Annotated in this window: 42 protein-coding genes and 3 rRNA genes (1 of these 45 running past the window's edge); 7 read left to right on the forward strand and 38 right to left on the reverse strand. The window is 34.4% G+C overall.

Annotated features, from left to right (window positions below):
- From EQM13_RS18945 to EQM13_RS17865, 4 genes are all read right to left on the reverse strand, one after another.
- Nucleotides 1–200, reverse strand: the 5' portion of a protein-coding gene (locus tag EQM13_RS18945; RefSeq protein ID WP_128753403.1) for a peptidoglycan DD-metalloendopeptidase family protein. 1,345 nt of this gene lie to the left of the window's left edge; only the first 200 of its 1,545 coding nucleotides appear in the window; it begins with the start codon at nucleotides 198–200; its stop codon lies beyond the left edge, outside the window.
- Nucleotides 201–539: 339 nt separating this feature from the next.
- Nucleotides 540–656, reverse strand: a 5S ribosomal RNA gene (rrf, locus tag EQM13_RS17855).
- A 64-nt stretch (nucleotides 657–720) separates the two neighbouring features.
- A 23S ribosomal RNA gene (locus EQM13_RS17860) occupies nucleotides 721–3,652 on the reverse strand.
- Between the two features lie 104 nt (nucleotides 3,653–3,756).
- A 16S ribosomal RNA gene (locus tag EQM13_RS17865) occupies nucleotides 3,757–5,286 on the reverse strand.
- Together the 16S, 23S and 5S rRNA genes form the textbook arrangement of a ribosomal RNA operon.
- A 405-nt stretch (nucleotides 5,287–5,691) precedes the next feature.
- Between EQM13_RS17865 and yyaC the strand changes: the two genes are divergently transcribed.
- Nucleotides 5,692–6,318 (forward strand): spore protease YyaC, encoded by a 627-nt coding sequence (gene yyaC, locus EQM13_RS17870; RefSeq protein ID WP_071141326.1) that lies wholly within the window; start codon nucleotides 5,692–5,694, stop codon nucleotides 6,316–6,318.
- 27 nt (nucleotides 6,319–6,345) lie between these two features.
- Here the strand turns inward: yyaC and EQM13_RS17875 are convergent, their stop codons facing one another.
- From EQM13_RS17875 to ade, 5 genes are all read right to left on the reverse strand, one after another.
- Nucleotides 6,346–6,621, reverse strand: a complete 276-nt coding sequence (locus EQM13_RS17875) for a YkuS family protein (RefSeq protein ID WP_071141325.1) — start codon at nucleotides 6,619–6,621, stop codon at nucleotides 6,346–6,348.
- Nucleotides 6,622–6,672: 51 nt separating this feature from the next.
- Nucleotides 6,673–7,563 (reverse strand): diacylglycerol/lipid kinase family protein, encoded by an 891-nt coding sequence (locus tag EQM13_RS17880; RefSeq protein ID WP_128753404.1) that lies wholly within the window; start codon nucleotides 7,561–7,563, stop codon nucleotides 6,673–6,675.
- Between the two features lie 5 nt (nucleotides 7,564–7,568).
- Complete coding sequence (locus EQM13_RS17885; RefSeq protein ID WP_128753405.1) at nucleotides 7,569–8,084, reverse strand: DUF4446 family protein; 516 nt, start codon at nucleotides 8,082–8,084, stop codon at nucleotides 7,569–7,571.
- Between the two features lie 14 nt (nucleotides 8,085–8,098).
- The gene (locus EQM13_RS17890; protein ID WP_071141322.1) at nucleotides 8,099–9,241 is read right to left on the reverse strand and encodes an aminotransferase class V-fold PLP-dependent enzyme; all 1,143 of its coding nucleotides are present in this window, start codon (nucleotides 9,239–9,241) and stop codon (nucleotides 8,099–8,101) included.
- A gap of 104 nt (nucleotides 9,242–9,345) precedes the next feature.
- Nucleotides 9,346–11,064 carry an adenine deaminase gene (gene ade, locus EQM13_RS17895; RefSeq protein ID WP_128753406.1) on the reverse strand — a complete coding sequence of 573 codons (1,719 nt, stop codon included), beginning with the start codon at nucleotides 11,062–11,064 and terminating at the stop codon, nucleotides 9,346–9,348.
- Nucleotides 11,065–11,546: 482 nt separating this feature from the next.
- Between ade and EQM13_RS17900 the strand changes: the two genes are divergently transcribed.
- Nucleotides 11,547–12,797 (forward strand): GNAT family N-acetyltransferase, encoded by a 1,251-nt coding sequence (locus tag EQM13_RS17900; RefSeq protein WP_161567309.1) that lies wholly within the window; start codon nucleotides 11,547–11,549, stop codon nucleotides 12,795–12,797.
- Nucleotides 12,798–13,215: 418 nt separating this feature from the next.
- Here the strand turns inward: EQM13_RS17900 and istB (EQM13_RS17905) are convergent, their stop codons facing one another.
- From istB (EQM13_RS17905) to EQM13_RS17915, 4 genes are read right to left on the reverse strand one after another with little or no spacing between them, the layout of a single operon-like run.
- The gene (istB, locus tag EQM13_RS17905) at nucleotides 13,216–13,911 is read right to left on the reverse strand and encodes an IS21-like element helper ATPase IstB (RefSeq protein WP_128753408.1); all 696 of its coding nucleotides are present in this window, start codon (nucleotides 13,909–13,911) and stop codon (nucleotides 13,216–13,218) included.
- A gap of 44 nt (nucleotides 13,912–13,955) precedes the next feature.
- Nucleotides 13,956–14,087, reverse strand: coding sequence for a hypothetical protein (locus EQM13_RS18910; protein ID WP_255417531.1), 132 nt, complete (start codon nucleotides 14,085–14,087; stop codon nucleotides 13,956–13,958).
- A 5-nt stretch (nucleotides 14,088–14,092) separates the two neighbouring features.
- A complete protein-coding gene (locus tag EQM13_RS17910) occupies nucleotides 14,093–14,419 on the reverse strand; it encodes a hypothetical protein (RefSeq protein WP_128753409.1) in 327 nt (108 codons plus the stop codon).
- Between the two features lie 51 nt (nucleotides 14,420–14,470).
- Entirely contained in the window at nucleotides 14,471–15,220 is a 750-nt protein-coding gene (locus EQM13_RS17915; protein ID WP_206172757.1) for a transposase, read from the reverse strand.
- Nucleotides 15,221–15,468: 248 nt separating this feature from the next.
- On the opposite strand from EQM13_RS17915, the gene EQM13_RS17920 reads away from it, so the two are divergent.
- Complete coding sequence (locus EQM13_RS17920; protein WP_161567310.1) at nucleotides 15,469–16,515, forward strand: IS4 family transposase; 1,047 nt, start codon at nucleotides 15,469–15,471, stop codon at nucleotides 16,513–16,515.
- Nucleotides 16,516–16,666: 151 nt separating this feature from the next.
- On the opposite strand, the gene EQM13_RS17925 is transcribed toward EQM13_RS17920, so the two are convergent.
- From EQM13_RS17925 to EQM13_RS17935, 3 genes are all read right to left on the reverse strand, one after another.
- Nucleotides 16,667–16,993, reverse strand: a complete 327-nt coding sequence (locus EQM13_RS17925) for an integrase core domain-containing protein (protein ID WP_128753411.1) — start codon at nucleotides 16,991–16,993, stop codon at nucleotides 16,667–16,669.
- A 25-nt stretch (nucleotides 16,994–17,018) separates the two neighbouring features.
- The gene (ltrA, locus tag EQM13_RS17930) at nucleotides 17,019–18,479 is read right to left on the reverse strand and encodes a group II intron reverse transcriptase/maturase (protein WP_240662966.1); all 1,461 of its coding nucleotides are present in this window, start codon (nucleotides 18,477–18,479) and stop codon (nucleotides 17,019–17,021) included.
- 610 nt (nucleotides 18,480–19,089) lie between these two features.
- Entirely contained in the window at nucleotides 19,090–19,965 is an 876-nt protein-coding gene (locus EQM13_RS17935) for an IS3 family transposase (protein ID WP_128753413.1), read from the reverse strand.
- Nucleotides 19,966–20,144: 179 nt separating this feature from the next.
- Between EQM13_RS17935 and EQM13_RS17940 the strand changes: the two genes are divergently transcribed.
- Entirely contained in the window at nucleotides 20,145–21,587 is a 1,443-nt protein-coding gene (locus EQM13_RS17940; protein ID WP_128752526.1) for a DDE-type integrase/transposase/recombinase, read from the forward strand.
- A 541-nt stretch (nucleotides 21,588–22,128) separates the two neighbouring features.
- On the opposite strand, the gene istB (EQM13_RS17950) is transcribed toward EQM13_RS17940, so the two are convergent.
- Together istB (EQM13_RS17950) and istA are read right to left on the reverse strand one after the other, a co-directional pair.
- Nucleotides 22,129–22,893: an IS21-like element helper ATPase IstB gene (gene istB, locus EQM13_RS17950; RefSeq protein ID WP_114217624.1), complete on the reverse strand. Its 765-nt coding sequence runs from the start codon at nucleotides 22,891–22,893 to the stop codon at nucleotides 22,129–22,131.
- Between the two features lies 1 nt (nucleotide 22,894).
- Nucleotides 22,895–24,478 carry an IS21 family transposase gene (istA, locus tag EQM13_RS17955; protein ID WP_128751667.1) on the reverse strand — a complete coding sequence of 528 codons (1,584 nt, stop codon included), beginning with the start codon at nucleotides 24,476–24,478 and terminating at the stop codon, nucleotides 22,895–22,897.
- Nucleotides 24,479–25,185: 707 nt separating this feature from the next.
- Between istA and EQM13_RS17960 the strand changes: the two genes are divergently transcribed.
- Nucleotides 25,186–26,466: an IS110 family RNA-guided transposase gene (locus EQM13_RS17960; RefSeq protein WP_206172758.1), complete on the forward strand. Its 1,281-nt coding sequence runs from the start codon at nucleotides 25,186–25,188 to the stop codon at nucleotides 26,464–26,466.
- 198 nt (nucleotides 26,467–26,664) lie between these two features.
- Here the strand turns inward: EQM13_RS17960 and EQM13_RS17965 are convergent, their stop codons facing one another.
- From EQM13_RS17965 to EQM13_RS17975, 3 genes are read right to left on the reverse strand one after another with little or no spacing between them, the layout of a single operon-like run.
- Nucleotides 26,665–27,456, reverse strand: a complete 792-nt coding sequence (locus EQM13_RS17965) for an ABC transporter permease (RefSeq protein ID WP_128753414.1) — start codon at nucleotides 27,454–27,456, stop codon at nucleotides 26,665–26,667.
- 15 nt (nucleotides 27,457–27,471) lie between these two features.
- Nucleotides 27,472–28,269 carry an ABC transporter permease gene (locus EQM13_RS17970; RefSeq protein ID WP_128753415.1) on the reverse strand — a complete coding sequence of 266 codons (798 nt, stop codon included), beginning with the start codon at nucleotides 28,267–28,269 and terminating at the stop codon, nucleotides 27,472–27,474.
- Between the two features lie 9 nt (nucleotides 28,270–28,278).
- Nucleotides 28,279–29,247, reverse strand: coding sequence for an ABC transporter ATP-binding protein (locus EQM13_RS17975; RefSeq protein ID WP_128753416.1), 969 nt, complete (start codon nucleotides 29,245–29,247; stop codon nucleotides 28,279–28,281).
- 677 nt (nucleotides 29,248–29,924) lie between these two features.
- Between EQM13_RS17975 and EQM13_RS17980 the strand changes: the two genes are divergently transcribed.
- Nucleotides 29,925–30,452 (forward strand): helix-turn-helix domain-containing protein, encoded by a 528-nt coding sequence (locus EQM13_RS17980; RefSeq protein WP_128753417.1) that lies wholly within the window; start codon nucleotides 29,925–29,927, stop codon nucleotides 30,450–30,452.
- Nucleotides 30,439–31,002, forward strand: a complete 564-nt coding sequence (locus EQM13_RS17985; protein ID WP_255417532.1) for an IS630 family transposase — start codon at nucleotides 30,439–30,441, stop codon at nucleotides 31,000–31,002. The genes EQM13_RS17980 and EQM13_RS17985 overlap by 14 nt, the downstream gene beginning before the upstream one ends.
- Nucleotides 31,003–31,241: 239 nt before the next feature.
- Here EQM13_RS17985 and EQM13_RS17990 read toward each other — a convergent pair whose 3' ends face one another.
- The 17 genes from EQM13_RS17990 to rpmH all read right to left on the reverse strand — a co-directional run bounded on the left by EQM13_RS17990 (nucleotide 31,242) and on the right by rpmH (nucleotide 46,279).
- Entirely contained in the window at nucleotides 31,242–31,703 is a 462-nt protein-coding gene (locus tag EQM13_RS17990; protein WP_128753419.1) for an ATP-binding cassette domain-containing protein, read from the reverse strand.
- A 94-nt stretch (nucleotides 31,704–31,797) separates the two neighbouring features.
- Nucleotides 31,798–33,543 (reverse strand): NADH-dependent [FeFe] hydrogenase, group A6, encoded by a 1,746-nt coding sequence (locus tag EQM13_RS17995; RefSeq protein ID WP_128753420.1) that lies wholly within the window; start codon nucleotides 33,541–33,543, stop codon nucleotides 31,798–31,800.
- A 23-nt stretch (nucleotides 33,544–33,566) separates the two neighbouring features.
- Nucleotides 33,567–35,360, reverse strand: a complete 1,794-nt coding sequence (locus EQM13_RS18000) for an NADH-quinone oxidoreductase subunit NuoF (RefSeq protein ID WP_128753421.1) — start codon at nucleotides 35,358–35,360, stop codon at nucleotides 33,567–33,569.
- Nucleotides 35,361–35,403: 43 nt separating this feature from the next.
- Entirely contained in the window at nucleotides 35,404–35,772 is a 369-nt protein-coding gene (locus EQM13_RS18005) for a (2Fe-2S) ferredoxin domain-containing protein (protein ID WP_071141317.1), read from the reverse strand.
- Between the two features lie 16 nt (nucleotides 35,773–35,788).
- A complete protein-coding gene (locus EQM13_RS18010) occupies nucleotides 35,789–36,274 on the reverse strand; it encodes an NADH-quinone oxidoreductase subunit NuoE family protein (protein ID WP_071141316.1) in 486 nt (161 codons plus the stop codon).
- A gap of 224 nt (nucleotides 36,275–36,498) precedes the next feature.
- Nucleotides 36,499–37,395: a PhzF family phenazine biosynthesis protein gene (locus EQM13_RS18015; RefSeq protein ID WP_071141315.1), complete on the reverse strand. Its 897-nt coding sequence runs from the start codon at nucleotides 37,393–37,395 to the stop codon at nucleotides 36,499–36,501.
- Between the two features lie 57 nt (nucleotides 37,396–37,452).
- Nucleotides 37,453–38,316: a ParB/RepB/Spo0J family partition protein gene (locus EQM13_RS18020; RefSeq protein WP_071141314.1), complete on the reverse strand. Its 864-nt coding sequence runs from the start codon at nucleotides 38,314–38,316 to the stop codon at nucleotides 37,453–37,455.
- 1 nt (nucleotide 38,317) lies between these two features.
- A complete protein-coding gene (locus EQM13_RS18025) occupies nucleotides 38,318–39,091 on the reverse strand; it encodes a ParA family protein (protein WP_071141313.1) in 774 nt (257 codons plus the stop codon).
- A gap of 103 nt (nucleotides 39,092–39,194) precedes the next feature.
- Entirely contained in the window at nucleotides 39,195–39,977 is a 783-nt protein-coding gene (noc, locus tag EQM13_RS18030; protein ID WP_240662967.1) for a nucleoid occlusion protein, read from the reverse strand.
- Between the two features lie 114 nt (nucleotides 39,978–40,091).
- On the reverse strand, nucleotides 40,092–40,808 hold the full coding sequence (gene rsmG / locus EQM13_RS18035) for a 16S rRNA (guanine(527)-N(7))-methyltransferase RsmG (protein WP_071141311.1): 717 nt from the start codon (nucleotides 40,806–40,808) through the stop codon (nucleotides 40,092–40,094).
- Entirely contained in the window at nucleotides 40,801–42,714 is a 1,914-nt protein-coding gene (mnmG, locus tag EQM13_RS18040) for a tRNA uridine-5-carboxymethylaminomethyl(34) synthesis enzyme MnmG (RefSeq protein ID WP_071141310.1), read from the reverse strand. Before mnmG ends, rsmG begins: the two co-directional genes overlap by 8 nt.
- A gap of 27 nt (nucleotides 42,715–42,741) precedes the next feature.
- On the reverse strand, nucleotides 42,742–44,121 hold the full coding sequence (mnmE, locus tag EQM13_RS18045) for a tRNA uridine-5-carboxymethylaminomethyl(34) synthesis GTPase MnmE (protein ID WP_071141309.1): 1,380 nt from the start codon (nucleotides 44,119–44,121) through the stop codon (nucleotides 42,742–42,744).
- A gap of 49 nt (nucleotides 44,122–44,170) precedes the next feature.
- Nucleotides 44,171–44,797, reverse strand: a complete 627-nt coding sequence (gene jag, locus EQM13_RS18050; RefSeq protein ID WP_071141308.1) for an RNA-binding cell elongation regulator Jag/EloR — start codon at nucleotides 44,795–44,797, stop codon at nucleotides 44,171–44,173.
- A gap of 1 nt (nucleotide 44,798) precedes the next feature.
- Nucleotides 44,799–45,512 (reverse strand): YidC/Oxa1 family membrane protein insertase, encoded by a 714-nt coding sequence (locus EQM13_RS18055; RefSeq protein WP_071141307.1) that lies wholly within the window; start codon nucleotides 45,510–45,512, stop codon nucleotides 44,799–44,801.
- 14 nt (nucleotides 45,513–45,526) lie between these two features.
- On the reverse strand, nucleotides 45,527–45,742 hold the full coding sequence (gene yidD, locus EQM13_RS18060; protein WP_071141306.1) for a membrane protein insertion efficiency factor YidD: 216 nt from the start codon (nucleotides 45,740–45,742) through the stop codon (nucleotides 45,527–45,529).
- 16 nt (nucleotides 45,743–45,758) lie between these two features.
- Nucleotides 45,759–46,091: a ribonuclease P protein component gene (rnpA, locus tag EQM13_RS18065; RefSeq protein WP_071141305.1), complete on the reverse strand. Its 333-nt coding sequence runs from the start codon at nucleotides 46,089–46,091 to the stop codon at nucleotides 45,759–45,761.
- 53 nt (nucleotides 46,092–46,144) lie between these two features.
- Nucleotides 46,145–46,279 (reverse strand): 50S ribosomal protein L34, encoded by a 135-nt coding sequence (gene rpmH, locus EQM13_RS18070; protein WP_071141304.1) that lies wholly within the window; start codon nucleotides 46,277–46,279, stop codon nucleotides 46,145–46,147.
- Nucleotides 46,280–46,838: the final 559 nt, after the last annotated feature.

Raw genomic sequence — 46,838 nt, forward strand, 5'->3', positions numbered from 1 at the left:
CTTATATTAAATTTTTTAATATTAAATTTTCTTTTCAAATCGTCTTTAAACTTAATATTATTTGTTCTATCTTTTAAATTATTAACACTACCTGAAATCTTATTTATCGTTAAGTTCTTTAGTCCTTTCAACTTATCAAGAAAAAATATCCATTTTTCTTTAAGGATATTACTATCTTTAAATCTATTAGGATCTTCCACATCAATCTCCTTCCCTGCATTTTATTTTTGAAACTATTTTGTAAACTATTTGTAACTCATTTGTAATAATATAATTATTATACCAACACTTTTAAAATTATTCAATACTAAAAATGAAAAGCATGTCTTAAATAATATTATATTCAATATAAAAGTTATTATTCTCTGAACACCACAGCATATAATGCTAACATTAGCAATTTTTCGTAATTAATAAACTAAGGAAACCTTTGTTGAAATCCATTTTAGATCAAATGCAAATTAAGGTAAATTAGATTTTCTTACAGGTTAAAACAAAAGCCCTACTTCGATAACCTTTATACGAAATAGAGCTTCTTTATCTGGCAACGTCCTACTCTCCCAGAGCGTTTCCACTCAAGTACCATCAGCACTGAAAGGCTTAACTTCTGTGTTCGGTATGGTTACAGGTGTTTCCCTCTCGTCCTTGTCACCAAATACTTTTTCCTTTTTTCCTTTTACTTCCTTACCCTTTTCCCTGAAAACTTTGAAGAAGAATCTTTAGGTCAAGCCCTCGACTTATTAGTTTCTCTCAGCTTAAAGTATTACTGCTCTTCCACCTGAGACCTATCTACCAGTTCGTCTTTCTGGTGTCTTACCTCCTTTGCGGAGTGGGAAATCTCTTCTTGAGGTCTGCTTCGTGCTTAGATGCCTTCAGCTCTTATCTTTCCCAGACTTAGCTTCTCAGCTCTGCCTCTGGCGAGACAACTGATTCACCATCGGTCTGTCCATCCCGGTCCTCTCGTACTAAGGACAGCTCCTCTCAAATTTCCTGCGCCTGCGACGGATAGGGACCGAACTGTCTCACGACGTTCTGAACCCAGCTCGCGTGCCTCTTTAATGGGCGAACAGCCCAACCCTTGGAACCTATTTCAGCCCCAGGATGAGACGAGCCGACATCGAGGTGCCAAACCTCCCCGTCGATGTGAACTCTTGGGGGAGATAAGCCTGTTATCCCCAGGGTAGCTTTTATCCGTTGAGCGATGGCCTTTCCACTCGGTGCCACCGGATCACTAAGTCCAAGTTTCCTTCCTGCTCCACCTGTATGTGTCGCAGTTAAGCTCCCTTCTGCCTTTACACTCTTCGTACGATTTCCAACCGTACTGAGGGAACCTTTGAGCACCTCCGTTACTCTTTGGGAGGTGACCGCCCCAGTCAAACTGCCCAACTGACAGTGTCCCTGTACTGGCTTCACAGTACTTGGTTAGAATTTCAATATCATAAGAGTGGTATCCCACTTTTGACTCCATAAATGCTGGCGCACTTACTTCTCTGCCTCCCACCTATTCTGTACATATGATATCAAAATCCAATGTCAGCCTACAGTTAAGCTCCATGGGGTCTTTCCGTCCTGTCGCAGGTAACACGCATCTTCACGTGTACTACAATTTCACCGGATCCCTTGTTGAGACAGTGCCCAAGTCGTTACACCTTTCGTGCGGGTCGGAACTTACCCGACAAGGAATTTCGCTACCTTAGGACCGTTATAGTTACGGCCGCCGTTTACTGGGGCTTAAGTTCTAAGCTTCGTATTTCTACTGACTCTTCCCCTTAACCTTCCAGCACCGGGCAGGTGTCAGCCCCTATACTTCGTCTTTCGACTTCGCAGAGACCTGTGTTTTTGGTAAACAGTCGCTTGGGCCCTTTCACTGCGGCCGGATTATTTCCCAGCCGTTTGGCCTTCTCTTCTTCCGGCACCCCTTCTCCCGAAGTTACGGGGCTATTTTGCCGAGTTCCTTAACAAGGGTTCTTCCGTGCGTCTTAGGATTCTCTCCTCGCCTACCTGTGTCGGTTTCCGGTACGGGCAATCATATGCTCGATAGTGCCTTTTCTTGGCAGTTTGGATTCGGATGCTTCGCTACTTCTTTTTTCGCTCCCCATCACCTCTCATAACTCTTTCACGGTTTTCCCTATGAAAGCTTACTTCAGGCTTAGACACACTTTTCCATCTGTGTGCTCATCTTATCCTCCTGCGTCAGCACCTCTCTCTAACGCATATTCTTGGTACAGGATTCTCAACCTGTTGTCCATCGCCTACGCCTTTCGGCCTCGGCTTAGGTCCCGACTTACCCTGAGCGGACGAGCCTTCCTCAGGAACCCTTAGGCTTTCGACGGGCAAGTTTCTCACTTGCCTTTTCGCTACTCATGCCAGCATTCTCTCTTCTGTTTCGTCCACTACTCCTTTCGGTATAGCTTCTTCCTCACAGATTGCTCCTCTACCGATATTTCTATCCCACAGCTTCGGTGTCAGGTTTAGCCCCGGAAATCTTCGGCGCAACGTCACTTGACCAGTGAGCTATTACGCACTCTTTAAATGTATGGCTGCTTCTAAGCCAACATCCTGGTTGTCTCCGTAACTTCACATCCTTTGCCACTTAACCTGCACTTTGGGACCTTAGCTGGTGATCTGGGCTCTTTCCCTTTTGACTACGAAACTTATCTCCCGCAGTCTGACTCCTATTTCTATGAGTATGGCATTCGCAGTTTGATAGGTTTTGGTAACACTTTGTGCCCCTTTACCATTCAGTGCTCTACCTCCATCTCACTTTCCATAAGGCTAGCCCTAAAGCTATTTCGAGGAGAACCAGCTATCTCCGGGTTCGTTTGGCATTTCACCCCTACCCACAGTTCATCCGATAGTTTTTAAACACTAATCGGTTCGAGCCTCCACGAAATTTTACTTCCCTTTCACTCTGACCATGGGTAGCTCACCCGGTTTCGGGTCTACTATATGCAACTTTCGCCCTATTCAGACTCGGTTTCCCTACGGCTCCGCAGCTTCACTGCTTAACCTTGCTGCATATCGTAACTCGCTGGCCCGTTCTACAAAAAGTACGCAGTCACACTTTCTAATAGTGCTCCTACTGCTTGTAGGCATAGGGTTTCAGGTTCTTTTTCACTCCCCTCCCGGGGTTCTTTTCGCCTTTCCCTCACGGTACTATTCCTCTATCGGTCATCGGTTAGTATTTAGCCTTGGGAGGTGGTCCTCCCTGCTTCCCACCGGATTTCTCGTGTCCTGTGGTACTCTGGTTCACAACTGTCGAGTTTCTTTGTTTCGCCTACAGGGCTTTCACCTTCTCTGGCGGAACTTCCCAGTCCCTTCGGCTGCTTTTCTTCTCTCCTTATGTTGTGCCCTCAACCCCGAAGGTTTAACCCTCCGGTTTGGGCTCTTTCCTTTTCGCTCGCCGCTACTCTGAAAATCGATTTTTCTTTCTCTTCCTTGGGGTACTTAGATGTTTCAGTTCCCCCAGTCTCCCTTCATTCACCTATTTATTCAGTGCATGATGCCTGAGGTTTGCTCAGGCGGGTTCCCCCATTCGGATATCTCCGGATCTAAGTCTGTTTGCGACTCCCCGAAGCATTTCGGCGCTTACCCCGTCCTTCTTCGGCTTCCGATGCCAAGGCATTCACCCTATGCCCTTATTTGCTTGACCTACTTCTTTTCTTCTTCTTTACTTTTCAGTTCTCAAGGTTCTAACTTCTACACTAATTAAAGTGTATATATAAATTAAGACAGTGGGAATTAAATTCTCCTTAGAAAGGAGGTGATCCAGCCGCACCTTCCGATACGGCTACCTTGTTACGACTTCACCCCAGTCATTAACCCTGCCTTCGACGGCTGCTCCCCTTTCGGGTTCGCTTACCGGCTTCGGGTATTGTCAACTCCCATGGTGTGACGGGCGGTGTGTACAAGACCCGGGAACGCATTCACCGCAGCATGCTGATCTGCGATTACTAGCAACTCCAGCTTCATGCAGGCGGGTTGCAGCCTGCAATCCGAACTGGGATCGGCTTTTTGGGATTTGCTTCGCCTTACGGTGTCGCTTCCCTCTGTACCGACCATTGTAGCACGTGTGTAGCCCAAGACATAAAGGGCATGATGATTTGACGTCATCCCCACCTTCCTCCGATTTATCACCGGCAGTCCTTTTAGAGTCCTCAGCTTTACCTGTTAGTAACTAAAAGTAAGGGTTGCGCTCGTTGCGGGACTTAACCCAACATCTCACGACACGAGCTGACGACAACCATGCACCACCTGTCTCCTCTGTCTCCTAAAAGCCGTATATATCTCTATATACTTCAGAGGGATGTCAAGCCTTGGTAAGGTTCTTCGCGTTGCATCGAATTAAACCACATGCTCCGCTGCTTGTGCGGGTCCCCGTCAATTCCTTTGAGTTTCAATGTTGCCATCGTACTCCCCAGGCGGAGTGCTTATTGCGTTAGCTGCGGCACTGAGCTTTGACACCCAACACCTAGCACTCATCGTTTACGGCGTGGACTACCAGGGTATCTAATCCTGTTTGCTCCCCACGCTTTCGTGCCTCAGCGTCAGTTTAAGTCCAGAGAGTCGCCTTCGCCACTGGTATTCCTCCTAATATCTACGCATTTCACCGCTACACTAGGAATTCCACTCCCCTCTCCTTAACTCAAGCTGAACAGTTTCATATGCTTATTAAAGTTAAGCCTTAACCTTTCACATCTGACTTGTTCAGCCGCCTACGCACCCTTTACGCCCAATAATTCCGGACAACGCTCGCCCCCTACGTATTACCGCGGCTGCTGGCACGTAGTTAGCCGGGGCTTCCTCCTCGGGTACCGTCATTATCTTCCCCTAGGACAGAGCTTTACGATCCTAAAACCTTCTTCGCTCACGCGGCGTTGCTGCATCAGAGTTCCCTCCATTGTGCAATATTCCCCACTGCTGCCTCCCGTAGGAGTCTGGACCGTGTCTCAGTTCCAATGTGGCCGTTCACCCTCTCAGGCCGGCTACCCATCGTCGCCTTGGTAGGCTTTTACCCTGCCAACCAGCTAATGGGACGCGAGGTCATCTCACACCGATATTCTTTAACTTACTCTGCATGCGCAGTGTAAGTATCATAGGGTATTAATCCCGGTTTCCCGAGGCTATCCCCTTGTGCGAGGCAGATTCCTCACGCGTTACTCACCCGTCCGCCGCTAAGGAATACGTATTCTTCCCGAAGGCTTCCTAAGTATTCCCTCGCTCGACTTGCATGTGTTAAGCACGCCGCCAGCGTTCGTCCTGAGCCAGGATCAAACTCTCAATTTAAAGTTTGCCTTTGCTCTTATCAAACACTAACTTCTTTTTTATAACTTATTTTTTACTCAAATTTATTCCCACTGTTTAATTTTCTTGGTTCAGCGTTGACTTACCGTCAACTCTTAATACTATAACAGCTTTTCTTTTCTGTGTCAAGTCTTTTTTTTCGTTTTTTGAAACCTATAAAAAAATCTCATTTTATCTTAATATATCAATGCTTAGATAGAATCTTTTTTCACCATACCAAATATTTACATTATAAAATTCAATTTTAAAATAATTTGTTTAGTTATATTTTCAAAAATTTTTATTATTGATAATTACTCAGTATTTCTAAAAGTATTTATGGTAATACTTCTATTATTAGAAATAATTTAATACAAATATAATAAATATCTGATCTGGAGGTTAAAAATGAATTTCATATTAGATTCTCAGGAAATAAATTCAAACTCTCCTTATGCAATACGAGATTTTAGTAATATCATATTAAAATATTTATCCGAAAAATATAGTCATAACTACAAGGAACTGTTATTTGTCTGTATTGGTACAGACAGAGCTACAGGAGATTCTTTAGGACCTTTGGTAGGCCATAAGCTGACGCCTATATTATCAAAGTATAAGAATATTCATATTTTAGGAACTTTAAACGAGCCTATCCATGCAAAAAATCTCGAATCTAAAATTGAATTTATTAAAAATAACTTTGAAAATCCTTTCTTAATAGCAATCGATGCATCTCTTGGAAGATTTGATAAAATAGGAATGATAAATATTAAAAAGGGGTCCCTCAAGCCTGGTCTGGGAGTCAATAAAAAGCTTCCAAACATAGGGGATATCAGTATTACCGGAGTTGTAAATATCGGTGGAATTATGGAATACGTAGTACTCCAAAATACCAGATTAAGCTTAGTAATGACTATGGCGGATATTATCACCAGAAGTATCCACCTCGCAGTCTATAAGCATTTTATAGAAGACAATTCTGTAAACAGAGCTATTCAAATCAAACAAAATGACCAATTTTTTAAAAATTAGTCATTTTGTTTGAATAATAGAACGATTTTAAAATAATGGAGTGTAAATTCTATTCTTAATTATCTTATCTATTTCGTCTATAGATTTATTATTTGCATTTATAAGTATTGCTCCTTTATTATAACTATCGAGCTCATCATTATAATCATAATCTCCAATATAAGGTGTCTCATTTCCTTCATTCATATATACTATAGCATCCGACTCTACTCCGTCTTCCATAGAAATAATATTGTATCCCCGGCGTTTTAGTTCGTCCTTAATTTCATTTAAACTGTCTTGAACTGCCACCTTTTTCCCCATTTTCTATTCCTCCCAAAGGTTTTTACAATATTATTCTCTTTAAAAAATTTTTTATTCACAAACAACGTTTAATCCCTTATTGTTGATGGTAAAAGATGCTTCTTCACCTATTTCCTTTAATTCTCCATCTATATTTAGCCATAATCTTTCTAAACCCTTAATTTTTATTTCCTTTCCTTTATAAATATTTACATATTTTCTAAATTTTATATGTTCTCCCCAAAAAATTGAAGGAAAAACCAAAAATAACTTAACAATATTTATTCTTCTTATAACACAAACATTAAAATAACCATCCTCTATTATAGCAGAAGGACAAATTTTCATTCCTCCGCCATAATATTTTCCATTTCCAATTGCCGCAAGAATAACTTCCTCATTTAAGTGCATGTTATCTATTTCAATTTCTAATATTTTATATTTATAACTTAATAAAGTTCTTATAAAGCCTATTACATAAGATATCCTGCCATTTATTCTTGACCTAATTTCCCAAATATTTTTAATTACTTCGGAATCTAAGCCTATACTTGCAATATTTAAAAAAAGATTATTATTTACAAAGCATGTATCAATTTTCTTTGAGTTCCCTATTAGGATTAACCTTAAGGCTTCTCTTGGGTTTTCAGGAATTTTTAATGTCCTTGCAAGATCATTTCCGGTCCCCCCAGGAATAATTCCTAAAATTCCCTTTCCGCCTCTCATTATTCCCGTAGCGACTTCATTAATGGTTCCGTCTCCTCCTACAGCAACTATAATTTTATGCCCCTTAGAAATACCTTCCTTAGCAATTTTTATTGCTTCTTTTGGAGCATGTGTTATGCTGATATCATATTTTTTTTTGTTTTCTTCCATTGTACTCTTAATTATTGAAATCAAGCTTTTTGCTCTTCCATTCCCTGCTATGGGATTTATAATAAAAAGTATGCTATCCATTATCATCCTACCTATCCATTAATGTTTTGTTCTCCTCTTATAGCTCTGTCTATGGCTTGCATTTCCTCAACAGAAAGAGGATATTTTGATTTTCCTCCTTCTACTGATTTTGCATATGAATTCGAGTAATCCCTGCTATATATATTGGTAATAATTACTCCATTTAAATTACTATCAAGAAGAGCTATTGAAAAACTCAATTCACTTCCCATATCAGGAAAGGCATTATATCTTATAAACCCTATTTTCTGAATTGCAAATTTGAACCTTTTATTCAAATCATCATATTTATTTTCTAACCTTGCATTATCTATTTTTATTTCATTTACTTCATTTAAACATTCATTCATCATTTCTTCTAAATTTACTCCATCTACATTCTTCACTAAATTGTTATATTTATCTGTAATTCTTGATATTCTAAACTCCGATATTATATACAATATAATGACGACGAGTAGACTTATTATAAGTCCGCATATTATTTCAATATTATAATAAGATACAATATCTTTAATTAATTCCATATAGTTCTCCTCTCCTAAATTTGTCTTGATATGTTTCTAATTGCATCTATTCCAATTTCAATTTCTTCATGAGTATTAAAAATACCAAAACTAAATCTGATTACTCCTTGCTTAAAAGTTCCTATCGTTTTATGAGCAAGAGGTGCACAGTGTAATCCCGCTCTCGTCCCTATATCATACTCCTCGTCTAAGATACAGCTTACCTCTGAAGAATCCTCGTCTCTGATATTCAAAGAAACTACCGCTCCTTGCTCTTTTACATTTGCCGGACCATAAACCTTTACACCTGGAATCTTAGTTACCCCATCTATAAAATGTTCCGTTAGCTCTTCCTCATGCTTTCTAATCCTATCTATCCCATAATTCATAATATATTTTATACCTTCTCCTAATCCAATTATCCCAGGAGCATTAAGAGTTCCGCTTTCATACTTATCCGGAAGTACATCCGGCTGTATTAACGAATTTGAAAAACTTCCCGTTCCTCCTTCCTTTAGTTCCTTAAGATTTATCCCATCTCTGATATAAAGCCCTCCTGTCCCTTGTGGTCCCAAAAGTCCCTTATGTCCCGGGAAGGCAAGTAAATCTATGTTCATATTTTCTACATCAATATTGTATACTCCTGCCGACTGTGCAGCATCTACCAAATAAATAATGTGGTGTTTTTTAGCGATTTCTCCAATACTCTTTATAGGCAGGATAGTTCCTGTAAGATTAGAAATATGAGTCGTTACTATAAGTTTTGTATTTTTTTTAATACGCCTTTCAATATCTTCAGGGTTAATCCGCCCCATTTTATCTCCATATATTACAGTAGTTTCTACCCCAAAATCTTGAAGTGCTCTTAAGGGCCTTAAAACTGAATTATGTTCCATGGATGTAGTGATCGCATGATCTCCGCGCCCTAATAAACCCTTTATTCCTATATTCAAGCTTTCCGTACAATTAGAAGTAAATATTACATTCATTGAATTTTTTATATTAAACAGCTTAGAAATTATTTCTCTGGTTTCATATACACCTCTTCCCGCTTGAAGTGATAATTTATGTCCTGAACGTCCCGGATTCGCTCCGTATTCTCTCATTGCCTGCATCATTTTATTGTAAACAATTGTAGGCTTTGGATAAGACGTTGCTGCATTATCAAAATATATCATAGTCTTCGCCCCCAACAGATATTTACATACTTAATTATATCATATTATATGTAATACCATGGAAAAAATTGAAGCGTAAAATAGTCCATATACATTCTTTAATATTACAAAGAAATATCTATGAATTTAAAATTAGTTACGTCAAATAGCCCTAAATCCGTAACCTTAATTTCCGGAATAACAGGAAGAGCTATAAAAGCCAACGTCATAAAGGGTTCCAAATCCCTATTAACGTGAAGTTTCTCATAAGCTATTTCAATCATTCCTTTAAGTTCTTTACTCACCTCTTTTAAAGGCTTTTTTGACATTATTCCTCCTATTTCCAGGGAAAGGCTTTTAAGAATTTTCTTTTCCGATACTAAAGTTAATCCTCCCCCTATTCTCTTTATTTCTTCTACTGCTTGGGCCATATCTTCATCATTATCACCTATAACTATCAAATTGTGAGAATCGTGCGCTATGGTAGAAGCAATTGCTCCATTTCTTAATTGAAAATTCTTCACCAATCCCAACCCTACATTTCCTGTACCTTTATGCCTTTCTATTACAGCTACCTTAAGGATATCCTTCCCATCTGAAACAAATTTGCCGTTTACAACATTTACTTTTTCTTTTACTTTTTTGGTAACTACATTATGGGGAAGAAGTTCTATAACATTTGCCTTATCTGACTTAAGGTTTATTTCCAATTTATCCATTGTAAAATCCTTTATATTTACCGTATTTTCAACTTTATGAATATCTGACGGCTGAACGTCAAATAAAGGTTCTCCCTTTTCTGCCACTATCTTACCTTCCTTAAACACTTTTAATATATTTAAGCTCTTAAGATCATCAATTACTACGAGATCTGCTATATAGCCTGGAGCAATAGCCCCCTTCCCTTTAAGTTTGTAACATTGGGCTGCATTAATGGTAGCCATTTTTATTGCATCTATTGGTTCTATACCTTCTTTTACTGCAAGCCTTATATTATTGTCTATATGACCGTTTTCCAAAATATCTTCAGGGTGCTTGTCATCTGTACAGAAAAGACATCTGTTTATATTATTTTTATTAACTTCTCCAATAAGAGTCCTTAAATTTTTCGTTGCAGAACCTTCTCTTATAAGAATGTACATCCCTACCCGCAGCCTATCTTCCATCTCCTTTATTGTGGTACATTCATGATCTGTCCTTACTCCGGAAACCGCATAGGCATTCAATTTTTTCCCTTCTATTACCGGGCCATGACCATCTATTAATTTGTCTCCGGCCATGAGAATTTTATCCAACACATCATCGTCTCCATTTATAACTCCCGGATAATTCATCAATTCTCCTAATCCCAGCACCCGGTCTTCATTTATCAACTTTTTCAAATCATCTGCTTTCAGTACGGCTCCTGAATTTTCAAAGGAAGTTGCCGGAACACAACTCGGAAGCATTATCTGTACATCTAAAGGAATATTTTCACTATCCTTTAATATGTATTTAATTCCGTCTAGTCCCTTTACATTTCCAATCTCATGAGGATCTGCTATTACTGTAGTCGTTCCGCAGGGAACGACTGCCTTCGCAAATTGACTGGGGCTTACCATTGATGATTCAATATGGACATGCCCGTCTATAAATCCGGGAGCAATATAAGTTCCCGTCAAATCCATTTCCACTTCTCCGAAATATTTTCCTATTCCTACAATTTTATCGTTCCATATAGCTATATCTCCTTGAATTATTTCATTAGTAAAAACATTAATAACATTACAGTTTTTTAAGACCAAAGAAGCTTTTTTGTCTCCCCTTGCCACATCTATCATATCTTTCAGCATATGTTTATTCATTTTTCTTAACTACCTCCCGTTTATATAAATAATAAATGATCTTTTTAATATATTGTAATAAATATATTGTAGCATTTATATTTTTTAAATTTAATATTTTTTTTATTATTTTTTAATTATTTAACATGACAAAATTAACTATTCTATTCTTGAAAAATATAAAATCTTCCAAGAATAGAAATTATTTTATAACGAACTAAATAGTTTAAAGTAAATAGTCTCTTTGTAACCCCAACATATCAATTAATACTTTTTATATTCTTATATATTAAGTCGAACCCATATCGTATCTCCTTAATTAAATTATTAGCTAAAACTTCATATATACAAATCTCAAAAACTCAATGTTATTTAAAAATAAAGCAACATAGAACCGATATTTTTGGTATAATCTAATTGAACTCATTCGCTGTAAAAGAATCTATCAGAACCCAAATAAATAAGGCATTTTATATTTTTAAATGAACACGGAGGAAATAACAATGAGAGAAATTCGTAAATTAAATGAAACACATATTGATGCATATACGGATATTGCTTTTAACGCATATCCCAGTTTTAAAGACTTTACGGAAGAAGCTATGAATAAATACAAAGAAACAGTAGCATACATCATGAACAATGACTCAGCAGTAACTTTTTACGGAATGTTCGAAGATGAAAAGTTAATTGCGGTAATGCGTTTATTTGATTTTAAAATGAATTGTTTCGGGAAAATAGTTCCTGCTTCCGGTCTCGGATTTTTAGGTGTTCACCTGATGCATAAAAAAGAAAAAGCAGCTAAGGCAATGGTCGAATTCTATGAAAAAACCTATAGAGATAAGGGAATCCCTATCGGAGCACTATTACCTTTCCGCCCGGATTTTTATAAAAAAATGGGATATGGAATAGGTTCAAAGATGAACCAATACAGGTTGCCGCCAAATAGGATGCCATTGTATTCTGGGAAAAACGATTTAAGATATGTAGCAAAGAATGAGTTTGACATGCTTCTTAAATGCCATGAAAGAGTAGTTGCTAAAACTCACGGAATGATGATGAAAATCGGCGATGAAATAAGAAATTTAACAAGTGACCCATATAATAGAATCGTGGGAAGTTATGATGAAAACGGAAATATTAATGGATATATTATATATAAATTTCAAAATGCCAAAGCTGGTAATTATACCGTAACTAATATATATGTAAAAGAATTGATTTATGAAAATACCGACGTACTCAGAAAATTTCTCGGTTTTCTGAGGAAGCAAGACGATGAAATCGATTTGATTATTTTTAATACAGAGGATGAATATTTTTATTATTTATTTGACAATCCTCTGAATGATTCTTTGAACTATATTCCTTATGGATATATTGAAAGTAATACACAGGCAGTTGGCGTAATGTATAAATTATTTGACATAAAGAAAGCATTTGAGCAATGTTCCCATAGAAATTACGGAAATTCAAATTTAAATGTGCGTTTTCTGATTTCGGATGAGTTAAGTAAAAATGTAAACGAAATTATAGTAAATTTCAAAGATGGCAAAGCACATACCAATGCTAAAAAATATGACGTTACAGCAAAAATCCGTACCTCAGACTTCTCATCATTATTCTTGGCGAGCGTATCAATCATGGGATTGTATAATTTGGGACTTATAAAGTTAGATAAAGAAGAATATTTAGACGAACTGGACAGGACATTCTACTACGCTCAAAAGCCGGTATGCTATACTGACTTTTAATAATAGTCTTAAACAATGCCCTTTCTCAGCGAATTTACATAAGGTCATAAGCTGTAAGATCTCGTATATATTAAATTAGAGAAGAGGTTGGACCGGTACGCCTCAAATTATAACTTAATCAAAAAAATATATATTTTTTAATTAAGCATAATATTTTTTTAAGCTAAATTTCCATACTTTCACTGCTATAAACAGCCATATAATAGTTAATGCAAATGTAAAAAATATTATTTCTTTATTAAACAGATATAATGCAGGAACATTATATATAGCTAAATGTTTTTTGCAAGAGGAAATTCCCCAGTTTTGCAAAATTTTTTCCTCACCCCATAGGTGGGGAATTTTTTGATCATTGCAGACATTTTTTAACTTTTTATTCTATTACTACTAATCCGAAATACTTGATTCTCTCATCCTGTTACTCTCCCCGGGAAAAAAGCAGCAGGTGACAGTGGTGTAAAACTCTATCCAGTATTGCGGCTGTCATATCTTTATCATAAAAAACATTTATCCATCTTGAAAATTCAATATTAGTGTTTATAATCAGTGTTCTTTGTTCGTAGAATTCGGATATAAGTTCAAACAACAGCTGGGCTCCTGTTATATCAAGTGGTACATACCCCCATTCATCACATATAATCAGTTCCGCTTTCATAATCTTTTTCATAAAACTGCTTAAGGTTCCTTCTTTCTTTGCTTCAGATAGCCTGTTAACTAATGCTGCCGTACGGTAAAAACGGGTCTCTATACCTTTTTTACAAGCTTCCATTCCTAATGCTATGGATAAATGGGTTTTCCCTGTACCTACATTTCCGTACATTATGATATTTGTTTTGGTTTCACAAAATTTTAACCCCTTTAAATACTCAGGTGTAACACTCGGAGGAAGACTTATTTCATCAAACTTGAATCCATTAAATGTTTTTATTGTATAAAATCCTGCCTTGCTTATTAGTTTATCTATTCTTGCTGTTTTTCTGTGTTCTATTTCTTCCTGCAGTAGTTTAAGTAAAAATTCCTGATGATTTTCCCCTTCTGTTATCTGCGCCTGCTCTGCCAAGTTTTGACTTAATCTGAGACATTTGCAGCATTCTCTGATTTCTTTATCTAACATATCCTTTTACCCCCTTTTTTAATGCTTTATCGTATTTTGACAGATCAGTCTTTGTAGGCTTCAGCCGGGGTATACTGCTTTCTGTTTTCATCGGCGGTAATTCCCTTTATTCCGCCGCATAAATATCTGTGTATGCTCATCAGGCTGTCTACATCTGTTGCATTGTAACATAACACCTGAGTTACTGCTTGTGATGCATTTTCAAAACCATTTTTTCAGTTAATATGGCTATTACGGATAGTATCTTCCATCTTTCGCTTTTTTTACATTTATCCAAGTACTTCTTCATATTTTCCGGCATAATGTTATAGATACCGCTGTATTTTAGTGCCCCAGGCCGTTTAGCAAGCTGCCTCAGATAGGGAAGCCACTTCATGCTTTGCTGTTTATGATCTCCGTATAATCTTTTGTGCCGAACAATTTCGTTTTGATTTTCATCCATAGGTATCAAGTTTGAAACAAAGAAGTAGAGGAAAACCAATAAAAAAGCGTATAACAAACAAGCCATTCACAATCCATGATTTTGCGGATGACAATAGAGGATATTTAGAAAGAAAGGTTATACAGTCACGACATCATCTGATATTGTGTAACCTCTTTTGCGAAGAAGTTCCAGAGCCTGTGCCTTTGTCAGAACTTTTGATTCATTGACGGGTCTGTGCTCCAGAAAACCTTTTGGATTATAAGGCTCTAGCTTGCTTAAGACATTCCAGATAGCGGTCAGGAGCATCTTGCATACAGCGATGATAGCCTTTTTATGTCCCCGGTGGGACTTGATTCTGTGATACCTCTCTTTAAATTCAGGATTTTTTTGGGATTTGAGTAATGCATTGGCAATCTGAACAAGAAGAGGTTTCAAATAACAACCGGCACGAGAGATTCGTGTGGATTTCACCTTTTTATTACTCTGGTCATTGCGTGGACAGCAGCCAGCCCAAGAAACAAGATGTTTGGATGATGGGAACACCGACATATCAGGACCAATCTCAGAGAGAATGGCAATAGCAGTCATCGGATTCTTGTCCAATCCCGGGACAGTATAAAGGAAATCCAAAGCAGCGGAGAACGGTTCTGCAATCAGAAATATCTCCTGCTCTATTTCCTGCTTGTGGGCTTCAAGTTCATCAATGTGTGTGAGACATTGACGGAGTTTGACAGCCTGCTCCGGGGAAATAGCGCCGTCAACGGCAGCCTGAATTTCTTCAATAGGAGTTTTACAGCGTCCATCGACAAAAGGGGCAACATCAAAGCGTTCACCCGGATGGTCGAGCAAGTAGTTGGTAATCGATCTGGAAGATTTGCCAAACACATCGCTGAAAACATCATCCAGTTTCAGATTGGAGACCGTAAGGCAGTTTTGGGCACGGTTTGAAGTGACCCCTTAGTGGTATACAATTTAGGCACGGGTAATTTATTAGATTTTTTTTATATATTTAATTGTTTTTGTTTATATAGTTTTGGGGGCATGCCCCATATGCACTAACTTAATGTTGAAAATAATAAAAAAATGTGCTATGATATATAAGGGGTGGTATCATGGAAAATATAGCACATTTGATGAGTGAATTGCCAAAAGATTATGAAGAAGAGTGCATAAAGCAGGGAGCAATTGTTAGAAGGCGCGGGGTGTCAAATCCGGCTGATTTAATGATGCTTGCAATGTTCCATTTGCAAAACGGATGTTCTCTTGTTGAAATGAGTGAAGTTGCAAGAATTACGAAACTTGGGAATATGAGTGATGTAGCATTCATGAAGCGTTTTGAAAAATGCGGGAATTGGTTTAAAAGTATAAATCAAAAGCTTGCATCAAGTTGCCTAATTGACTATCAAAAATCTGAATGGTTAGAAAGAAAAACCGTTATTGCCGTAGATGCTTCTGATGTGGCGGAAAAAGGACGTTCCGGAAGGATATATCGTCTTCACTTCGCACTTGATATATTTAAAATGATAAGCATAGAATACAAGATAACAACTGCAAAAGTTGGCGAAAGCATATGTAATTTTACTCTGCAACCAGGATATTTGGTTATTGCAGACAGAGCATATGCCAATATAAAAGGTATCGAACATTGCAACAAAAATAATGCGGAATATATTTTTCGGCTTCGTAAAAATAGCTTCACCGTTCGAAATGAAGAAGGCAAAAAAATTGACTTAGGAGCAATTTTTGCTAAGCTTACTTCGGGAGAATGTGCTGATTTGTCTGTGCTTGCTACAAACTTAGATGGTGATAAAATCCCTGTGAGAATCTGTGCAAAACGGAAAACACCCGAGGCTATAGAGCAAACAAAGAAGAAACTTCGTCGCAAGGAAAGTAAAAATCAATGCGTAATTTCAGAAGAAGCAAAGACCTTTAATGAATATATTGTAGTAGCTACAAATCTTAATGATACTATTTCTGCGGATGAAATCTTAGAAACTTATCGTTTGCGTTGGCAAGTGGAAATTTACTTTAAAAGATTAAAGTCAATTCTAAATTATGGCGAACTTCCTAAACGTAGACACGACAGCGTTATTGCATGGTTAAACGGAAAATTAATGATTGCCTTACTAATTGAAATTATAATATCAAAGGCAGCTTTTCCCCCTCAGGAGTATGCGTAACAGAAGTGTTTGGCGCGAAACGAAATTTCTGAACTTGTATATGACCACAAATTTTTGTAGTGTATCAACATTATTTTCGGAATTGCCGGATTTGTTTATAAATTTGTGTGTTGAGAAACGTGTAAAAACAAAAAAACTTCAATTATTTCAACTAAGTTAGTGCATATGGGGGCATGCCCCCAAATTTTTTTTGTGGTCTATAATTAATATAATAATCCATATACTCTTCTGTTATTTGTTCTACATCATTTAAATCTTTAATTTTATTTTTCATAAGATAGATACTTTCACATTTATAATGTCCAAAAAAACTTTCTGCCTTTGCATTATCCCAACAGTTGCCTCTTCTTGACATACTTTGTTTTACTTTTAATTCTTTTAACAAATCTACATATTCTTTATTTGTATAATCGACTAAAGGAAAGGGATTGCTCCCTTTTCCTCGTCTGAGAACCGTACATGAGAGTTTCCCACTCATACGGCTCAAGCAGTTTTTTACCTTTTCAGGCGGCAACAAGAGCGTGCAGTTTCAACTTCCTTTTGTAGAAGTATAATGAATCCAAGAAAGGATTCTTGGATAGTTGAAGCTTTGGATGGCGAACTATATGAATTGTTCTCAAATTAATAAGCTCATTCTCATCTGTCATGAATAACCAGTTTTTGTGTCCTTTATTATGCCAGTATTTATTCAAACGCCACCATGCATTTTTATTAGGATGACGGTGCTTTGCCCATCTTTGTAAGAGCAAATATAGGGTATTGTTGATGTAGGAGAAAGCCTTGCTGGATACTATATGTCTATGATAGTTCGTCCAACCTCGTATTACCTGATTCAGACGTCTGATTACTTCGACTTGAGTGCTGGCTTTGCTTTCTTTAAGGATAATTGTTGACAGTTTTCTCACGACTCGTTTGATGGCATCTTTTGAAGGTTTAACAATTAATTTGCCTTTGAATTTTCGAAATGTCCATCCGAGAAAATCAAAACCGTTATCAATATGAGTGATTGAAGTTTTTTCTTCAGATAGCTGAAGACCACGTACACTCATGAAATTACTCACTAACAGTTTTAATTCTTCTGCTGTCTCCTTAGAGTTTGCTGTGATGATAAAATCATCTGCATAACGCACAAGATTGACCTTTGTTTTAGCACGATAGTGGTTTTCTATTTTGCCTTTTCCATTACGGTGATATTTGTCCTGAATCAACTTCTCGAGTCCATCTAATGTCATATTGGCATAAAGGCTTGAAATTGCTCCGCCTTGTGGTGAACCTGATTCTGTTGGGAATAGGTTACCGCGATAAATGACACCAGATTTAAGGAATTGTTTCATAATTCTCTTATCCATTTGGATATTTGCCAGTAGCCAGTCATGGTTGATGTTATCAAAACAACCTTTGATGTCTCCCTCTAAAATCCATTGTGGAGAACATTGCCTTGCCAGAACACAGAAAATTTGTTCTCCGGCATCCTTTGCACTTCGACCTCTACGAAATCCGAAAGATACCGTATCAGCAGTCGTTTCTGCTATTGGTTCTAGTGCCAGGGCGTGTAATGTTTGCATTGCCCTATCATACATGGTTGGAATTCCCAGTGGTCTCTTTTTCCCATTTTTCTTCTCTATATAAACCCGTCTCAATGGTTTTGCACGGTAACGTTTATCACAGAGCTGCAATACTGCTTTCATTTTTGATGCGGAAGTCGACCACAGCTTTTTATCTACACCATGGGTGTTTTTACCTCTGTTTGTTGTCACTTTTCTCACAGCATAGGCTTTCGCTGTAAAAGAGTGGGTTAGTAAATACTGTAATCTTTTTGCTTTATTCATGTTACCGCTTGCTGTTGCCTTAGCAATACGTGATTGCAACCTATTAACATCTTTTTCAATCTTACACCAGTCAATGGTTTCCCATTGTCCGGCAAGTGTTTGTGTGTCTCTTAGACTCTCGGTTTTATCCGTCATTGAGTTTCTAAAATTCATAGATTTACTATCCTTTCCTGCCAAAAACTACCATGAGATAAGTCTGCACCCTTTCAGGTTGGGGCAAAGTTTGAACCTCTATCTGCTTTCATTACAAAATCAGCTTTCGCTTTTTATCTCTTTCTTCTGCCCTCTATGTCATTTCGCTCCTTGCGGTTAGATACCTCATTTTGGGGGACATATAGGGTTTACCAAGTTCCACCTAATATATAATTGTGAATGCCTTAGGAGCCACCTTTAAACCGGGAGCACACTTTCCATTCACATTGGCTAGTCAGTAGACCTTTGCATGGCTCCATACCTTTTGGTCAAAGCGTTTCAGCCTTTTCGCTTTCTCCAGCGTAACGATTCCTACAGTGATTTACTTTACGTTCTCCTTAGCATTCTTACTCTAGCAGTTGTTCCAGTTTAGGCTACCGGAATTTCCTCATTGTCTCGTGAGCTTTCTAACCCAGACGTTTCCATCCACGCTAGTCACGATAGAGTTACCCCGAATGGATGGGGTAGCATTATAGCAATATATTAAGCGACTTCTTGTCGCACATGCACACCTTGATCGCTATGAATAATGCTGCCATTAAGATCAACTTTTTTAGTTAATTTTTTTAATAGTATCTATGCTTAAATTTTTATCTTGACACTCACTTACAGTCCAAGCTACAGGCTCATTGTTGAATAGATCTATTATAGTACATAAATAGGTCATCTTTCTTTGTGTTGGAATATAGGTAATATCTGTTATAAACTTCTCGCCTGGTTTAGTAGAATTGAAATCCCTATTTAAAATATTTTCTTTAATTATGCTTTGTTCTTTAGGTTTCTTATATTTTTTTCTAACTATAGATTGTATGCTATTTTCCTTCATTATTCTCTGAATCTTTTTGTGATTAACAATGAAGTTATATTCATTATTAAGTGTCGATTTTATTGATCTATATCCGAATCTTTTATTTGATTTATTATATATATCTATAACTAATTTGTCAATTTTAGTATTTCCTTTTAGTGGCTTTTTCTTGTATTTATAATATGAGGCTCTACTAACACCAGCTATTTCACATAACAACCATATAGGATGTTCAAGTTCTATGTTCATTATTGCTTTATATTTTAATTCGCGGATTTTACTTTTTTTTTTAAGAAATGGCTTTAGTGATTCTAAACTTTCTAAGTAGGCTATCTTTGCTTCTAGAATTTGAATTTTAGCTTCATAGTGCTTTTCTCTAGGTGTTCTTGTATCTTTATATGCAATAGACTCTTTTGACCTTCCAGCAGCCTTATTAGGTTTGGTAACATCAGGTGGTAAGATTCCTTTTTTCTTTAATTGTCTTTCCCAATTATTAATATAATTTTTAGATGGAAGATTATATTTTTGTGCTATTGCTCTAACACCAAGAGGACTATTATAATAGTCATTGACAACCATTAACTTAAATTCATCAGTATACTTTCTATTTATTTTTTTCAATAGTATAACCCCCTTTAACTTAAGGGTAGTGTCAATAAGACACCCCTCTTTTTTTATTTAAAGCCTTATATTATCAAGGGTTACAGAGTTTTTATAAAATAAAAAACAATGACCCCCCATTTTCTGCTATAATTTGAGTTATCACGCACCAAATTTAAATAGAAAGGTTGGTCATTGTTATGTCTCAAATTATAACTTATTTACTACTATATAATCAATACTTACTTAATCGAATTTATGAATTAACTTTATTTATCGCAAAGCATATCCCTATTAAACAGTGGACTTTCGATGATTCTAAAAGTCCTTATTATCAGAAATTTAAAATTGATAAGCTCCCTATCATCAAAAAATTTATCAAACAAGATTATAAATTCCTACTTGAATACTATATCTGGAAATATGGTAAGCCTGTCAAGCCTGTTCAACGCCGTAATGGTAAAACCATTCCTGAGGATACTGTCTGCCCTCTCTGTGGTGCTCCTCATCAATACATTTACGATAATAATGGTGGTAAAGGCCAATTTCAATGTAAAGTCTGTGGTCAAACTTTTATTACAGGTAAACAAGCAACTTCTCCTTTGGTTCTTATTTGCCCTTATTGCGGACATGCTTTAGTTGCTAAAAAAGATCGTAAACACTTTATTGTGCATAAATGTGTCAATAAGAATTGTTCTTACTACAAGAACAATTTAAAGCTGCTTCCCAAAGACTCAGATCCTAGTGAGAAGTATAAATACAAGCTCCATTACATCTATCGTGAATTTACGCTGGATTTCTTTTCTATGGATTTACATCAGCTTCCTTCATGGGCTACTAGTTTTAAGTTTAGAAAGAACAATGCTCATATTATGGGACTTTGTCTTACTTACCATGTTAATCTTGGTTTATCTCTTCGTAAAACTGCTGAAGCTATGCGTGAAATCCATAATATTAATATCTCTCACACTATGGTTGCAAGCTATGCAAGAACTGCTGCTGTATTAATTAAGCCTTTTGTTGATACATTCGATTACAATCCTTCAAATAACTTAGCTGCTGACGAAACCTATATCAAAATTAAAGGACTCAAAGGTTATGTTTGGCTCATTATGGATACTGTTTCCCGCTCTATTCTTGGTTATCAAGTCTCTAAAAGTCGTGACGTCGGCCCTTGTATACTTACCATGAGAATGGCTTTTGATAAATTTAGAAAATTCCCAGGTAAAGCTTTAAAATTTATATCTGATGGTTACAGTGCTTATCCTTTAGCTGCTCAACAGTTTAAAATTGAAAAGGACTGGGACTTTAATGTTACTCAGGTCATTGGTTTGACTAATGATGATCCTGTAACTAAAGAGTATCGTCCCTTTAAACAAAAGATTGAACGCCTTAACCGTACTTTCAAAGCTTCTTATCGTGTTACCTGCGGTTATGGTACCGATGATGGTGCTTATTATGGTATAAACCTTTGGGTTGCTTACTATAACTTCCTGCGTCCTCATGAACTTTATAGTTGGAAACGTCCTTTAAATGAGGTTGATATGCTTAAGAATGCCGGCAATATGCCCGGTAAATGGCAGCTTCTTATCTTTTTAGGACAGCAAGTCATTCTTAATATGCAAGAAAATCCTGCATCTTGATTTCTATCTGTTCTTAGATTTCAGAGCCTGAGGTAACCCAGCCACCCTTTAGGGCTTGCCCTTGATAGTAGGACAAATACAATGCTACAATACTGTAAAGACGGCACGAAAAATTATCTGTTCTTGAGTTTCTTCGCCGTCGGTAAATATTGCGCAGCATTGTTTTGGCATACTGTCAAGGGTGGCGGTGACTGCCATGAAAATATATTTTTGCAATTTCCCAGGTTCTATTCAGCCTGATTTTTTTATTCTTGTTTTTCATAGGCTACTTTACACTATCAACTTAAGTATATAATAATGTCCCTATTATGTATACTTTTTGGGGGTCATACCAGTTCTTTTCGCCGGTCAGCATATTTGTGAGTTTGAAATGGTAACGTATCAGGTCACGCAGCTGGCGGATTTCAGGTGAAGGAATAAAACTTGGTTTGATCATGTTGTATTTGTCAACCGAAAATTAGGTCAAAAGACCATTTAATTTTAGGTCACTTTCTTGTAAATAAATGTGCCTCTAAAATTTGTGTACAAAGGCACAAATACTTTAAGCTGTTAAAGATTTAATAGATGCACCATTTTCTCTTAATGTTTCTCTTAGCCGATAAGAATCACCCTCCATGTCGACAAGAATTGCCTTGTAAGTAAGTCTATCTATCATCGCACTTGTAACTGTCGGATCACCGAAAACCTCAATCCAACGCTCAAATGAAAGGTTAGAAGTAATTATTGTTGATTTCCTTGCTGCCCTTAAAGAAAGATTATTAAACAGCAGATCTGTCCCTTCCCGGTCAAACGAGGTGTACCCAAGTTCATCTGCCACTACAAGGTCATATTTTTCAAATCTATTCTCAAAATATCTCAAGGTCTTAGCGCTATTGCTTTCCTTCAATGTAGTAACCAGTAGTGGAATTGTCGTGAACAGAACCTTATAACCTGCCATGCAAGCCTTTAATGCTAAAGCAATACTAACCATAGTTTTTCCGGTTCCCGGGTTACCGGTCATTATGATATTTTTGCCTTTTTCGATAAAATCAAGTGTTGCTAACTCAGGAAGTCTTTTCTGCATATCTACTGGGAGACAGTCAATTTCAATATCTTCAATATATTGCCTGTAAGGCAAATGTGCATTTCGAATACGACATTCAATGGAACGCTTATCCTTTTCTTCCATCTCATAAGTTAAAAGCTTATGAAGAAAATCCTCATAATCAGCCGCTTCAGATATTACTTCTTCATAGTGAGTTTTAATTCCTTTAAGTTTCAATATATTACAGTATTCTTTAATCTCTTCATTTAATTTAACCTTCATACTATACAGCCTCCTTGTTAAGCTTTCTTGATTGGAGTGCTGCAAGTTTATCATAAATCGATAATGTGCTCCTTGATTTTTCAGTTAGATGATCATTTAATGGAACAGTAACGCAAATTTCTTTTTCCTTTCTACTTTCACAAATCACCTTAACCTTATCAGCACTCATATCCATTGGTGACAGTTTTTCAAGTTCCCTTAAAGCTTCTGTCACAGCATGGATTCCTTTTTCATAAATAATTTCTAAAACTTGTAGAAATGTCTTGGCATCTTTGGTATAATACTGTTCATAGATATATTTGATCTGGGTGTCCGTTTGGAGCAGTGCTGTGCTTCCTTTGAGGGCACCTGGTTTTTTATGTAGAGTTCTAAGATAATGATGAATCTCAATTTTCCAGTCATGCAGTTTAAAACTGCGGTCATGTTTAGCTACAATGCTGTTATCGTAGTAGATAATTATCTTATCTGTAAACATCTTCACTTTTACCATTTTACCAACTAATGTATCCGGCACAGAATAATGATTTTGACTTACCGTTACGGTCGAATATTTGTCAACACGGTTTTCTGAATAAATACTGCTTTCAAACTTAGGTAAGTTAGGAAACAAGTGTTTTTGCTCTTCTTTAAAGATTTCCATCGGCACCAATCCGTTAGATGTTTCTTTATTATTAAGCTTCATACATTCTTCAAAAAGAAACTTGTTTGCTTCTGCAAGAGTGTCGAATTTGTCATTACCCGGCTCACTGAATACTTTTCTTCTAACATATTCTACACTTCTCTCAACGTGGCCCTTTTCATTGCCTTTTGCAATATTCGTGAACCTAAAGTTGAATCCATAGTATATTGATAATTCTGTCAATGCTTTTGTTGGCTCTTTTTCGAACAATCCAACAAATTTCTTAACTGCAACCCTCATATTATCATAGACCATTGTTCTAAAATTACCTTTGCAAAATGAGAAAAATTCTGCATGTGATTGTTGAAATGCTGGAGTATCTTGAGATTTAAAAAGCATTGAATATCTGATTCCGCTTTTAGCAGGAGTAAAAACTGCCATTTGATAAGCTTTATATCCTTCTCCCCCTATATCTAATTTTGCCGTACCCCAGTCAAATTCACATACATCTCCAAGAACATATTCTTGTCTTATGAAAGCTTCACGATGCCTATCCTCGATTGTTTTAACTAATCTTTTAACTGATGAATAACTAATATTAAAATTTTTCTTTAACAAGTATTCATGAATATCAATTTTTCTCATTTGCTGCTTTGACATACCGTTAGCACGCTTCCATTCATTAACCTTTAAGCATTCTTCAATTACTTCAATCATCTCAGATGTTACCTTGTTTGGCCCTCTGTTTTCAGAATTGTATTTTGGTTTTTCAACAATTGCTTGAATTAATTCTTTTGTATCTGTTTCAGGATTTTTTGCTAAAAGTTCTTGCTTTTGATTTTCATACTCATTTACATATTTATTTACAGTATCCTTGCTCATGTGAAGCTCACTGGCAATGCTTCGATTGCTCATACCGTCAATATGTTTAAGTATGATTTTTTGTTTTTGATTCAATTTTATCACTTCCTTCTCTTCCTCCTCCCAGTTTATACTGAAAGGATACCATATTTTCTTAAGAAAGTGACCTAATTTTCAATGAGCCAGCTGACCTATTTTTAGATTAGCATAAACATCTGCTATCTCTTCCGTCATTTTTTTCACCCCTTTTCCTATATAAATAACATAACTCCTCTCTTCTCATTTCTCATAGCATTTCTATAATTTTATATCAACTTCTAAGAAGAATGTTGAAGTTATATTCAACTAAATTAAAATCATTTCTTAACTTTCCTATACATAAAATACCATATTCTTATTCTCTGACTTATCCTTTGAATCTCGTTACCTAAATCACTCAATTAATTACCTCCTTGTATAATGATGATATAGTCATCAAGACTACTCATCTTTTGTTTACATCTTTTCATATCCGATAATAGAAGAAGGAGCTCTTCCTTCATCAGATATTATCTAACTTATTTAACATGTCTGACGGTTCCTGATAGACTCCGGACTGATCATATTGTATAATCCTTAAGGATAGGACAAATAATGTTTTCCTCCTTGGGATGTCGGTTTTTACTGGCCTATACCCGTGATTTAGTCAATTAGTCCATTCAATGAGGTTTTATGATTCGGCTGGTTGGGAGCCTCAGGCTATACCCGTATAACCCGCAAGGTTGTGTACTCATTAGATGGAAATGGATTCCTATCGGAAAGGAGCTATTTTTATGTCAAACATTTTATTTCAAAATTTATTTATTTCGGTTGGTATTGATGTCGGTGCAGATTTTAGCTTTATGTCTATTGCGCTTCCTAACCGAACCTTTGTAGGCAAACCCTTTAAAATCCTACATTCTGATTTAATTTCTCTTTCTATGGCTGTTTCTAAAATCAAAGAAGCAGAAGAGATGTATTCTTTGGAAAGTCACATTTTCCTTGAATCCACAGGAATTTATCATTTCCCGCTCTTCTGCTATCTTCGTGATAAGGGATTTTTGGTATCCATCATTAATCCTATCATCACTAAGAATAGCACAAATATTAATATTAGAAAAGTCCATAATGATAAATTTGATTCAAAAAAAGCTGCTTTAATTGGTTTAAACCCTGATTTAAAAGTTTCTCTTATTCCATCGGATCTTGTTCTTGATTTAAGAAATCTTTCAAGAGAGTACTATGATCTGATGGATAACCGTTCTGCTTATGTTAACAAGCTTCAAGGTGAACTACGAATGGTATTTCCCCAGTTTTTAAAGATTTTCTCTAAAATTACTGTAAATACAGCTTTAACCTTATTGGAAAAATACACATCTCCAAATAAATTTCTCAGTGCTTCTAAAGATGAAATTGTTGCTTCTATACGCTCTACTGCACGCTTCGGTATTACTTACTCTGAAAAAAAGTATAATGCAATTATTAAAGCTGCAAATGAGGCAAAGGTTTTTGGTTGTTCTGTAAACAGTAATTTTAAACGTATTCTTCTATACATCCGCTTTATCAGGCAGTATGATGCGGAAATCCAGGCTATACTTTCTGATATGCATGAATTAGTAAATTGCAGCGAAGATACTGACGTTGTAACGCAAATACATCTTATTGAATCCTTTAAAGGTGCCGGTTTCCTTTCAGCAGTAAGTTTAATGTGTGAAATTGGAGATTTCTCAGCATTTCAATCTCCAAAGCAACTATTTGCTTACTTTGGCCTAGACCCTGCTGTAAAACAATCAGGTAACTTTGAGGGCACTAAAATATCCATGTCTAAACGTGGTTCTCGCATTGCCAGAATGGTCCTTCATACAATGGCCCTAATCAGTATTAGCAGAAACAAAGATGGCTCAGCCAAGAATCCGGTATTGCGTGATTACTATTTAAAAAAATGCCAATCAAAGCCTAAAATGGTTGCTCTCGGTGCTGTTATGCACAAGGTCTGTAACATTGTATTTGCAATACTTCGTGATGAAAAAAATTTGAAATCATCACACCAGAGGAACACCAGAAGAATTACTTAAAAGCGAGATGTGACATCGCTTTATAGTACAATTTCATATCTAAATTTTCGTTTTTTGATTACCTTTCAAAAGGCTTATTAAGATTACTCTTTTTTAGCCAAAAGGTAAATCAAATATTTTAAAATTTCTTATTGACAATTCTTAGCTGGACTACTTAATCAATATTTCCACCTTATTAAATAAATGTATATGATTCTCCTATTGATAAATACTCGCAAGAGATTTCTGCCAAAAGTAGGTGCTTGCTGTTATTAAAACAATAGCAAGTATCATTGCAATCCCTGTGTAACCTAAATTGAATCCATTCCATAAAATACTAACAGGATAATTGTAAATTACCAAAACAGGAATTACTAATACTAAAATATGTCTTAACCATGAATTATATATTCCCCCTGGATTTTTACCCAAATCCATAATGGACCAGAACATTTGAATTAAACCATTAACTCTAATAAATCTTAAAGACATCGTTACAATGAAAAAGAATATAGAATAAATTATTAATATGGAAGGAACTAATTGAAAAATAAACCATAATAAATTAACAATAGGTATCGAATAATTTATAGTAACAAATATAATTAAAATTATTCCCCACACCGAGCTAAAAAGAATTCCAAAATTCATATATCTCATAGATACATAAAATATGTTATTAATTGGTTTTAAAAGTATAAAATCTATATCATAGTTTCGTACACTATTAGGAATTCGAATTAAGCTAAAAAAGAATAGCCCTCCAAAAATAGAATCTACAATCCAAATTATACCTTGTAATAACAAAATTTGTGTTTTATTCCATCCACCAATGCTTGGTGTAAACTTCATTAGAATTAAAATATTTATAAGCGAGATAATGCTATTTACAAACATTAAAGCTATTTGAGTTATAAAATGTACCCTAAATTGCATATCTTTTATAAAATTAATCTTAGTGAATAATTTAAAAATACTAATATATCTTTTAAGAATATTAATATATTTCATTTGTTATCACTCCACTTACATATTGTATCCTGAGTATTTCTTTCTTCCTTTTTTCCACAAAAAAATAGTAAATATTCCTAATATTAATACCCAAAATACCTGCAATAATAAACCCTTTCTAATTTCCATTGGATACAAATTGTTTAATAAAATTTCAATAGGAAAATATAAAGTTAATTGAAATGGCAATAAACTTACTATCATAAAAAATGTATCTGGAAGAAAACTCAATGGAAATACTGCTCCACTAAGTAGTAATGCTATATTTCTATAAAAATCTAATATTGCTGTATTTTCTTCAAACCAAAAATTTATTATTCCTAATATAAATCCAATAATAAATTGAATAGTAATTGCCATAATAAATGCTAATATAAATAACCATAGATTTCTTGAATTAACTTCCACCTTTAATTTACTTATTATAAAAAATAATATTATAGGTATTAATCTTAGTAAAGAGAAACTAACTTTTTTTGAAAAAAAAGATAAAAACTTAATTTTAACAAAAGAAATAGGCTTCAATAATTGACTGTTCAATTTACCATTTTGAATATCATCTCCCAATTCAACTGATAAAGAACGGCTTTCAGTCATTTGCTGAACAAAATAAACTAAAATAAAATAGCTAACAATATTATTATAATCATAATCACCAATTGAATATCCATTTCTATATAAAAATATTGATTTCCATAAAAAGATATTAATTAATAGTGGTACAATTCCAAATATAATTTGACTTATTATGTTAACTCTATACATCCATTCTTCTTTCCAACTTGCGGAAATTATTGCTTTTACAACTCTCATTATCCACCCCTAATTTAATAGCATATTAGATAGTATATCTTCCAACTTATCTTCTTCAATGGTAATTTGTGTCACACTTTCTTGACTTCCCAGTATAGTTTTTACCTCTTTAAGATTCTCCTGAGGAACTTCCAATATTGTTTTAAACTTATCTTGTTTTTTAATAAATTTCAAAATAGTATCAAAATTAGTACTTTCTTTATGATTTACTATAATTGTTTTCTTTTTCAATGCATACAGTCTTTTAAAATTCTCTAAACTTCCGTCATATATTAGTTTTCCATTATTTAACAATAAAATTTTCGAGCATAATTTCTCAATATCAACAAGGTTATGACTTGTAACTATCATTGTGCTATTATGTTCATTATTATATTGAATTAAAAATTTTCTAATATTATCTTGTGCTATAAAATCAAGACCTATAGTGGGTTCATCTAATAAAATTAATTCTGGTTTATGAAGCAAAACTGATATAATTTCAAGTTTCATTCGTTCTCCTAATGAAACTTTTCTTAATTGTGTTTTAAGAAGATGATCAACTCTCATTAACTGACACAATTCATCTAACTCCTCTTTAAACCATTCATCGTCAATTTCATAAATTTCTTTTTCGATTTTTAGTGCATCAATAGCTGATAAATCTAGAGAAAGTTGTCCTCTTTGACCCATAATAAAACCGATGTTTTTTAGAAAATCGTTTTCCTTGTTCCATGGATTAGTATTTAAAACTTTTATTTCTCCTTTTGTAGGATATATTAATCCAGCTAAACATTTAAGTAATGTTGTTTTCCCTGCACCATTGAGCCCTATTAATCCTATCACCTCCCCCTCTTCGATGCTAAAAGATATATCATCTAATGCTAAAATATTTCTATATTCTCTTTTAAATAAACTCTTTAGTGAGTTCTTTATACCTATATCTTTTTGAAGTGTTTTAAAACATTTTGTAAGAGAATTTACTTCTATTGCCCGCATATATACCACCCCAAATATAGTTTCTATATTAAAATCATTAACTTATCACATACTAATATTCATATCATTCATATAATATCCAATACTAAAAATTACTTGCTTTATATATTTACTTTAAAACCAATTCCTCGATATGCTTCTTAGATCACAATTAGATAATTATCCTTACTAAACAGCAATTCTTACTTTTTATAGTTTAATTGTTCCAAAATGCTAAGCCAACAAATTTCATAGTACTATTTCAAATATAGAATAAAAGATTATATTTCGTATTTTATTAATTATGTATGGTATCACTTAAGTACATAAATATCAATCCTAGTTTAGTGACAAATAGTAAATTTTTTAATATTTCCTTGGCTTTGTAGGCACCTTGAGCACAATAATACCCATTATATCTTTGTTTTTCTCTATTTTCCATGCATTTTTAACAATACCTAAAAATGGTAAGATCCCGGTAGCTATTGCTACAGACTGGTTATCAAAAAATTTTTTCTATCAAATTTTTACTATTTATAGTTATGTTTTGTTGAGAAATATTATAGCCTATGTTCAGACGGTAATATGCTTTTATAATTTAATGATATATATAGATAAACAACTTGAATGTTAAAATTTACTTGTATATTTATGTCTACCTCATCTGATACAATTAATATCAGAAAGGGGAATGTAATATGGCAAGAAAATGTGTTGAGGTCAAAACTTTACATGGATATACAATTGAAAATCTTAATGAGATTGAAAAAAAACTTAAGAGTGACTACTCAAAATCATTAATGAGGGCAGTTATCATGAGACATCAAGGCATTCATACATCTGTTGTCGCAAAAACAATTGGCAAATCTGTACCGTCAGTTACTATATATATTAATAGATGGAATGAATCAGGTATAAATGCCGTTGCCGATCTTCGTGGTGGCAGTGTAAGTACTTTTACCAACGAAATGCTCAATGACCTAAAAGATACTGTTGTTAACAAAAATCCAAGAGAATTAGGGTTTACCGCAGCCACATGGAATACCCATATGCTCAAAGAATATATTGCTGAAAAATATGGCTTAGAGTATTCTTCCGAATGGATACGACAATTGCTTATTAGATTAGGCTTTTCCTATAAAAGAGGATTATATCAACCAACAAAGGTAGACCCTGAACTACAGGCACTGTTTAAAAAAAATAGCCGACCTCTTGGATATTGTTGAGAATACAGAGGATATCTGCCTTTTCGCTATGGACGAAACAGGCATACGGCTTGAATCTAAAAATCACTATTCTTGGAGTCCTAAGGGAAAACCTACGATAATTGAACAAAACGGCTGTAAAAAAGGACTCAACATTATAGGGGCAACTGAAATCTCTAAAGATTTCAGCATGTTTACTAAAGCTTATTCCTCTGTAAACAGTATTACTGCCCAAGAAATTGTATATTTTCTTCAAGGCCTTATTGAGGCATATCCAAATAAAACTTTAATGGTAATTTTGGATAACGCTCGCACCCATACTGCACAAATTGTACAAGATTTTGCTGCTTTGCATGAAGACAAACTGCATCTTATTTTTCAGCCGCCATATTCTCCCCAATTAAACCCGCAGGAGAACATATGGAAGTGGTTCAAAGATGAGTGTGCCCAAAGTAATACGTACAAGAATGAAAAGGAATTACAGCGCCGAACCGATGAATTCTTTAGTCACGCCAACTCGCATCCCCAAGAAGTAAAGAGCCATGCGTGGGCAAGGTCTTTTTACAAATAATATTTTTAGTTTTTAAGTTGTTTATCTATAGTTATTAAATACTGTACAAAATATGATAAATGGTGATATAAAAATCCTTAATTTTATCAAGATTGTTGATGTTAACATAAAGACTATTGTACTGACATGATGATGCTTAATTAAATAAGAGTATCTTTTTTGCTGTTAAATGGCACAATAAAAAAGCAAAAGAAATGGCGGTGATATCTATGGCAAGACCTAAAATACACAGAATTAATTTAACAGATAGTAAACAGTTTCTCAACATCAAGCATTTCAGATAATTCCTTTAACATCTCATTATAAGAAACTTCTTCTATTTGATAAATTGCTTTTTCGACCTTATACGATTCAATAGCCGGTAGGTCCCACCATAGTTGACTCTTTTGCCCTGCTGCCATGCCGATTTGTTTCAAAAATTCCTTTTTCTTATCCCAAGGATTATAATCCAAAACATTAACCTCTCCTCCAGTTGGATATATTAGGCCGGATAGTATCTTTAAGAGAGTGGTCTTTCCTGCTCCGTTTAATCCTACTATGCCAATTAATTCAGCATCGTCAATCTGAAAGCTTATGTTTTTTATAGCTTCGACTTCTTTGTATTGTGGTTTTATAAGATTTTTAATTGATTCTTTAAAACCTTCCCTTTTAATATTGACTTTATAAGTCTTTCTCAGATCTTTCACCTTTATAATACTCATAATTCATCCCCTTTTTCATGTTAATAGACAAAAAAGTATCGCAAGCTAATTTAAATAGTTTTGCGATACTTTCTATTTCCTTAATCTTTATATCTTATTCGGTATATTTAGGCCTTTTTACATAATGGGTATGGAGAATTTCATGAGCTTTATGGCTATTTGGTTTTTCAAAGAATTCATCATAGATCATCTTAATCATTGGATTTTCATGAGATTTTCTTATAGTTTTCGACTCATCTTCTTCATATAATGCATTAGCTCTCTTGCCTAAAACATCTTCTTCCGTTTTTGTCTTATCACTTACGAAAGGCTGACCTCCTCCGTTAATACATCCTCCTGGACAACCCATTATCTCAATAAAATGATATTCCTTTTCTCCTGATTTTACTTTTTCCAATAATTTATTGGCACATCCCGTACTATTTGCTACAGCAATCTTAATATTTTTATCTCCAAGAGTAATTTCGGCTTCCTTTATTCCTTCCAAGCCTCTTACTTCATTAAATTTTATCTTTTCTAATGGTTTATTTGTTACTACTTCAGATACAGTTCTTAATGCCGCTTCCATTACTCCTCCTGTAACTCCAAATATTACCGATGCCCCTGTAGATTCCCCGAATACTTCATCAAAATCTTCATCAGGTAGCTTATTAAAATCAATACTTGCCTGTTTAATCATCTTTGCCAGTTCTCTTGTTGTAATAACAGCATCTACATCTGGAAATCCTGATTCTCTCAGCTCTTCTCTTTTTGCTTCAAATTTCTTTGCCGTACAAGGCATCACAGATACGACAAATATATCCTTAGGATCTAAGCCGTGTTTTTGTGCAAAATATGTCTTCATTACTGCTCCCAACATCTCATGAGGTGATTTGCATGTAGACAAATTTTCCAACATATCCGGGTGGAAATGTTCGCAGTACTTAATCCATCCAGGAGAACATGAAGTCACCATGGGAAGCTTTCCTCCGTTTTGTATCCTATCTAAGAGTTCAAAACCCTCTTCCATTATGGTTAAATCAGCACCGAAATCCGTATCAAACACCTTATCAAAACCCATTCTTCTTAAAGCTGCTGCCATCTTTCCTGTTACCCTTGTGCCTATAGGGAGCCCAAACTCTTCTCCCAAAGCTGCCCTAACTGCCGGTGCAGTCTGAACAATTACATATTTTGATGGATCCTCTATTGCATCCCATACATAATCAATGGATTCTTTTTCCTTCAATGCTCCTACAGGACAATTAATTATACACTGTCCGCAATTAATACAATCAACTTCTCCCAGGCCTTTATCAAAGATAGGTCCTACTGTTGTTTTAAATCCTCTATTTCTAAATCCTATAGCACTAACTCCCTGAACTTTACTGCAAACACTTATACACCTTCCGCAAAGAATACATTTGGAAGGGTCCCTTACAATAGATGGAGAACTGGTATCTACAGGTTTTACTGTTTTTTCACCTATAAATTCTATATTTCTTATACCAATTTCATCAGACAGCCTTTGTAATTCACAATTTCCGCTTCTTTCACAGGAAGTACATTCTCTATTATGATTTGATAAAAGAAGTTCCAAATTTACCTTTCTTGCCTCTCTAACTCTCTTTGTATTTGTCTTAATTACCATACCCTCTGCAACAGGCAAAACACAAGATGCCTTTAAATTCTTTTGCCTTTCAACTTCTACAAGACATAGTCTGCATGATCCCACTTGGTTGATTCCTTCCAGATAACAAAGGGTAGGAACATATACTCCAGCCTCTCTACAGGCTTTTAAAACTGTATAATTTTCTGGTATTTTATAATTTTTACCATCTATAGTAACATTTATCATTTCCATTTTTATTTGCACCTCTTTTCTACTTATTTTTTGATAATAGCGTTAAATGGACATCTTTCAATACAAGCACCACATTTAATGCATTTTTCCTTATCAATATGATGAGGTTTGGCCTTTGCGCCCGAAATAGCACTTGCAGGACAATTTCTGGCACATAGTCCACATCCCTTACATTTTTCTTCAACTATAACAAAGCTCAATAACTTTCTGCAATTTCCTGCAGGACAAGTTTTTTCAAATATATGACTTTCATATTCATTCCTAAAATATTTTAAAGTGGAAATAATCGGATTTGATGCCGTTTGCCCTAATCCGCATAAAGCAGAATCGGTAATTACCGTTGAAAGTTCTTCCAACTTTTCAATATCACCAGATTCTCCCTTCCCTGACGTTATTCTGTCAAGTATTTCTGACATCCTTTTAGTTCCTATTCTGCAGGGGGTACATTTTCCGCAGGATTCTTCAACAGTAAAATCCAAGAAAAATTTAGCAATATCAACCATACAATTATCTTCATCCATTACTATCATTCCGCCAGAACCCATTATAGATCCTAATCTTGATAGGGATTCAAAATCTACCGGTGTATCCAAATATTCCTTAGGTATACAGCCTCCAGAAGGACCGCCCGTTTGAACCGCTTTAAATTCCTTTCCATTAGGAATTCCTCCACCTATATCAAATATTATCTCCCTTAAAGTTGTTCCCATAGGTATCTCAACGAGCCCTGTATTAACAATTTTTCCTCCTAAAGCAAATACCTTTGTGCCAGGAGATTTTTCCGTTCCAATACTCCTGAACCATTCTGGGCCTTTCTGAAATATAATAGGAATATTAGCAAAAGTTTCAACATTATTTAAAACTGTTGGTTGTTGCCATAATCCCTTATGAGCAGTTCTTGGGGGCTTATTTCTCGGCATTCCTCTTCTTCCTTCAATGGATTCCATTAAAGCGCTGGCTTCTCCGCAAACAAATGCTCCCGCTCCCAGTCTTAATTCAATGTCAAAGCTAAAATCTGTCCCAAAGATGTTTTTCCCGAGAACTCCATACTCTTTTGCTTGATCAATAGCGGTTTGAAGTCTCTGAACTGCTATAGGGTATTCTGCCCTTACATAAATAAACCCTTGATCCGATCCCACAGCATATCCTGCCAATGCCATAGCTTCCAATACCGAATGAGGATCTCCTTCAAGAATGCTTCTATCCATAAATGCTCCCGGATCTCCTTCATCAGCATTACATACTATATATTTTTTATCTGATTTATACTTATAAGCTTCTTCCCATTTGCGGCCTGTAGGAAATCCGGCCCCACCTCTTCCTCTTAAGCCTGAATCCTTTACGACCTGAATTACTTCCAATGGAGTCATTTCCGTAACCGCTTTAGCAAGAGCCTGATATCCGTTATAAGCAATATATTCCTCAATATTCTCTGGATCTATTACTCCGCAGTTTCTTAAAGCTACCCTCGTTTGTTTTTTATAAAAATTAACGTCATTAACTGACTTAATATTATTTTCTTCCTGAACTTCTTTATACAACAGTCTTTTTACCGGTCTGCCCTTAAAAAAATGTTCTTCAACAATTTCATCAACATCGCTTACTTTTACATGATTGTAAAATATTCCTTCCGGATATACCACCATATTAGGTCCTGACTCACAAAGACCAAAACAACCGGTTTTTATAACCTTAATTTCCTTATCTAACTCTTTTTCTTTAATTTTTTCTTCCATTCTTTCTATAATCTTATCCGAATTAGATGAATGACACCCTGTACCTCCACAAACTAACACATGAGCTCTATATAAATTCATGTCCTTTCTTTCCTCCTTTTCAATAAGCTATTCCATAGAATATTTATTTTTGATAAGCACCTATAGTATACTCATTTACAACGTTTCCATTGACTATATGCTCCAATACAACTCTTCTAGCCTTAGTTGCAGTCATATCAACATAAGTTACCTTTTCCTTCCCCGGTTCATATACTTCTACTATAGGCTCTAATCTGCAAAGCCCTATACATCCCGTTTGACTAACTGTAACATGTTCCAATTTTCTTTTATTTACTTCTTCCAATAAGGCTGTAAGGACCGGCCTTGCTCCAGCTGAAATTCCACAGGTTGCCATTCCAACAACAACTCTTATACCTTGACTTTCTTTCCTCAAATTCATTTTTCCCAAGGCATCTTCTCTAATCTTGTTTAATTCTTCAATAGTCTTCATCTAATCTACCTCCACATTATCTATACTTATTAATTATACCTTCAACATCATTTGGAGTTAGTTTTCCATAAACTTCTCCATTAATGGTCATTACAGGCGCTAACCCACACGCGCCTAAACATCTTGTTGCCTGGAGAGAAAATTTTCTGTCTTCAGTGGTCTGCCCAACGTCTATATGAAGAATTCCTTTTACCTTGTCCAAAATGTTCTGAGACCCTTTTACATAACAGGCAGTACCCAAACAAACCCCAATTTTATTTTCTCCTTTGGGTATTAACGAAAATTGAGAATAAAATGTAGCTACTCCATATACTTCAGATAGTGGCACATTTAGTTTTTCAGAAATCATATTCTGAATTTCAATGGGAAGATAATCAAAAAGACCTTCTGCTTTTTGAAGAGCAGGCATTACGGCTCCTTTAGTATCTTTAAGTTTCTCCAAAAATGCAGAAAATTCTTCTACTTTCTCCTTGTTAGCTTCCCAATCAAATTTAAATCCCATTTTATGTCCTCCCTTGTTATTTTTTTAACTTTATTGATCATACACCATCGTTTATTCATATGATGGAATTATTATACTTTTAAATGTCCTCAAAAAAATTATAATGAAAATTATAATATAGTATCCATATATAATAGCCAATTATTATTTTAACAGATTTATTTGTTTTTGTATATATAAGTTTGTTAAGATTCTGTCTAAATTAGAAGACAAAAAAATAAATTTTACATGCAAAATATTCCTTCTAATACTATCCTTGCTCTCCCTCCGACTTTTACTATATAACCTTCATCAGTTTCATCAATTGTACAATTTATATAGCTTGGTCTGTTCAATATTTCTCCTTGATAGGAAATCATTTCATTTCCCTTCAAATATCCGTTTTTCTTTAAAAAGTAAATAAGAGCGCCGTTAGAAGTTCCTGTTGCAGCTTCTTCATCTATTCCCACATAGGGAGCAAAATTTCTCGTATATACTATTTCTAAATCTTTATCTGGAAGAAAAAAAGCATGTACTCCCGTAATTTTTAATTTTCGGGACAAATCAGATAATCTTTTCATATCTACATCCAAATTATCTAATATGTCTTTTCTTTTAATTGGAAGCATGATATCCGGAAGACCTGTAGATATTATTTCCGGACTCACAAACTTATCTTCTATTCCGATATCGTCTTCTGTAATATTTAAAGCATCTATTAATTCTTCTATATCTGTGATCGTTCCTATAGTTGTCGGCATTGACTGGGTCATCATAACTCTTTCTACTTTTCCTTGATTATAATATATTTCTACAGGTAAAATTCCCGCTTTGGTTTTTTGAAATATCCTCAATTTGCCATTTGTAATAGGCCTTATATATCCTTTTTCTGCAAGGGTAAAAAAAGAACCAATCGTAGCATGTCCACACAAATCAACTTCACATAAAGGAGTAAAAAACCTGACTTCAAAATTATTTTCGTCTATTGGAATTATGAAAGCAGTTTCTGAAAGATTCATTTCTCTTGCAATTTTTTCCATGTTCTCTTCTGTTAAATCTTTTGCATCCGGGACAACACCTGCTGGATTACCGCCAAAAGTATCTTTTGTAAAGGCATCTACCTGATATATGTTTATTTCCATTTAGATCTCTCCTCAATATAATATTTATGTATCCAGCAAAATGTTTCACGTGAAACATTAATTTTTAATAATAATATCCATTATTCTTTCAAAGTCTTCTGGGCTATAATATTCTATCTCGATCTTTCCTTTATTCTTTCCATGCTTAATAACTACTTTTGTACCTAATTTTTTCATAAATTTATCTCTGGCTTCTGAAATAAAAGGATCTTCTTTATTTGATTTTTTTACACTATTTTTTTTGTTTTTAACAGTATTAACAATATTCTCCGTTTCTCTGACATTCAATTTCTTTTCTATAATATTTTTAGCTATCTCATTTTGAATTTTTTTATCTTCAATAGAAAGAAGTGCCCTTCCATGGCCGGAAGAAATTTTGCCATCAGAAATCGATAATAATATATCGCTATCTAAATTTAAAAGTCTCAAAGAATTAGTGATATATGGTCTGCTTTTCCCTACTGCAACTGATAACTCTTCTTGAGTGATATTATAATTATCAATAAGTCCTTTGAAAGCAATGGCTTCTTCTACAGGATTAAGATTTTCTCTCTGTAAATTCTCTATTAAAGATAACTTCATTCCTTCAAATTCTTCTACATTTTTAACAATGCAGGGAATTTTTTTAATGGAAGCCATCTTTGCCGCTTTCCATCTTCTTTCTCCGGCAATTATTTCATATCCCTTATCAATTTTTCTAACTATGATAGGCTGAATAACTCCATAATTTTGTATCGATTCTTTCAATTCCTCCAAAGCATCTTTGTCGAAATTCTTCCTTGGTTGTTCTTTATTTGGTTTAATCAAATCAATATCTAAATCCACTATATTATTTTTATCTTCCTCTAAAACATCTTCAAAGGGTTCATCAGGAATTAAAGCCGATAGCCCTTTCCCAAGTCCTCTTTTTTTAGTACTCATATTAAAACTCCTCCTCAATCCAAGATAAGAACTCTTCAGCTAACTCTTGGTAAGCTTCTGCTCCCTTAGATTTTAAATCATAATCTAAAACTGAAATCCCATAACTGGGCGCTTCAGCCAGTCGAACATTTCTCGGAATAACCGTGGAATAGACTTTTCCTCTAAAATACTTTTTCACCTCATCCACGACCTGTATAGAAAGGTTTGTCCTACCATCAAACATACTTAAAATTACACCTTGTATTTCCAATTCAGGATTTAAACTCTTTTTAACAAGTTTAATTGTATCAACTAATTGACTTACCCCCTCTAAGGCGTAATACTCACATTGAATGGGAATAATAACACTATTGGAAGCAGTCAAAGCATTTATGCTTAACAAGCCCAAAGAAGGCGGGCAGTCAATAAACATAAAATCATAAGTATTATTAAATTGAAGAATAGTTTTTTTAAGAATCAGCTCTCTTTCTTCAATTTTTATCATTTCAATTTCCGCTCCGGCTAATTCTACATTTGCTGGTGCTAATGATACTCCTTGAGCACTCGTATCAACAATTATGTCCGCCATAGGAACTCCATTAATAAAAACATCATAAATGGAATACTTTAAATCTTTTTTATTTACTCCTAATCCACTGGTAGAATTACCTTGAGGATCAACATCTATCAATAAAATTTTTTTATTTAATTTTCCTAAGGCCGCACACAAATTAATGACCGTAGTTGTTTTTCCCACTCCACCTTTTTGATTAAACACAGAGACTATCTTAGACATACTTTCAACTCCAATTTGAATTACTTTATATTTTCAATATATATTATATAATAAAAAAAAAACTTAGCAAACTATTACTTCGCTAAGTAAAAAAACTTTGAATTTATTTTTTGGGTATTCTAACCGTTACTTCCAAATATTCGCCCATATCTTTCTCTGTGTATTTAGCATTTACTCCACTATTCTTAATTGCGTTATAAGCATTTTTAATGGTATTTAAATATATTCTTACATTTATAAGACTTTTAATATTTTGTTTTTTTTCAGATTCAACCTTTGTCAGATCATTTAATATATCGTCTATTAATTTTTCAGTTTTCTTAACGGTAAAGTCACTTTTAATTATTTTTTCAAGAGTCTTCCTTCTATATTCGTCATCGGGAAGTCTTAAGAGTGCTCTGGCATGTCTTTCAGTCAAATTATTTTCCAAAAGTTCCTTTTTTATGTCATCAGGAAGTTTAAGTATTCTTAACTTGTTAGCAATTGTAGACTGGTTTCTTCCCAACTTTTCAGCAAGTTCCTGCTGAGTAAAGTTATGGTCTTTAATTAAGTTATTATATCCTTCCGCCTCTTCAATGAAATTTAAATCTTCCCTCTGCAAATTTTCTATTAAAGCCACCATAGCCGAATCCTTGTCTTTATAGTTAACAATAATAGCAGGTATCTTTTCCAATTCAGCCATTTCAGAAGCCCTAAGTCTTCTTTCTCCGGCTATTAATTCATAGCTTTCATTACAAAGTTTTCTTACACTGATTGGTTGAATAAGTCCATAAGTTTTTATTGATTGACTCAGTTCTTCTAAAGCTCTTTTATTAAAATTTTTTCTGGGTTGATATGGATTTGGTTTTATAAACTTAATAGGTATAAACATAATTTCGCTTTGCATATTTTCCATTGTATATCCCTCTTCCCATTGGACTTTAATATCAATTAAATATTCTATAGAAGAGTATTTCTTCCTCCTTTTTTATAAAAATTTCGTTCATCAAATTATTCTTTTTTATAACGGATTTTTTTTAGGTTTGCCTGCGGGTCTAGGATATTTTGTCGATGTGTCCTTAATTTTCTCGATAATTATCAAACTATGGCAAATATCTATTTCGGGCAAAACAACAAATCTTTTTTCTTTAACTCTTCCTCCTAAAATTTTAATAGCATTCAACGAGTTATTCAATTCTTCATCTATGTTCGAACCCTTCATAGCAATAAAATACCCACTCTTTTTAACAAAAGGCAAGCAATATTCACTTAATATATTTAATGGCGCTACGGCCCTGGAAACAACTATATCAAATTTTTCTCTATACAGTTCATTTCTTCCGAATTCTTCAGCTCTCCCGTGAATTGCTTCTATCCCGCCTAACCCAAGCTTATCTATAATTTCTTTTAAAAAAATTATTCTTTTATTTAAACTATCCAAAAGAATCATATCTAATTGTTCTTTTATAATTTTTAAAGGTACCCCGGGGAACCCTCCTCCCGTACCTACATCAATCACTTTAACTTTAGTATCAAATAATCCTGTATTTAAAAGAGTAAGACTGTCTAAAAAATGCTTAATATCAATTTCCCTATCGTTCTTAATAGAAGTTATATTTATTCTCTGATTCCATTCTTTTAACAGTTCTTTATAAACCAAAAACTTTTTAATTTCATCTTCCTTAAAATTAATGTTAAGTTGTTTTCCTATATCAACCATTGTACTAACATCAGTCATTTTTCTCACTCCTGAAAGCTCTTCTAAGTTGTTCCAAATAAATAAGAAGTACATTAATATCCGATGGAGATACTCCTGATATTCTGCTGGCCTGCCCTACGGATTCCGGTCTTATATTGTTTAATTTTTGTTTTGCCTCATTGCTTAAGGATCTTATATTATTGTAGTCTAAATCTTCAGGGAGTTTTTTGCCTTCAAGCTTTTTAAATTGAGCAATTTGAGCCATTTGCTTTGCAATATATCCCTCATATTTAATTTGAATTTCCACTTCAATTCGTATTTCTCTTAAAAGTTCAGGCCTTTCAGGGTCGATGTCCTTCAGAATCTCATAATTAAGTTCCGGCCTTTTAATTAAATCATATATACTTGTTGGAGTCCTCAAAGGAGCACTGTTTAGGCCTTCCAAAAATTTATTTGTTTTTTCTGTGGGAGTTATGATAACATGCTTAAGCCTCAATATTTCGTTATTTGTTTCTTCCTTTTTATATAAGGTCTTTTCATATCTCTCTTTACTTGCAAGCCCTAATTTATACCCTTTTTCCGTAAGTCTCAAATCTGCATTATCCTGCCTTAAAGTTAATCTATACTCAGCTCTGGATGTCATCATTCTATAAGGCTCATTTGTTCCCTTGGTAACCAGATCATCAATTAATACTCCGATATAAGCTTCGGATCTATCTAATATAAAGGGTTCCTTTCCCTGAATATTGAGTGCTGCATTTATTCCGGCCATAATTCCTTGGGCAGCAGCCTCTTCATACCCGGAAGAGCCATTTATTTGACCTGCAAAAAATAAATTTTTTATTTTTTTGTGTTCCAAAGTTCTTTTCAATATTGTAGGATCAATACAATCGTATTCTATGGCATAAGCCGTTCTCATGAATTTAACATTTTTAAGGCCTATGACTGTTTTGTACATTTGAATTTGTACTTCTTCAGGTAATGTCGTGCTCATTCCCTGAACATAAACTTCCTTGGTATCCAATCCCTCCGGTTCAATAAATATCTGATGCTTATTTTTATCTGCAAATCTCACTACCTTATCTTCAATAGAGGGACAGTATCGTGGTCCGACTCCTTTTATTTCTCCTGCATACATAGGAGAACGATCTAAATTTTTTCTGATTATATCATGGGTTTTCTCTACAGTATAAGTTAAATAACAGGGTACCTGCTTTTTATCAAATTTTTTATCCATATTTAAAAAAGAAAAGGGAATTATTTCTTTATCCCCGGGTTGTACTTCCATTACGGAATAATCAATACTATCTCCATGAACTCTGGCCGGTGTACCGGTTTTAAATCTTCTTAACTTAATTCCGATTCTATTTAAAGCATCTGACAATAAATTTGAAGGAAACCATCCCATAGGCCCTCCCTCATAATTTACTTCTCCTATATAAATTCTTCCTTTTAAATATGTCCCTGTACATATTATAACCGCACTGCATCTATACACAGCTCCTGTTCTTGTAACTATTCCCTTAATACAATTATCTTCTGCAAGAATATCTACTACTTCTCCTTGTTTTAAGTCCAAATTATCTTCATTCTCCAAAGTTTTTTTCATTTCAATATGGTATTTATTTTTGTCTGCCTGAACTCTTAAAGAATGTACTGCAGGTCCTTTGGAAATATTGAGCATTCTACTTTGTATAAAGGTCTTATCTATATTTAAAGCCATCTCTCCCCCTAAAGCATCAATTTCTCGTACCAAATGTCCCTTTCCTGTTCCTCCGATGTTTGGATTACATGGCATAGCTGCCACGGCGTCAAGACTCATAGTTAAGATTAAAGTTTTCATACCCATTCTGGCAGAACTCAGTGCAGCTTCACAGCCTGCATGGCCTGCTCCGATTACAATTACATCATATTTTCCGGCCTCGAATCTTTTAATATCCTTCATTTCAAGAAAATTTTCCTCCCATCGTAACTATTTTCCTACGCAAAATTCACTAAATATCTTATCAAGAATATCCTCCGTAACTGTATCTCCTGAAATTTCCCCTAAATTAGTCCAACAATTTTTTAAATCAACTTCCAGACAATCTAAAGGAACTTTAGAAATAATACCTGTATATGCATCAGATATATTTTTTTTCGCATCTATAAGTTTTTTCTTATGTCTTATATTGGTTACCATAATGTCATTTTTAATTTTAACTTTTCCACCATAGAACATATCCTTGATGTTATTCTCTATATCTTGAATTCCTATTTTTTGTGAAATAATAGTAGGTATTATTTTCATTTCAGGAATCAGTTTCTTTAAATCTTCCATAGTAAGTTTACTATCCAAATCCATTTTATTTAACAGAGCAATTCCCTTCTTATCCTTAATCATATTGATTATTTCATAATCATCTTCTTCCAATTCCTTAGAAGAATCAAAAACAGCTATGGTCAAGTCTGCCGTTTCTAATAAATTTTTTGCCTTATCTACTCCGATTTTCTCTATGATATTTTCTGTATTTCTGATTCCCGCAGTATCAACTATTTTTAAGGGGATTCCATCTATGTTCATATATTCCTCAATTGTATCCCTGGTAGTACCTGGGATATCTGTTACAATAGCTCTGTTTTCTCTAAGCATAGAATTTAATAAAGAAGATTTCCCTACATTAGGTTTTCCAAGTATTACAACATTTAATCCCTCTCTTAATATTCTTCCTCTTTCGGAAGTGTTCAACAGATTATCTATTTCATCAAGTATCTTCTTAGATTTTAATTCAAGCTCATCGTAAGTAATTTCTTCAAAATCTTCTTCCGGGAAATCAATAGAAACTTCTACATGAGCAACCATCTCTGTTAATTCGTCCATTATTCTTTTAATTTCAGAGGATAATCCTCCTTCTAACTGATTTAAGGAAAGCTTACAGCTCAATTCGGTTTTCGATTTTATGATATCTATTACTGCTTCCGCTTGAGAAAGGTCCAATCTTCCGTTTAAAAATGCTCTTTTCGTGAATTCTCCCCTCTCCGCCATTACTGCTCCATTAGCCAAAAGAAGTTCCAATATCTTTCTTACAGAAATTATTCCGCCATGACAATATATTTCAACTATATCTTCTCTTGTATAAGTAAAGGGGGCTTTCATAAATACTATCAGAACTTCATCTACAAGGCTTCCGTCAGTAGGATCAAATATATGTCCATAAGTAATTTTTCTGTTTTCCGCATCTTTTAAATTCTTTGTTTTTTTACCTTCAAATATTTTACCTGCAATAGACAGAGAATCTTTTCCGCTCATCCTTACTATGCCTATCCCGGATTCTCCGACAGTTGTAGAAATGGCAGCTATAGTACTCTCCATAAAAACACCTACCTTTAAATAAATCAATAAAACCCAGTATATACTGGGTTTATTTAGCTTCTATTATAACTCTCCTGTAAGGTTCCTCCCCCTCAGAATGGGTACTGACCCCTTCCACATTTTGAAGAGCAGAATGAATAATTCTTCTTTCATAAGGGTTCATAGGCTCCAATCTTATAGAATCTTTAGTATATTGAACTTTTTGTGCCATTTTGTTAGCCAATCTTATTAAAGTCTCTTCTCTTTTCTTCCTGTAGCCCTTAGTATCAACCAGCACCTTTATATAATTTTCTCTTTTACGGTTAATAAACAAACTCAGCAAATATTGAATTGCATCCAGCGTATTCCCTCTTTTGCCAATTATTATTCCCATATCCGTACTGCTAATATCTGTTATATTAACATTTATATTTCGTCCTTTTCTTTCAGCTATACATTTTGCTTTAATATTCATTTTATTAAAAAGCATATTCATAAAATTTTCAATACTTTCTACGGGATCATTAGTTACAGTCACTTTTACTTTGGCGTCCTTGTTTCCAATAAAACCTAAAAATCCTTTACTCGGCTCTGTTAATATTTCAATTTGAACGTCCTCCTTATCGGAATCCAATTCTTCAAGAGCATCCTTAACTGCATCATCTACAGTTTTTGAAACTTTCAATACGGATCTCATATTATTTTAATTCCCCCTTAGCTTTATCCAAAGACCGTTTAGATATTAACTGCTGAATTATCTGGAATATATTACTTACTACCCAATATAACCCAAGGCCTGCTGAAAAGGATCTTGCAAACCAAAACAACATAAGGGGAAGAAAAATATTCATTGTCCGTTGAGTAGATTTAGTTTGAGGATCAGCAGCAGCTTGATTAGGCGTAGTAACAGATTGAAAATAAGTCGTTAAACCAACTATTAAAGGCGTTCCCCACAAGAAGGGATCCGGCTGTTCCAAATTTTTAATCCATAAAAAATTCTTGCTTAAAGCATCGTAGAAAGCCTTATCCTTAAAAACATACTGAACGGGATCCCTCATAACAGCAAAAAAAGCAAACAATATTACCATTTGGACTATAAGCGGTAAGCAAGAAGATGCAGGATTTACTTTGTTTTCCTTATACAACTGCGCTAATTTAGCAGATTGAGTCTGTGGATCATTTTTATATTTATTTTGAATTTCTTTCATTTTCGGATTCAAGTCATTCATTTTCTTCATTGATCTATTCATACTAATAGCGATTGGAAGCAATAAAAATTTAAATATAATGGTAGTAATTATTATTGTCAATGCATAGAAAGACATGGATTTAGGTTCATTTCCAATTTTCTCTACCATTTCAAATACGAACCTCATAAGAGCACCCAATGGTGCTGCAAAAATCTTTGACATTAATTAACCCCCTATCATTTAAGTGGATCATAGCCACCTGGATTAAAAGGATTGCATCTTAGTATTCTATAAACACTCAATATAGTTCCTTTAAAAAAACCATATTTTTCATAGGCTTCAATGGAATATTGAGAACAAGTAGGATAAAATCTACAATGACGTCCAACTAATATATATCTGGAAATAAATTTTTGATAAAACCTTATCAATATTATTGCCAACTTTTTCATTTTTTTCACCTATTCTTCATAATAAATGAGTAATTTTGAAAAGATGAAGCATTGCACTTTCAATTTGCTGGTAATTTGAATTTCTGGAATTTATTTTGGGTATAAAAATTAAATCATACCCTTCCTTTATTTTTAATCGATTAACCCTATAGCTTTCCTTCATTCTTCTTCTCACTTTATTCCTAATTACACTATTTCCAATCTTTTTCGTAACAGCAAATCCTACTCTATTATAATCCAAATTATTCTTAGATATATACATTACCAGCAATCTATTTCCATAGCTTTTTCCATTTTCATATACATTTTTAAACTGAATTTTGCTCCTTAAAGTACAAACTTTATCCATTACAATGCTCCTTAAAACTTACATTTAATAAAAAGGCCACTTAAAATTGCGGCCTATGCTGACAATACTTTCCTGCCCTTTCTTCTTCTCCTTCTTAAAACTTCTCTACCTTGTCTTGTACTCATTCTTTTTATAAATCCATGTTCTCTGCTTCTCTGTCTTTTTTTAGGCTGATATGTTCTTTTCACAAAATACACCCCCTTCAATAACAATTCACTATATAAAAATAGCTAATTTTCATATTAAAAAACACAAATACTACTATTGATTATAGTTGTATGAATAATTAATGTCAAGATTTTTAAAATACTTATATCCACAAGTAATAATACAATTATTTATAAAACTTGTGGATAATTTTATTGATAATGTTTTTTTTTTTTGATATTATATAATAAAAGTGGATAAGTTTTTTCATAATATATTTATTTAGACTTATACACAGACTGTGTATAAGTTGTGCATAATTTTTGATTTTATTACTAAAAAATTTGTTTAAACCTTTTAAATCAACAGTTTTTATCCACATATGAATATTATATTTTTCTGTGGATATTTTTATTTTATTATTACAATTTTTTTTATTTACAATCTGTTATTATTTTATCCACATCTATAACAAAATATATATTATATTCGATTTTCAAAAAAACTGTGGATAAAGTTGTTGATAACTTTACATTTTTGTTATAATTATTTATTTTTTTGTCTATAATCTTTAATAAATACCATTTAGGAGGAAGTAAA

Source organism: Acidilutibacter cellobiosedens, from assembly GCF_004103715.1.
Lineage (GTDB): Bacteria > Bacillota > Clostridia > Tissierellales > Acidilutibacteraceae > Acidilutibacter > Acidilutibacter cellobiosedens.

Bases quoted from the DNA above. Each gene is read 5' to 3' on its own strand.
- yyaC (WP_071141326.1), top strand. From the start codon at position 5,692: ATGAATTTCATATTAGATTCTCAGGAAATAAATTCAAACTCTCCTTAT.
- EQM13_RS17875 (WP_071141325.1), bottom strand. From the start codon at position 6,621: ATGGGGAAAAAGGTGGCAGTTCAAGACAGTTTAAATGAAATTAAGGAC.
- EQM13_RS17880 (WP_128753404.1), bottom strand. From the start codon at position 7,563: ATGATAATGGATAGCATACTTTTTATTATAAATCCCATAGCAGGGAAT.
- EQM13_RS17885 (WP_128753405.1), bottom strand. From the start codon at position 8,084: ATGGAATTAATTAAAGATATTGTATCTTATTATAATATTGAAATAATA.
- EQM13_RS17890 (WP_071141322.1), bottom strand. From the start codon at position 9,241: ATGATATATTTTGATAATGCAGCAACGTCTTATCCAAAGCCTACAATT.
- ade (WP_128753406.1), bottom strand. From the start codon at position 11,064: ATGAATAAACATATGCTGAAAGATATGATAGATGTGGCAAGGGGAGAC.
- EQM13_RS17900 (WP_161567309.1), top strand. From the start codon at position 11,547: ATGAGAGAAATTCGTAAATTAAATGAAACACATATTGATGCATATACG.
- istB (WP_128753408.1), bottom strand. From the start codon at position 13,911: ATGTTAGATAAAGAAATCAGAGAATGCTGCAAATGTCTCAGATTAAGT.
- EQM13_RS17910 (WP_128753409.1), bottom strand. From the start codon at position 14,419: ATGGCTTGTTTGTTATACGCTTTTTTATTGGTTTTCCTCTACTTCTTT.
- EQM13_RS17920 (WP_161567310.1), top strand. From the start codon at position 15,469: ATGAGTGAATTGCCAAAAGATTATGAAGAAGAGTGCATAAAGCAGGGA.
- EQM13_RS17925 (WP_128753411.1), bottom strand. From the start codon at position 16,993: ATGAGTGGGAAACTCTCATGTACGGTTCTCAGACGAGGAAAAGGGAGC.
- ltrA (WP_240662966.1), bottom strand. From the start codon at position 18,479: ATGACGGATAAAACCGAGAGTCTAAGAGACACACAAACACTTGCCGGA.
- EQM13_RS17940 (WP_128752526.1), top strand. From the start codon at position 20,145: ATGTCTCAAATTATAACTTATTTACTACTATATAATCAATACTTACTT.
- istB (WP_114217624.1), bottom strand. From the start codon at position 22,893: ATGAAGGTTAAATTAAATGAAGAGATTAAAGAATACTGTAATATATTG.
- EQM13_RS17960 (WP_206172758.1), top strand. From the start codon at position 25,186: ATGTCAAACATTTTATTTCAAAATTTATTTATTTCGGTTGGTATTGAT.
- EQM13_RS17965 (WP_128753414.1), bottom strand. From the start codon at position 27,456: ATGAAATATATTAATATTCTTAAAAGATATATTAGTATTTTTAAATTA.
- EQM13_RS17970 (WP_128753415.1), bottom strand. From the start codon at position 28,269: ATGAGAGTTGTAAAAGCAATAATTTCCGCAAGTTGGAAAGAAGAATGG.
- EQM13_RS17975 (WP_128753416.1), bottom strand. From the start codon at position 29,247: ATGCGGGCAATAGAAGTAAATTCTCTTACAAAATGTTTTAAAACACTT.
- EQM13_RS17980 (WP_128753417.1), top strand. From the start codon at position 29,925: ATGGCAAGAAAATGTGTTGAGGTCAAAACTTTACATGGATATACAATT.
- EQM13_RS17990 (WP_128753419.1), bottom strand. From the start codon at position 31,703: ATGAGTATTATAAAGGTGAAAGATCTGAGAAAGACTTATAAAGTCAAT.
- EQM13_RS17995 (WP_128753420.1), bottom strand. From the start codon at position 33,543: ATGGAAATGATAAATGTTACTATAGATGGTAAAAATTATAAAATACCA.
- EQM13_RS18000 (WP_128753421.1), bottom strand. From the start codon at position 35,360: ATGAATTTATATAGAGCTCATGTGTTAGTTTGTGGAGGTACAGGGTGT.
- EQM13_RS18005 (WP_071141317.1), bottom strand. From the start codon at position 35,772: ATGAAGACTATTGAAGAATTAAACAAGATTAGAGAAGATGCCTTGGGA.
- EQM13_RS18010 (WP_071141316.1), bottom strand. From the start codon at position 36,274: ATGGGATTTAAATTTGATTGGGAAGCTAACAAGGAGAAAGTAGAAGAA.
- EQM13_RS18015 (WP_071141315.1), bottom strand. From the start codon at position 37,395: ATGGAAATAAACATATATCAGGTAGATGCCTTTACAAAAGATACTTTT.
- EQM13_RS18020 (WP_071141314.1), bottom strand. From the start codon at position 38,316: ATGAGTACTAAAAAAAGAGGACTTGGGAAAGGGCTATCGGCTTTAATT.
- EQM13_RS18025 (WP_071141313.1), bottom strand. From the start codon at position 39,091: ATGTCTAAGATAGTCTCTGTGTTTAATCAAAAAGGTGGAGTGGGAAAA.
- noc (WP_240662967.1), bottom strand. From the start codon at position 39,977: ATGCAAAGCGAAATTATGTTTATACCTATTAAGTTTATAAAACCAAAT.
- rsmG (WP_071141311.1), bottom strand. From the start codon at position 40,808: ATGACTGATGTTAGTACAATGGTTGATATAGGAAAACAACTTAACATT.
- mnmG (WP_071141310.1), bottom strand. From the start codon at position 42,714: ATGAAGGATATTAAAAGATTCGAGGCCGGAAAATATGATGTAATTGTA.
- mnmE (WP_071141309.1), bottom strand. From the start codon at position 44,121: ATGGAGAGTACTATAGCTGCCATTTCTACAACTGTCGGAGAATCCGGG.
- jag (WP_071141308.1), bottom strand. From the start codon at position 44,797: ATGAGATCCGTATTGAAAGTTTCAAAAACTGTAGATGATGCAGTTAAG.
- EQM13_RS18055 (WP_071141307.1), bottom strand. From the start codon at position 45,512: ATGTCAAAGATTTTTGCAGCACCATTGGGTGCTCTTATGAGGTTCGTA.
- yidD (WP_071141306.1), bottom strand. From the start codon at position 45,742: ATGAAAAAGTTGGCAATAATATTGATAAGGTTTTATCAAAAATTTATT.
- rnpA (WP_071141305.1), bottom strand. From the start codon at position 46,091: ATGGATAAAGTTTGTACTTTAAGGAGCAAAATTCAGTTTAAAAATGTA.